Source organism: Variovorax sp. HW608 (assembly GCF_900090195.1).
GTDB lineage: Bacteria > Pseudomonadota > Gammaproteobacteria > Burkholderiales > Burkholderiaceae_C > Variovorax.
The window spans coordinates 2,608,500-2,663,620 of record NZ_LT607803.1 but is presented as its reverse complement, the minus strand read 5'-3'; the positions used below and the strand labels follow the sequence as shown (position 1 = coordinate 2,663,620).

Here is a 55,121-nt window from a genome sequence, read left to right as displayed (position 1 = left end):
GCTGCCGCGATGGTGTGCTTGCGCAGCGCATCGGCCAGCGCTGCGTCATCGACGATCCCTCCGCGCGCAATGTTCGTGAGCGTTGCGTGAGGCTGCATCTGCGCCAGCTCCGCCGCGCCGATCGCATGATGTGAATCGCTCGAATAGGGCAGCACCAGGATGAGGTGATCGGACTCGCGCAGCAGGGTCGACTTGTCCACGTAGCTGGCGCCGACCTCGGCTTCCAGGTTGGCGGGCAGGCGCGACCGGTTGTGATAGATCACTCGCATGCCGAAGCCCAGCGCGCCCCGGCGGGCGATGGCGCGCCCGATGCGGCCCATGCCCAGAATGCCGAGCGTTGCGCCGCAGATGTCGCTGCCGACGAAGTGGTCGTGGATGCCGGTCTTGCGCCATTCGCCGCGACGCACGAACCGTTCCGATTCGCCGATGCGCCTTGCGGTCGCCATCATCAGCGCGAAGCCGAAGTCGGCGGTGGTTTCCGTCAGCACGTCGGGCGTATTGGTCACCACCACCCCACGGCGGGTGCAGGCGGCCACGTCGATGTTGTTGTAGCCAACGCCGACGTTGCAGACGGCCTTGAGGCCCGGGCAGGCGTCGAGCAGGTTGGCGTCGATGCGCTCGGTCCCGGTGCTCATCACGCCGATCTTGCCTTGCAGGCGCCGGATCAGCTCATCCCGGCTCCAGATCTCGTCCGTCGGGTTGTCCTCCAGCTCGAAATGCTGGCGAAGCCGGGCGGTGACTTCTGGAAAGGTGGCGCGGGTGGCGAGGACGGCGGGTCGCATGAAGTCTCCTGTAGCTCTGTGGCGTGGGCCTCAAAGGTACGCAAGTCGATCACTTCGACCAAGACGAGATTGCTCTACGGCCATCGGAAAACCTTATGCCACGCCCCATAACGAAATGCGACACCCCTAGAGCGATGCCGTCTTTGCCTTGGATTCAGCGCCGACCTACCGTTCGGGGGTCGTCATCCAAAGAGGAACATCCGTGAATCCCTCCCGCATTTCAAGGCGCATCCGCCGGATCAAGCCGTCGCCGAGCAGTGCCGCCGCCGATCGCTTTGCCGTCTTGCGGCGTGAAGGCAAGGACATCATCAATCTCGCGATCGGCGAGCCCGATTTCGACACGCCGGCCCACATCCGGAAGGCGGGCTGCGAGGCGATCGAGCGCGGGCAGACGCGCTACACGCCGGTCGCCGGGACGCTGGCGCTGCGGCAAGCCATCGCCGCCAAGCTCGAGCGCGAGAACGGTCTGCGCTACGAACCGGGCGAGATCATCGTGACCTGTGGTGCGAAGCATGCCCTCTTCAACGCCCTGTCGGTGACGGTGGAGGAGGGCCATGAGGTCATCGTGCCGGCGCCCTTCTGGGTGTCCTACCCGGACATGGTGCTCGCTTGCGATGGCAGCCCGGTCACGATCGCGTGCCGCGAAGAGGATGATTTCCGCCTGACGCCCGAGGCGCTCGAAGCGGCCATCACGCCGGCCACCCGCTGGCTCGTCCTGAATTCGCCGACCAACCCGACGGGTACGACCTATACCACGGCGCAATTGCGCGAACTGGCCGACGTGCTCATGCGGCACCCACAGGTGATGGTGCTGCTCGATGACATCTACGAGCACATCCGTTTCGACGACGCCAGGCCCGAGCATCTGCTCGTCGTGGAGCCCGGTCTGCGCGACCGGACCTTGGTGGTGAACGGCGTCTCGAAGACCTACGCGATGACCGGCTGGCGCATCGGGTACGCGGCTGGGCCGAAGGACATCATTGCCGCGCTGGACATGCTGCAGTCGCAATCGACGAGCGGCGTCAGTTCGGTGAGCCAGGCCGCAGCAGTCGTTGCGCTCGATTCGGATGCGAGCTTCCTTCCCGAATGGGTCGCCCTCTACCGCCAGAGGCGCGATACCGCGGTCCGCATGCTCAACGACATCCCCGGCATCCGGGCGCGATCGCCGGGCGGCGCCTTCTACCTGTATCCGCACTGCGGCGGCCTGATCGGAAAACGCACACCGGCGGGAAAGGTGCTCGAAACGGACAACGACGTGGTGATCTACCTGCTTGAAGCCGGTGGCGTGATGGTGCTTGCCGGCTCCGCCTATGGGGTTTCCCCGTACTTCCGCATGTCGACAGCGACCAGCGTCGAGCAGATCGAGGAAGGCTGCCGGCGCATCGCCCGGGCGGTGGCGCAGTTGAGCTGAAAAGCTGCGCTTGGGCCGATGCCGCAAGCCTGCCTATCAAGAACCTTTATGCCCGAAGGCGGATTCCATATTGGCAATGTCCGCGGGCGATTCCTATCATTTTTTCAACCATTCACGTTCGGAGACCAGCGATGAACAGCTACCCCACGAAGATGCGCCGCCGCACCGCAGCCATGGTGATCGCGGCGCTTGGCGCCATCTGCACGCTCACGACGGCATTCGCTGAAGGCGCGGACACCTTCAAGATCGGGATCATCAGCCCGATGAGCGGGCCGAATGCCCGCTATGGAGCCTTCGCGAACAAAGGCGCCCAGCTGGCTGTGAAGGAGATCAACGCGGCCGGCGGCGTGCTCGGCAAGAAGATCGAGCTCGTGTCCGGGGACAGCCAGTGCGTGCCCGCCGAAGGGGTCGCGGCCACGCAGCGGATGATCAGCCTCGAGAAGACGCCCATCATCATCGGCGACGTCTGCAGCTCCGTGACGCTCGCCATGCAGCCGCTGGCCGAAGAGTCGAAGGTGCTGCTGGTTAATGCCGCCTCGTCGAACCCCGACATCACCTACAGGTCGGGCGTCGGTGGTTTCAAGTGGACCTTCCGCAACTATCCGACGGACGAGGTGCGTGCCGCCACGGTGCTCGACTATGCGGCCAAGACCAAGGGCTACAAGAAGTTCGCGGTGCTTTCGGTCGACAGCGACTACGGGCGCGGCGCGATCAAGTTCACCAAGCGCTACCTGCCGAAGTACGAAGGCGCCGAGATCCTGAGCGAGGACTACTACAAGGATTCCGAAACGGACTTCCGCGCGGTGCTGAGCAAGATTCGCCGCTCGGGCGCGCAGGCCATCTTCCTCTACGGTCAGGCTGATACCACGCCGATCATTGCCCGGCAGATGCTGGAGCTCGGCCTCGCCGGCAAGGTGGCGCTGGTGGGCAACGGCGAATTCAACACCAAGGAAACGATCGCCGCCGCACCCAAGGTGATGAACGGTGCCGTCGAGGCCGCCGCCTGGCTGCCCGAGGTGCCGGCGCCGCGCAGCCTCAAGTTCGTCGACGACTACAAGAAGGCCTATGGCGGCGAGATGCCCAACAACCACGCGTACACCCACTACGACACGGTTCACCTGGTCGCGCAGGCCATCAGGAACGCCAACAGCCCGAAGGGCCAGGATGTGCGCGATGCGCTCGCGAAGATCAAGTACGACAGCCCGATGGGCGAAGTGAGCTTCGACGACCACAACCAGGCCGTGTTGCCGATGGTGTTGCTCGAGATCACCGACGGCAAGCCGGCCATCAAGGGGATGATCGCCACCAAGGTGGACTACGCCGCCGCTGCGGCCGCGGCGAAGTGACGGCTGCACGAGCGCGAGCGAGAGCATCGTGAGTTCCTTCATCTTCGAGCAGATCGTCAACGGCATCATCACAGGGTCGATGTACGCCCTGGTTGCGGCCGGCATGACGATGATCTTCGGCGTGCTCCGGGCGATCAATTTCGCCCACGGCGAGTACTACATGCTGGGCACGTTCGCGGCGTGGTGGGTCATGTCGCAGCTGGCCGCCGACTACAGCATCGCCATCATCGCGGGCGTCGCCATCGCCTGCGTGATCGCCGTGCTGATCGGTCGCAGCGTCATGCAGCGCCTGGTGGGCCAGCCCTTCCAGGCCGGCGTGCTCGCGACGCTGGGCCTGTCGCTGATCCTGCAGAACGTGGTCATCCTCGCCTTCGGCGGCGGCTACAAGGTCTTCTCCGGCGGCTGGGTCGAGCCGATCGAGCTCGGCGACTTCGGGATGTCGCAGCAGCGCGTGATCCTCCTGGTGGTCACGATCGTGGTCTTTGCGGCGCTCGAATGGATGGTGCGCAGCACGCGCCTGGGCCGTTCGATCCGCGCGGTTTCCCAGAACATCGAGTGCTGCCAGGTCAACGGCATCGACGTCGAGCAGGTGGTCCGCCGGACCTTCCTCATCGGTGTCGCGATCGCGGCGCTGTCGGGGATCCTCACCGGGCCGATCAACGTCAGCATCTATGGCGGCATGGGCGAATCGATCACGCTGAAGACCTTCGCGGTGATCGTCATGGGCGGCATGGGGAACGTGCGCGGCACGCTCATCGCGGGCTGCATCCTCGGTGTCGTCGAAAGCCTGGTCGCTGCCTTCATCGGGCTGCAATTCCGCGACTCGGTCGGCTTCGTGGTCCTGCTGCTGATGCTGATGTTCCGGCCGCACGGCCTGTTCAGCAGCAAGGCCCGCTTCTGAATCCCTACAGGAACCAAGCCACATGTCTTCCACCACGCTGGATACCCCACTGCTGCCGACGGCACGCGTCGCGACGGTGAACTGGAGCGCCTCGGTGCTCGGCGTTGCCGCACTGCTCGCCATGCCGCTCTTCCTGGGCGACTACTACCTGCACGCCATGGTGCTGGCGATGATCTTCCTGCTGCCAGCGCTCGGCCTGAACCTGATCCTCGGTTACACGGGCATGTTGTCGCTCGCGCAGGGGGTCTTCTTCGGCCTGGGCGCCTATGCCTCGGCGCTGATGTCGATCCATTTCGGCACTTCGTTCATCGTCAACCTCCTGGTCGCGGGCCTCGTCGCGGGTCTGGTCGCGCTGCCGCTGGGCATCCCGGCGCTCAGGCTGCGCGACACCTCCTTCGTCATGTGTACCCTGGGGATGGTCGTGATTGCCCAGATGGTCTCGAAGAACTGGGTCGGCCTGACGCGCGGCGACATGGGCCTGTCCGGCGTTGCGCGGCCGCGTCTTGGCTTCGGAGAGGCCGCCTACACCGTCGTCAAGGCGCCGGAGTATTTCTACCTGGTGCTCGCGGTCGCGGCGCTGGCGGTCGCACTGTTCGTCGCCTTGATCCGGTCGCCAGCCGGGCGCTGCATGGTGGCCATTCGCGACAACGAGACGCTCGCCGAGTCCCTGGGCGTGCCCACCTGGACCTACAAGCTCCTCGTCTTCATGCTGAGCGCGGTCTTCGCCGGTCTCGGTGGAAGCCTCTACGCGCACTTCTCGACCGTGGTGAGCCCCTTGGTGTTCCAGGCCTACTACTCCAACACGATCCTGATCATCGTCCTGGGCGGCGGGGTCGGCAGGATACCCGGCGCGATCATCGGAAGCTTCGTCTTCGTCGCGGTCTCCGAAGCGCTGCGCATCGCGCCCGAGCTGCGCATGATCATCTACGGATTCGTGCTGCTGGGGCTGGTCTTCCTCTTCCCCAAGGGCATTGCGCCCTTGTTCCAGAGCGTGGCCGAGCGCATTGCGCGGCTGGGCCACGATGCCAAGGAGAAGCACCATGGCGGCTGAAAACGCAATGCTGCGCATCGAGGGCCTGCGCAAGAACTACGGTGCGGTTGCCGCGCTGCAGGGTGTGGACCTCGAGGTTCGCCGCGGCGAGGTGATGGGACTGATCGGACCCAACGGCTCCGGCAAGTCGACGCTCTTCGATTGCTGCACGGGCTTGCAGAAGAGCGACGCGGGGCGCGTGCTTCTCAAGGGCGTGGACATCACCGGATGGCCGATGAACCGCATCGCCCGTGAAGGCCGGTTCCTGCGCAGCTTTCAGAAGACCGTGGTCTTCCCGACGCTCGATTCCGAGGAGAACCTCGTGCTGGCGGGCCAGATGTCGAGCTTCCCGAACGTCCTGTCCACGTTCTGGGTGGGACCGGCAGCGCGCCGGCGGGTCAGCGCGCTGCGGGAGCGGGCGCGGCAGTTGATCGAGGTCTCCGGGCTTTCGCGCGTGGCGCACCTGCCGGCCGGAAACATGTCGGGGGGACAGCAGAAGCTCTTGCAGTTCGCTTCGATGCTGATGCCGCATCCCGAGCTGATCCTGCTGGACGAGCCGCTGGCCGGCATCAACCCGATCCTGATCGAGAAGGTCATCCAGTGCATCGAGCACGCGAATCGCGAGCTGGGCGTGACCTTCGTCGTCATCGAGCACAACACGGATGTCCTCATGAAGCTGAGCCACCGCGTGGTCGTGCTGCATCAGGGGACGAAGCTGGCCGACGACACGCCCGAAGCGGTCGTGCGCAATCCGGAAGTCATCGAAGCCTATCTCGGCGGCTGAGTCGAAAGGACAGAGCATGGAACTCGAAATCAAGAATCTGCGCGCGGGCTATGGCCACCTGGACATCCTCCATGGCGTCGACCTGAACATCCGCCACGGTGAATTCGTGACGCTGCTCGGGCCCAACGGGGCCGGCAAGTCGACGCTGCTCAAGTCGCTGTTCGGCATGACGACGCACAAGGGCGGATCGATTCGATGGAAGGGCCAGGAGATTGCCGGCTTGCGGCCCCAGGCCATGCTGGCGCACGGCATCGCCTATGTGCCGCAGGGGCGCTGCAACTTCCAGCTCATGACCATCGACGAGAACCTCGAGATGGCCGCCTACACGATCCGCGACGGCGACCTGCAGGGCGAGCGCGAGTACGTCTACGACCTCTTCCCGATCCTGCGCAAGCGGCGCAACGAACTGGCCGGCAACATGTCCGGCGGCGAGCAGCAACTGCTCGAGATGGCCATGGCCGTGCTGCGGCGGCCGGAGATCCTGCTGGTGGACGAGCCCTCCGTCGGCCTCTCTCCGCAGGCGGTCACGCTGGTCTTCAACGAACTCAAGCGACTGCACCAGGGAGGCCGAACGATCCTGCTGGTGGAGCAGAACACCCGCAAGGCCATGGAGACCGCCGAGCGCGCCGTCGTCCTGCGTCTGGGCAAGGTCATCTGGGACAGCCCGGTGGCCCGACTGAGCAGCGCCGACCTGGGCGAACTCTTCATGACGGGCCGGCGCGCTTCCGACGCACAACCGGCCTGAAACCCATCAACCGAATACCGAAGGAGCTGAAAAGCATGAAGCTGGCATTTGACACGGGCGGCACGTTCACCGACTTTGCCATGTCCGACGACGACGGAACGATCCTGCTGCACAAGGTGCTGAGCACGCCCGATGCGCCTGCGCGCGCCGTGCTGCAGGGCGTCGATGAACTGTTGGCCAAGGTGCGCGAGAAGAATGGAGGCAAGGGCACGGGAACGGCCAGCCTGCAGATTCTCGGCGCCACGACGGTCGTGACCAATGCGGTGCTGGAGCGCCGGGGCGTGCACACCGCGTTCATCACGACCCATGGCTTCCAGGACATGCTGCGCATCCGCACGGAAGGCCGCTATGACCTCTACGATCTGCGCATCAAGTATCCCGACCCGCTCGTGACGCGCGATCTGTGCTTCGGCGTGGAGGAGCGCATCGCGGCAGACGGTACCGTGATCAAGGCACTGGACGAGGACGGGGTTCGCACCATCGCCCGCGCGCTGCTCCAGCGTGAAGTGGAATCGGTCGCCGTGTGCCTGCTGCATGCCTACAAGTACCCGCAGCACGAGCGCCGGGTTGCGGAGCTGATCGCCGAAGTGGCGCCGAAGATCTCGGTCTCCCTCTCGTCCGCCGTGTGCCCCGAGGTGCGCGAGTACGACCGCGCATCGACGACGGTGGTCAATGCCTACACGCGGCCGATGATGGTCGGCCACGTGAACCATCTGGAACGCGAGCTTTCGCAGCGCGGCGTCGATGGGCAACTGCTGTGGATGACATCGAGCGGTGGCGTGGTGCCCAGTTCCTCGGCGTCGCGCACGCCGGTTCGGATGATCGAATCCGGTCCGGCGGCGGGCGCCGTCGCGGCGGCCGACTATGCGCGCCAGTCGGGCGTCGACAGCGTGCTTTCCTTCGACATGGGCGGCACGACGGCAAAGCTGTGCCTGATCCCGAACGGCGAGCCGATGGTGGCGAACGACCTGGAAGTGGCGCGTCACGAGCGCTTCCGCAAAGGCAGCGGCTTCCCGCTCAAGATCCAGTCGATCCACATGATCGAGATCGGCGCCGGCGGCGGCAGCATCGCGGCTCGCAACAAGCTGGGCCTGCTGAGCGTGGGTCCGCGCAGCGCGGCTGCTGCGCCTGGCCCCGCGTGCTATGGGCGCGGCGGCACCGAGCCGACGGTGACGGATGCCGATCTGCTGCTGGGCTATCTGAACGAGAACTCCTTTCTCGGCGGCGACTTCGCCCTCGACAAGGCTGCCGCCGAAGCCGCCATGGAGCGCCTGGCGAAGGAACTCGGCATCAGCAGGGAGCGCTGCGCCTGGGGCGTCCATGACATGGTCAACGAGAGCATGGCCGAGGCCGCCTCGATGCAGGCCACCGACAGCGGCGTCGATCCGCGCGCCTTGCCTCTGATCGCCTTCGGCGGGGCGGGTCCGGTCCATGCCTATGGGGTGGCGCGCAAGCTCGGCATCCGCAAGGTGATCTGCCCCATCGGCGCGGGCGTGACCTCGGCGATCGGGCTCCTCGGGGCGCCGGTGGCGGCCGACCTGTCCACCAGTCTTCCGATGCGGATCTCGGCCTGGAATCCGAGCGCGGTCAACGTGGTCAAGGCGAACCTGGCAGAGCAGGGCCGCGAAGTCGTCCTGGCGAGCAAGGTACCCGCCGACCAGATCCGCTTCAGCTACACGGTGGACATGCGGCACGTGGGGCAGGGCTACGAGATCTCGGTCGCGCTGCCGGAACTGGACCCCGCCGATCCCGCCTTCGTCGAGGAGTTGATGGATCGCTTCCACAGCAACTACGTTGCCCTGTACGGCCGGGCAGTGAGCGGGACCGACGCCGAGGTGATCACCTGGCGCATCCGGGCGAGCGGGCCCCGGAGTGCGGTGTCGCTTGCGAACCTGCGCGGCGAGGCGGGTGCTGCGCGCGATCCCCTCAAGGGAACGCGGCCGGTCTTCTTCGCGGAACTCGGAAAGTACGTCGACACCCCGGTCTACGACCACTACGCGCTGGTTCCCGGGGTTTCGGTGGAAGGGCCGGCCATCATCGAACAGCGCGAATCGACCGTGGTGATGGGGCCGAACGCCTCGGCCTCGCTCGACGAACGTCACAACCTCATCATGCTCCTGAACTGAAGGTCCCAGCCATGTCACTCCTGAAAGCCGACTTCAACGATCCGATCACGCTGCAGGTGATGTGGGACCGGCTGGTCTTCATCGCCGACCAGGCCGACACCGCGCTCGGGCGCACGGCCTTCTCGCCGATCGTTCGCGAGAATCACGACTACGTCAACGTCCTGCTGGATGCCAAGGGCAGGGCGCTGGCCCAGTGCACCTGGTCGATCCCGGTCTTCATCACGACGCTACCGATGGCGGCGCAGAACTACTTCCTGAAGGCATTCCCGCCGGAATCCCTCGAGCCTGGCGACGTGCTCGCCACCAACGATCCCATCATCGGCACGGGGCACCTGCCGGACATGGTCATGCTCACGCCGATCTTCCGCAAGGGAAAGATCGTGGCCTACGCCGGCAGCATCGCGCACCTTCCCGACATCGGCGGGCGGCCGCAGTCGCCCGACTCGACCGACATGTTCGAGGAGGGAATCCGCATTCCCATGCTCAAGCTCTTCAAGGCCGGAAAGCCGAACAGGGACGTGTTCTCCGTGATCGAGGCGAGCGTGCGCCTGCCCAACGAGGTACGCGGCGACATCCAGAGCATGGTGGCAGCCAACGAAGTGATGAGCCGCGAGCTCAGCCGCTTCATGGACGAGTACGGGCTCGACGACTGCGAGGCGCTGGGCGATGCGATCTTCAGCCGTTCCGAGCGGCACATGCGCAAGGCGATCTCGGCCTGGCCCAAGGGCAGCTACAAGGCCGACATGACCATCGATGGCTTCGAGACCGAGGTCAAGCTCTGCGTGAACGTCGATGTGCGCGAGGACTCCATCCATGTCGACTACGCGGGAACCTCTCCGGAGGTGGCGCGCGGCATCAATGTCGTTCCGCACTATCGCGTGGCGCACAGCGTCTATGCGCTCAAGTGCCTGCTCGATCCCGATACGCCCAACAACGAGGGCTGCATGGTGGCGCTGACCGATTCCGCGCCCGCAGGGTCCATCCTCAACCCGAGACCGCATGCTGCGGGGGCGGCGCGCAATCTGGTCGGCCATTGCATCCCGAGTCTGATCTTCAAGGCACTGCAGAACGTGGTGCCCGAAGGCGCGATGGGCGACAGCGGCGGCGCTCCGATCTGGGGCATCAACTGCCAGGGCAAGCGCGCCGACGGAACTGCCTACGGCAGTGCGCAGAACTTCCATGGCGGGCAGGGCGGCCGTTCCTCGATGGACGGACTCGACACCTTGAGCTTCCCCTCGAACTGCCGCGTGACGCCGATCGAGATGTACGAACTCGCGGTGCCGGTGCTGACCGAGTGCAAGGAACTCATCCCGGACTCCGGCGGGCCCGGCAAGTTCAGGGGCGGCCTGGGGCAACGCGGGACGCTGCGCAATCTTTCGGACCGCGAGATGAACATCTATCTCAGTACCGAGCATGTGAAATATCCCTGTCTCGGTGTTCTGGGTGGCCAGGCCGGGCGCAATGGGGCGGTGCTGCACGACGGCGAGCCGGTGTTCCCGAAAGGGCGCCTCGTCCTTGCGCCCGGTGAACGCCTCACGATCGAACTCCCCGGCGGCGGCGGCTGGGGCGATGCCAAGACACGGCCGCGCGAACTGGTCGAAGACGATCTCAGGCAGGGACTGGTCACGCCCGGAGGCGCGCGTACGGATTACGGCTACGAGGCGAAGCCGGCGCCCAAGCCTGCGAAGGTGGCTGCATGACCGGCGCGAAGGCACTGGCGGGCCGGGTCGCGCTCGTCACCGGCGGCGGGTCGGGCATTGGCCGCTCGACAGCCATCATGCTTGCGGCCGAGGGTGCGCGCGTCGTCGTGATGGGCCGCCGCAAGGAAGCGCTCGAAGCCGTGGTGGCCGAGATCCGCGGCGCAGGTGCAGAGGCATGGGCACGGCCCGCCGATCTGCAGAGCCGCGAACAGCTTCAGGAACTCGTTCGATGGATCGAGCGCGAGATCGGAACCGTCGACATCCTGGTCAACAACGCGGGGCTCACCAGTCGCGTGCGCAACATCCGCTGGATCGAGCCGGAGGATTGGGAGTCGGCGATCTCCGTCAATCTCACGGCGGTGTACGTGCTGATCCAGGCGGTGCTGCCAGGCATGCTGGCCGCGGGTGCCGGGACCATCGTCACGGTCTCCTCCCTGGCGGCGGTGCGTCCCAACCTGCTCGGCGGCGCGCCCTATGGCGCAGCCAAGGCGGCGGTCGCGAACCTGATGGGCTTCATGCACGCCACCTTCCGCAACAACAACATCCGCTCGACGACGATCCTTCCCGGCGAGGTGAACACGCCCATCATGGACACGCGCGTGCGGCCTCCGACTCCCGAGGAGCGGGCGGCGATGGTCGCGCCCGACGACGTCGCACGAGCCATTCTCCTGGCCTGCACCTTGCCGCAGGGCACCACGATCGAGCAACTCGTCATCAGCCCGACGCTGGCGCGCGACCAGGGGCCCGATGTCGAGATCAGCCGCTGGCTGGGCGCGCCGGACGGCACGCCGGGCAAACCTTGAACGGAGCAAAAATGACCACGACCCTTCATCAACGACTGGCCCACGGCGACTCCGTCCTGATGGTCAATCCCAACCACGTCTCGCCAACGCTGTGCGAGAAACTCGTTCGCTCGGGAGCGGATTCGGTCTTCATCGACTGCGAGCACGGCCTGGCGAGTTTCGAAGACATCCACCACATGGCCAAGGCGTCGCGCTACGCCGGCGGCTGGGGCATCGTCCGCCCGCAGAACCAGGAGCGCTCGACGATCACGCGCTGCCTGAACGCGGGGGCGGACGGCGTGATGGTGCCCCTGATCCACACGGCCGAGATCGCGCGGCAGGTGGTCCACACCTTCCGTTATGCATGTCCCGACGATCACCAGACGAAATTGCTCGTCGGCATGGTGGAGTCGGTCGAAGCCGTCCGCAACCTCGACGAGATCCTGGCCGTCGAGGGCATCGACGTGTTCTTCGTCGGGCCGGGCGACCTCTCGCAATCCATGGGCTATTCGCCGTCCGTGGCTGCCGGTTCCCGGCGCCCGCAGGCCGTGCTGGATCTGGTCGACGCGACGCTGCGACGCATCCGGGCCGCCGGGAAGATCGCGGGCACGCTGGTCGTGCGGCACGATGCACAGCATCTCGTTTCGGCGGGGGCGCAACTGCTCTACTACCACGCGGACCCCTTCGTGGCCGAAGGGGTCGCCGCCATGCGCAAGCTCTCCACGCCCAGCGCAGCCGAGGCCGTGGCCTGACTGTCAGTTCGTCGACGAGCTTTCTTTCGCGGGCGCGCCGATTCCCGTGTCGAGCCCGGCGGCAAACAGCTGCGCGATCTGTGCGCGCAGCAGGCCGAGAACGACCTTGGCCTGTTCCGACATCGGCACGTGATTCGGAATGCACAGCGAGATCGTCGTGCGGATGACCGGCTCGACGATCTTGCGGACGGTCAGCGCGGCGCCCGGCGAGCCCAGGCCTGCCAGCGCCGCGGGAAGAATGGTCGCGCCGACTCTCGCCTCGATCGCCTGCCTGAGCGTCTCCGAGGACTCGATCTCGGCCCGGATGTTCGGCGTGATGCCGGCCGAAGCGAACGCTTCATCGATCAAGCGCCGAAGCAGGTGCATCCGGCTCGGGAGCAGCAGGTCGATGTCCGCGAGCGCGCGCAGCGGGATGGTTCCTTCCCCCGATCCGGGCAAGCTCATGCCTGCGGGTGCGATGAGGAACAGCTCCTCGGACAGGAGCGGCTCGAGCGTGACGCCTTTCATCGGCGCACCCGCGTAGATGATGGCCATGTCCATCCGGCCCGTCATGACCATCTCGCTGAGGACGAGGCCGAAGTTGTCGTTGATGAAGAGATTGATGCCGGGATACTGGTCGCGAACGGCCTTCAGCAACGGCATCGAAAGCGCCGAGGCCGTGCTGTAGGTCGCCAGTCCCACCGACACCGGACCCGAAACCGTGTTGGCGCCACGGCTGCGGCTGGCCAAATCGTTCTCAAGCTGGTCCAGGTGGCTCAGGATGAGCTGCGCGTGCCGGTAAAGCTGATCGCCTGCCGGCGTTGGCCTGACGCCTGCGTTCGAGCGCACCAGCAGCTTCTGATCGAAGTGCTTTTCGAGCGAGGCGATGTGCTGGCTCAGCGCTGGTTGAGCCACGCGCAACTGCTGTGCCGCGGCCGACAGGCTCCGGGCGTCCACCGCAGTCACAAAGCTCTTGAGCGTCTTGAAGTTCACTGACATTGACTGTTCTTTTCGAGGTGATCGTCCGCGGCCGGCGCGAAGGCATCGCTGATCGTAATCCCGATTGACGCTGTAGCCGGCTGGCTTGATGCTTGCTACCACCTTCAGCGAAACCACCTTGAGAATTCAGTGAACCTGCGGCGATTGAAGTACTTCGTGAAGATTGTCGACCTCGGCAGTCTCACTTTGGCCTCCGAAGTCCTCCACGTTGCACAACCCGCACTGAGCCAGCAGCTCGCGACCCTGGAACACGAGTGCAAGCAGAAGCTGCTCGTACGAACCCAGAAGGGCGTGGTGCCGACGGAAGCGGGGCGAGTGCTCTATCGGCATGCACAGTCGATCCTGCGTCAGATCGAGCAGGCCCGGGCGGACGTCCAGAACGCGGGCCGCAGCCTCGTCGGGCAAGTGTCGGTGGGACTGGCGCCGGGCACGGCGGCCTCGACGCTGGCCCTCAAGCTGCTCCAGGTGGTGCAAAGCCGGCACCCGAAGATCGTCCTTCACATCAACGAGAACTTCGGCACCACCCTCTTCGACGCCGTGCGCAGCGGCCTCATGGACATGGCTGTGCTGTACGGCGGCGAGGGTGGCGTGGAGGGACTTCGATTCGACGCCTTGCTGAAGGAGCCGTTGTGTGTGGTCGCGCCGGCCGGGTTGCTGCCAAGGGATGACGAACTCGCCCTCTCGGACCTGGGCGAAGTCGATCTTCTCTTGCCGTGCAGCAGCAATCAACTGCGTCGCTATGTCGACCGGGCCTTCGCCGCGGTGAAGGTCGTTCCGCACGTCGTGGCCGAGATGGAGTCTTCGACCACCCTCGCTGCCGCGATCTCGTCGGGTGTCGGCGCAACGATCCTGCCTGCTTCGATCGCTCGGACCGTCGCGGATACTGCTGCGGCGGAGCTTTATCCGCTGACCGCGCCCTCTGTAGAGGTATCACTGGTGCTCTGTGCCGCCGCGCACCTCCCGATGTCGGAGCCGGCGCAGGTGGTCAAGGGCGTTCTTCTGGAGCTGGTGGAAGCGTTTCACGCCAAGGGCGCTCCCGTTCCCTCTGACAAGGCTACCGCATGAACAGGCCGCCATTCAGATCCAGGGTCGCGCCGACAAAGAAGCCGCCCTGATCCGAGGCCAGCAATGCCACGGCGGCAGCCATTTCGGAGGCCTCGGCGAACCGGCCGATCGGTACCAGGCTTTCGATGCGAGCGATCTGCTCGTCGGACAAGCGCCCCTTGGCAGTGGATATGGGACCCGGCGAGATCGCGTTGACGGTGACGCCGGTCCCGGCGAGCTGCTGTGCGAAATACTTCGAAAGCATGATGGCGCCCGCTTTCGATGCCGCATAGTGGGCTGAGGCGACCGTGCCGCCGTTCTGACCTGCCAGCGAGGTCACGTTGACGATGCGTCCATAGCCGTTGGCCCGCATGTGTTCCGAGAAGACCTGGCAGCTCAGGAACACGCTGCGCATGTTGATGGCGACGATGTCGTCGAATTCCTGAACGCTGATGTCCTGGACCGGTGTGCGCTTTGCGTAGCCGGCATTGTTGACGACGATGTCGGTCCGTCCCCAGGCTGCCGAGATGCTGTCGCGCGCCTCTTCGAAAGCCTCTTTGCGGCGAACGTCGAGGGTGAGCGCCATCGACGCGATGCCTGAATCATCAAGCTCACGCGCAACGCGCTTTGCCGCATCACCGTCCACATCGCTGACAGCCACCCGGGCCCCCGATGAATGGAAGAGCCTTGCAATCTCTTCGCCGACACCGCGCCCGGCACCGGTCACCAGGACCGAGCGCCCGGAAAAGTCGAAAGTCACGTTGGATTTCACTGTGTCGAGTTGCATGCGGGTCTCCACTAGATGTCCAACGTGAGAGAAGGGGTGCGCGCGCCGGAGCAGCACGCCATGACGGCGTTGTTGGCATCCTTCTCCGCCTGGGTGAAGAACTGGTCCCGGTGATCGGGCACCCCCTCGAGCACCGGGAGGCGGCAGCTGCCGCAGACGCCCTCGAAGCAGGCGAAGCCCACGTCGACCCCGGCGCCCAGCAGGGCGTCCAGCATGGTTTCGCCGGCAACGACTTCGATGACTTTCCCGCTGCGCTGGAGCTGCAGCCGGTATCCGCCGTCGCATGCGGCCTTGGCGTCCGAGGCAAAGTACTCGAAGTGCATGCGCTCACCCAGAGGTCCGCCATGCTCGCGAAAAGCCGCCAGCATTCCCGAGGGACCGCAGCAATAGACGTGGGCGTCGGGCGGTGCCGTGGCGATGAGCCCTTTCAAATCGAGCCGGGGGGTCGACGGTTCGTCATCGATCGTGACATGCACCTCGGGCAGACCCTCCAGCCGCTCCAGGAACGCCGCGCGATTCCGGCTGCGCACCGCGTAACGCAACTCAAAGGACTGCCCGAGGCTCCGGAGCCTGGACATCATGGACAGCATCGGTGTGATGCCGATGCCGCCGGCAATCAGGATCGTATGGCTGGCGTCTTCCTTGAGCGGGAACAGGTTCCGCGGCGCCGAAACCTCGACCACCTGCCCGGGGCGCCAGTGCTCGTGGATGTGCTGGGACCCGCCCCTGCTCTCAGGGTCGAGCTGCACGCCAATCTCGTAGACGTCCCGCTGCGAGGGATCGTTGAGCAGGGAGTAGCTGCGCTTCAGTCCGGGCTGCAGGGCCACCTCGATGTGGGCGCCCGCGGTGAACGACGGCAGGGCTTCGCCACGCAGTGGCTCCAGTCGAAACCCGAGGATGTGATCGGCTTCCCAGCATGCGGATCGAATTCTTGCTTGCATGGCGTCATCCCTCAAGCCGCGGCCTTCCACCGGACGGCCTTCTGCAGCTGCTCCTGATAGGCCTGTTCGAGCGAGGCGGCCGGGTCGTGAAGGAACGACCCCGCGCGGGCGCCCATGAAAACGTCGGGCTGCGCCGCGCTGGGGGGCAGCACCTTCCTGTCCCGCCATGCGCGGGCCGCCATCAGGGCGATCCGGCGTGTCCGGGCGATCATCTGGTCGGTCGGGGCCAGGTGCTCGAAATCGTGATCCGTGATCGGACCCATGCTTTCGGTGACGGCCTGGTCCTGGATCGTGATGTTCGCAATGCCGGTGTACTGCGTTCCATTGCGCTGGGATTCGCGATCGATGCCCCAGTCGTTGTGTTGGCGGTCGCGGCAACGCCAGCGTCCGAACCAGTCGCTGCCGTTGGGCTCGTAGACGAACTTGTCGTACAGCGGTTCGCCGTTCCTTCGCTTCGAGATGTATGCGGGGTTGCCTTCGTCGATGCCGCCGGAGATGTCGAACAGCATGCTGTGCTCGTCGTCCATCGGCACCCAGGCGCGTGCGATGGCGCGCGTGGCGAATCGTGCGTTGGGCGTCTGCGTCCAGAAAGGGAACATGAAGTGGGCCACGCGCCACGACATGTTTCCGTCCTCGCTGGGTCGGAAGCCGCCGTACATCGCGCCCCAATCGGTGTTCCGGACTTCGTACTCCGGCGTACGGTTGATCACCGTCGGCCGCATCGGATGGTCTTCGGCCAGGTCGTCGGGCGAGAGCATGCCCACGTGCAGGAAGCCGACGTGCGAGGTGTCGATATCGCCTTCGAGTGCCTGCAGCCAGTTGCATTCACGCTGGAGACACCAGACCTCCGAGTCGGGAATCAGATTGGCTTCGATGTTGGGCAAGGGGGGAGGGGAGTCCTGCTGCTGCCCCATGTAGACCCAGATCAAGCCATTGCGCTCGGCCGTGCGATAGGCCTTCGCGTGCACCTTGTCCTTGAAATCCTGACGGACCGGGACATTGGGCATGTCGACGCAATGGCCTTCGACATCGAACTTCCAGCCGTGGTAGACGCACCGAATGCCGCTTTCTTCATTCCGCCCGAGGAAGAGCGAAGCGCAGCGATGCGGGCAGCGGTGATCGAGGATGCCGACCCGTCCCTGCGAGTCCCTGAACGCAATGAGCTTCTCCCCGAGCAGCATCAGGCGGACCGGATCGCCATCCGCCTTGACCTCGGAGGACATGGCCGCCGGCATCCAGTACTGCCGCATGAACTCGCCCATGACCGTGCCCGGTCCGACCCGTGTCAGGTCGACACTCTCTTCGTGTTTCATCTCTTCTCCGTGTGTTTTGCGGCCATGCCGGCTCAGGAGGCCAGGGCGGCCTCGCTCTCTCGAAGGCGGTCGAGCAACATGCGCGCTCGATTGACCGCGCCATCGCTGGCAATGCCGACGAAGCGCATGTCCGGCATGTCGTTGATCCGGCGCTGCTGTGCTTCGAGGGCGCGTTCGTCCTCGCGGATCGTTTCGTAGAACTGGTCGAACAAGGCGTCCGGCACGCCGGACTCGCGCGGAGCGTTCGTGCAGATGGTCCAGATGTAGTGGGTCGTCGTTTCCGTCTCGGGCGTCACCCCATGGACATTCAGCAGAACGAAGCCGTTGTCCCGACGGCCTTCATACGCGCCGGTGCCGACGTCGCAGGCGCCGGCATTCACGCGCAGCACATTGCCGTTGCCGGGTTGGTACTCGACCATTTGCCACCGGTCCACGTTGCCCTTGAAGCCGCCTGCCGCGACGTACGTCTTGGGCGGCACCGAGTTCGGCATCTTGCGCAGCAAGGTCACCTTCTCTGCGTCGAACTGCACGGACACATCCGCGCTGAAGTGCGCCTGGGGATTGCCGCCGATGGTGTTCGCGTGGATGTAGGCAACGTGGGTCAGGTCGAGGATGTTGTCGACGAGCAGTTGCCAGTTCGAATGGACGTGCATGTAGTACGGCCGCCAGCTCCAGCCGGGGTCCCGGTGCTCGGGGTTGCCCATGATCAAGCCGACGTCCGCCTTCTCCGGCTCCCCCATCCAGATCCAGATGAGCTCGTCGCGCTCGCAGACCGGGTAGGCGCGCAGGTTGGCCGCCGGGGGAATGCGTTCCTGACCCGGGATGCGGGCGCAGGCGCCCGCGCCATTGAATTCCAGGCCGTGGTAGGGGCAGCGGATGATCTCGCCGTCCACATGCCCTTCGCTGAGCGGCATGGCGCGATGGCTGCAGCGGTCCGTCAATGCGCTGAGGGCGCCCGATGCGGTGCGAAACAGGACGACCGGTTCGTTGAGGAATCTCCGCCCGAGGCATTTGCCGGGCTGCACGTCGGCCGAGAAGGCGGCCACGTACCACATGTTGCGCAGGAACATTGTTGTCTCCAACTGACTGCGATGGATCTTAGGTTTGGGCGCCCCGGAGCGGGATTCAAAGGGACCGTTCTCCATTCAATAACCGGAAGTCTCGCATCGGCTGAGATATAGTTTCCTCCGCTACAGCCAGTCTCGAAGCATGGATCAGCCGCATCGCAAAGCCGCCCAGGCGACGGGTGGAATGACGAACGTCTTTCATCTGAATCTGCGACATGTGCGCGGGTTGATCGCGGTCCATGAGCATGGAAGCATCAGCGCGGCCGCGATGGCCGTCAGCCTGAGTCAGCCTGCGCTGACCCAGGGGATCCTGAAGCTGGAAAGCCAACTCGGGGCAGTGCTGTTCGAGCGCCGATCCGAGGGCATCGTGCCGACCGCGGCGGGGGAGCTCGTTCTCGAACGGGCCGCCGCGGGCATGCGACATCTGACGGCTGGCAGCCGATTGGTCGCGGGCGTGGACTTCGAGCCCGATCGCCGGCTGACGATGACGCAACTGCGCGCATTCCTTGGCCTGTCGAAGGCTGGCAGCTTTGCGGCGACCGCCACCGATCTGGGCCTGTCGCAGGCAGCGGTGCATCGCGCCGTGCGCGAACTCGAGGACGCGCTCGGCCGCAAGCTCGTCGAGCGCCGAGGCCGGGGCGTGCACATGAACTTCGGGGGCCGCCGCTTTGCGCGCAGCTGCTGGCTGGCGATCAAGGAGCTGCAGGCAGCGTTGTCCGAGCTCGGCCTGGACCCGGAGAACCCGACGATCTCGATCGGCACCACGCCGCTCGCTCGGGCATTCCTCGTGCCGGAGGCCATGTCGTTGATGGTGGCGGAGAAGTTCCCCGCCAGCTTTCGCGTGCTGGAGGGAAACTGGGGCGAACTCGTCGAGTCCCTGCGCGATGGCGTGATCGATCTCATCGTGGGCGAATTGCCGGAAGGAGAGATTCCGGATCTTGCGTACTCGCCGCTCTACACCGAGGCGCCCGTCATCGTGGCCGGACATCAGCATGCTCTCGTCGGCAAGGGAAATCCGTCCCATCGAACGCTCGCCTCGTACCCATGGATCATCGCCCCCGAGACCTCGCCGCTGCGCGCGGAATGGGAGCGCCTGTTTCCCGGGAAGCGGCCGCAAATCCCCGTCGAGTGCGGCTCGATCATGATCATCGGCCGGCTGCTCACCAGCAGCGACATGCTGACGCTGGCGATGCCCGACCAGGTGGCGCTCCAGATTCGCAGCGGCCTGCTCGCGCGGATCGGCGAGCCATTGGCCGGCAGCATGCCCACGATCGGGGCCACCATGCGATACAGCTGGCGGCCCACCGGTGCGCAGCGGCGCTTTCTGGATCTCCTGCGGGTGGCCTCGGCGGGTCTCGGCGAGGCCGCCAGTCGCAGGCCGATGATCGAAGCCCCCTGGATCTGAGCCCGGTCCGGGGGCGGCCGGACCTGTCTGGCGGTGCGGTCGCCTTGAGACTTCCGGTTTTTGGATAGCCATTCGATCTTTTGAATTCAATGGTTCACCCAATATACGTACATTGATCGTTGCAGGTCTCTTCACTCCCAAGCACCCATGCAACCAATCAGCACGCCGCCGCTTGTGCCCTTTCTCTCGAACGGCCCCAAGCTTCTGTTCATCGATGGCAAGCCCGTGCCAGCGCGCTCGGGCAAGACCTTCCAGACCATCAACCCGGCGACGGGGAAAGTGCTTGCCGAGGTCGCGCAAGGGTCCGCCGAGGACATCGACATCGCCGTCAAGGCGGCGCGGCGCGCCTTCGAGGGGCCCTGGAGCCGTTGGCGTCCGGCCGACCGCCAGCAGGCGATGCTGCGGCTGGCGGACCTGATCGAGCGCAACTACGACGAACTCGCGCTCCTGGATACGCTCGATCTCGGGGCGCCCATTTCGCGCACCACGCTCGGGCGCAAGCGCGCCGGGGCGCTTCTGCGCTACTACGGGGGCCTCGCGACCTCCACGCATGGAGAGACCATCGACAGTTCCTTCATGCCGCATGAATCGCTGACCTACACGCTCAAGGAACCGGTGGGCGTGGTCGGCGCGATCAACCCGTGGAATGGTCCGATCGGCATGGCGATCTGGAAGCTGTGCCCGGTGCTGGCGTCCGGCTGTACCGTTGTCCTCAAGCCCGCGGAGCAGGCGCCGCTGTCGCCACTGCGCCTGGCGCAGCTCTGCGCCGAAGCGGGCATTCCAGACGGCGTGGTGAACGTGGTCACCGGCCTCGGGGATGCGGGTGCGGCATTGGCCGAGCACCCGGGCGTCGACAAGGTCGCCTTCACCGGGTCGACCGACGTCGGTCGCAAGATCGTGCGGGCTTCGGCGGGCAACCTGAAGCGCCTGTCCATGGAGCTCGGCGGCAAGTCCGCCAATGTGGTGTTCGCGGATGCCAACATGGACAGTGCGGTCGCCGGCGCCGCGATGGCCGTGTACATGAACTCGGGGCAGATCTGCAGCGCCGGCACACGCATGTTCGTGCAGCGGCCGATCTACGACGAGTTCGTGGAACGGGTCGCTGCGTTTGCCAAGTCGATCCGGGTCGGCGACCCGCTGGATGAGGCGACGCAGATGGGCCCCGTGGTCTCTGCGGAACAGCTCGAGCGCGTGTGCAGCTACCTCGAGATCGGCAAGGCACAGGGTGCGCGTGCCCTGGCAGGCGGCGCGCGCCTGACCGAGGGTGCCCTCGCCAAGGGCTACTTCGTGCCGCCGACCCTGTTTGTCGACGTGCGCGACGACATGCGCATTGCGCGCGAAGAGATTTTCGGGCCGGTGGCGGCGGCGCTTCCCTTCGACACGGTCGAGGAGGTGATCGCACGCGGCAACGACAGCGAGTACGGCCTGGGCGGCGGTGTCTGGACCCGCGATCTCAACAACGCGCATCGTGTGGCCAAAGGGCTGCGCACCGGCACCGTCTGGGTCAACTGCTACCAGGTCCTCGACCCCGCCGTTCCCTTCGGTGGCTACAAGATGAGCGGCTTCGGGCGCGAGTCAGGAAACGAACACATGCAGGAGTACTTCGAGACCAAGGCCGTGATGGTCAAGCTGGACTCTTAGCGGTTCGCTCGTGAAGGGCTTCGACTACATCATCGTGGGCGCCGGTTCCGCCGGCTGCGTCATCGCCAACCGGCTCTCGGCCGACCCGTCCGTTCGCGTTGCATTGATCGAAGCGGGTCCTTCCGATCTCGGCTTCCCGACCAATGTGAAGGCCACGCTGCCGATCGGGAACGTGTTCCTGCTCCCCCATGCCAAGTACAACTGGCAGTATGAGTTCACCGGCGGCGCCGGCGTGGGCGGTCGCGCTATCCCGTGCCCGCGCGGAAAGATGCTGGGAGGATGCAGCTCCGTGAACGGCTCCGTCTACATCCGCGGACATCGCAGCGACTACGACGGTTGGCTCGCAGAGGGCAACGCCGGCTGGGGCTTCGATGACGTGTTGCCCTACTTCAAGCGCCAGGAACGACGGCGCTTCGGCGATGGCGCGTTCCACGGACGCGACGGGGAACTCGACGTGCAGCAGCCTCGGGCCGTCAACCCTTTGACCAAGGCCTTCGTCGCTGCCGCAGTCGCTGCCGGGCACCGCGAAACCGACGACTTCAACGGCCCGCAGCAAGACGGCTTTGGCGTCTGGGATGTCAATCAGCGAAACGGCACGCGCCTGTCGAGCTCGCGCGCGTTCCTGCACCCCGTGATGTCACGCCCCAATCTGACCGTGCTCACGGAGTGCTTCGTCGAGCGCGTCGAGTTGTCGAAGGGGCGCGCCACGGGTGTCACCGTGACAAGGGCCGGCGTTCGCGAGGTCCTGACTGCGTCACAGGAGGTGATCCTGGCCGGCGGCGCCATCAACTCGCCTCACTTGCTCATGCTCTCGGGCATCGGAGCGTCGCAGGAGCTCCAGCGCCATGGCATTCGCGTGGTCCAGGAACTGCCCGGCGTGGGACGGAACCTCCAGGACCATCCGTCCGTCCCGATCGCCATGATCGACGACAGCGCCACCGCCTATGCCCTGTCGTGGCAGTCCTTGCCCCGTGTGGTGGCGAGTCCGCTGCAGTACCTTTTCGCGCGCCGCGGAATGCTGGCCTCGAACGCGGCCGAAGGGGGCGGATTCTTCCGCACCAGCCCTGAGCTGGATCGGCCTGACATCCAGGTCACTCTGCTGGCCGGCCTGAAAGGGACCGCGCGTGCGATTCCGCGCGAGCACGGCATCATGCTGCTGGTGTCGCTCCTGCGTCCCAGGAGCCGGGGTTGGCTGTCGCTGAGCTCTTCGGACCCCACGACACAGCCCGTGCTCCATCCGGCCTTCCTGGAGGACAAGGAAGAGGTCAGGACCTTGATCGCCGGCGTACGGGAAACGCGACGCATCCTCGCGCAGGGTCCGATCCGGGCCATGCTGGGCACCGAACGCACGCCGGGCGAGCGGGTGCAGTCCGATGAAGAGCTCGAACGCGCGATTCGTGCCACCTTGTCGACGGTCTATCACCCGGTCGGGACCTGCAAGATGGGGCCCGCGTCCGATGCGGGGGCCGTGGTCGATTCGGCCCTGAGAGTGCATGGCGTCGATCGCCTGCGGGTTGCAGACGCCTCGATCATGCCGAACATCGTTGGCGGCAACACCAGCGCCCCCACCATGATGATCGGCGAGCGTGTGTCGGCGTTCATTCTTGGCAAGGATCGGGCCACAATGGGTGTGGCACCGCAAACGCCGGAGGCGGCTTTCGCTTAGCCGATTCGACCCATGGGATCGCCTGTCGAACTGAAGCCGTTTCTTGTCGACGTCGAGCAGCAGGCGGTCGACCGCATCCGCGAGCGGCTGGCGCGCGCCCATTGGGCAAGCGCCCCCGCGGATGACGTCGACTGGGTCTACGGAACCGATGCGGCCTGGCTGCGCGGCCTGGTCCAGTACTGGATCTCGCGCTACGACTGGCGGGCGGCGGAGCGGGAACTCAATCGCTGGCCCCAATACCGCGCAGAGGTCGATGGATTGGAGATCCACTTCTATCACGTGAAGGGATCGTCCGCGCGCTCGCGTCCCCTGTTGCTGACGCACGGATGGCCCGGCTCGGTCCTCGAGTTCCAGGGGTGCATCGAGCAGTTGGCCTTTCCTGCGCTTCATGGCGGCGCGGAGCACGAGGGCTTCGACCTGGTCATCCCGAGCCTGCCGGGTTATGGCTTCTCGGGACGGCCGGCACGTCCCATGGGGCCGCGCGCCGTCGCGCAAGTCTGGCGGCGGCTGATGGTGGACGTGCTCGGCTTGCGGGAGTTCGTTGCGCAAGGTGGCGACTGGGGCGCTGCGGTCACGAGTTGGCTGGGCATCGACCACGCCGACGTGACGAGAGGCATTCATCTGAACATGCTGCCCAGCTGGGTGTTCTCGCCGCCGGAGCAGCCCAGTGCGGAGGAACAGGCCTACCACGCGCGCGTCGCGAAGGTCAGAGCATCGGAACTCGGCTACTTCGCGATTCAAAGCACCAAGCCCCAGACCGTGGCCCTCGCGCTGGCCGACAGTCCGCTGGGCTTTGCCGCTTGGGTGTGCGAGAAGTTTCGTTCCTGGGGCGACACGCACGGAGACATCGACAGCCGCTTTTCGCGCGATACCCTGATCACCAACCTGATGCTCTACCTGCTCAACGACGCCGTGGGATCCTCGATCTGGATGTACCGCGGACGCGCGGAAGAAAGCCCGATGGGGGCGCGGATCCCGCGCGTGGAGGTGCCGACGGGCGTTGCGTGCTTTCCGGCGGAATTCATTCCCTATCCGCCCAGGCCCGTGGCCGAGCGTGCCTATGCGATCGAACGATGGACGCCAATGTCCGCGGGCGGCCACTTTGCCGCATTGGAAGAGCCTCGGGCGTTCAGCGACGAGTTGCGCGCTTTCTGTTCGCAGATCGGCTTTTAGCGCCCGGAGTCGACTTCGTCGTGCGCTCGGCGGCTCCCGGGCCGCCGCGGCGCCGCAGCGGAGGGCCGTCGGCCGGCAGGCCCAGGGCTTCCCGTTCGTCGCGACTGAATTGAGCCGTCGCCTTCTCGACGTTCGGCAGGTTCACGTAGACGCGCCGAAGCAGGTCCCTCAGTGTTTCCACCTCCTTGTCGGACAGCACCGAGATCGCTGCGGTTTCCCGCAGCAGCGCAAGGCGGATGATTCGATCGTGCAGCTGACGGCCCTCGGGCGTGAAAACGAAGTGACGCAACCGGCCGTCGCTTTCGTCGGGTTCGAACTCGACGAGGCCTCTCTCCTGCATGGTCTTGAGCGTCCTGGAGATGGCGCCCTTGTCGGCGTCGAGCAGTTGCACGATGCGCTGGGCCGTCACCCGGCCCTCGTTGGCCAGCATCACCATCACACGCCAGGTCTCGATGCCGATGGCATACAGCGAGAGGTAGGCGCTGGACGCACCGCCCGAGAGGTTGCTGGCAATGAGGGTGAGGAGACCGGGGACGTAGCGATTGAGGTCCAGAACCGGGCCGGCGGGCGATGCCTGCAAGGATGATCGGGCGTTGAGCTTCGTCGCTTTGCGGGGTGTCACGGATGCTGTTGGGAAATGTACATCCCGCAAGACTAGCGTCTTTTCGGGCCCTCGCTGCGGGCGCTAGCGTTGGCGATCCGGAAGCGTGAGCTGCAAGCCGTCCAGGTCCGCGGTGATCCGCAACTGGCAGCCCAGCCGGCTGTTGGGCTGCCGCGCCGCCGCCGTGCAGTCGAGCAGTTCGTCTTCGTTCTGGCTCATGCCAGGCAGTCGGGAGAGCCAGTCGGCGTGCACGAGCACATGGCAGGTGCCGCACATGGCGGCACCTCCGCATTCGCCGATGATGCCGTCGGTGGCGGCGTCGACGGCGGCCCGCATGAAGGTCGAGCCTGCCTCGACCTCGAGTTCGGTCGGCTTCCCGCTCGGCAGGGTGACGTGAACGATGGGCATCTTCGATCCGGGTTCAGGCGGGAGTCAATTGCAGGGGGAGCGTTCGCATGGCGCGCAGCGAGTTGTTCAGGTGCCGCACATGGGGCGCCGACAGCTCGACGCGCTTGACCCTGCGTGCCAGGGTTCGAAGCACGATCTCTCCCTCCATGCGCGCGATCACCTGGCCGACGCAGCCGTGGATGCCGGCGCCGAAGACGACGTGCCCGACCGGATTGCGCTCGATGTTGAACCGGTTCGGATCCGGCCACTTGCGCGGGTCGCGGTTCGCCGCGCCCAGCAGGGCAAGCACCTTGCGGTCTTCGCCGATCCGTGCCCCTTCGATCTCGACGGCACGCGAGGTGGTGCGGAAGATGGTCTGCACGATCGACTCGTAGCGCAGGCCTTCCTCGAAGGACTGGCGGGCGAGGGCAGGGTTGGCGTGCAGCTTGGCGTATTCATGAGGGTGGCGCGCGAGCGTCAACAGCACGTTGGCAATGCCGTTGATGGTCGTGTCGACGCCGGCCGAGAGGAACGAGCGCACCAGCATCGGCGCCTGTTCCTGGGTGATCTCGCCCGTGTCGGCGGCCTGGTAGATCAGATGACCCAATCCGCCGGGGCGCAGCGCCTTGCGCTCACAGTGGTCCATGATCCACGACGACACGGGCTTGAACCGTTCCATCGAACGCTCGAAGAGCTCGTTGCGCGGGCCGAGCGCATTGAACACCATGTCCCCGTACAGGAGCAGGTTGTCTCTTCCCTCGGACTCCAGGCCCACCGCATCCGGAAAGACCTTGAGCGGGAAGTACTCGGCGAGATCCTTCACGGCCTCGATCTTTCCCTTTTGCAGCAGGCGATCGAACATCGCCTCCGCCTCGCTCTCGAACAGCTCGCGCAGCTGCTGGATCGTCTTGGGAGACAGGACGCGCGAGATCACGGTGCGCACGACGGTGTGATCCGGCGGATCGGCCTCGAGCAGGAGGCTCTTCGGCCGGAAGGGCGCCTCGTGCCTGAAGTTGGCAAGGCCCACGCCGGCGGAGGAAATGAAGGTCTCCCAATTGGTCAGCACCGATTGCACCTGCGCGTGTCGGGCGACAACGTGCAGGTCGTACTTGGGGATGTACGCGACCGGCCCGGCCTCGCGTGCGATCTCGTGCATCGAGTAGGGCTCATCGATCATCTCGTCGCTGAACGGGTCGATGTCGATGAGGGGGATGTTCGTGGCGACGGCTTCCATGTCTCCGGTCCTTTCGTGGGTTGAGGCCTTCACTCTAGGCAAAACAAGTTGAACAATCAACTTGTTTTGCCTAGGCGATTACCCTAGAGATCGGAAAGGGCCGGCAATGGGTTCTGGGTAGAATGATTGGGCCAATACAACCTGGCTCCCACCATGGAATTTTCTGCAATCGCGCCTGCACGAGCCGTTGACGAGATCGCCGCACAGGTGAGGGACATGATTGCTGCAGGCACGCTCAAGCCCGGAGACCGCCTGCCCCCGGAGCGCGACCTGTCCGCGCGGCTCGGCGTGAGTCGCAACACCTTGCGCGAGGCGCTGCGTGCGCTGGAGAACGCCGGCATTGTCGAAATGCGAAAGGGCGCCACCGGAGGCGCGTTCGTCATGCCGGGCAACTCGGGCGTGATCGTCAACGGCATGTGCGACCTGTACCACCTGGGTGCGATCACGCCTGCGCAGCTCACGGAGGCCCGTGTCTGGCTCAGTGAAGTGGTGGTGCGTGTCGCAAGCGCCCGGGCCACGGAAGAGGACTTCGCGGCCCTGGAAGCCAACATCGATGCCTCGGCCAAGGCGGCCGACTTCGACGAGCGCGCGCGCCACAACCGGGACTTTCATGTGATCCTGGCCCGGGCGACACGCAATCCCATCCTCGTGATCACGATGGAAGGCATCGTCGAAGTCTTCGGACAGTTCATCGCGCAGATCGGTCCCGGCGACAACGCTTTCATCCTGCCTTCGCGTCGCCGCTTCATGAAGCATCTGCGTGCGCGCGATGCCGCAGCGGCGGCCGCGGAGATGACCAAGGCACTGGTGCGCCTGCAGACCAAGTACATGGCGCAGTGGAGCGCCCGCTCGGCCGCCGGTCACGGCGCCGGCTGAATCCCGCCCGGGCTCAGCCGCTGAACCAGTCGATACGCGAACACCATCGCCGGACCGAGCGTCGCCCCAGGGCCCGGATAGCTGCCGCGCCAGATGGAGGCCATGTCGTTCCCGCACGCGTACAGATGGGGGATGGCGCGGCCGGTCTGGTCGAGCACTTCGCCATCGATGCCTGTAGCCAGGCCCGAACTGTTGGCGGACTCGCCAGGCCAGATCTCAAGTCCGACGAACGGACCCTCTTCCAGCGGCGACAGGCAGGGATTGGGTGTGTTGGCCGGATCACCGTTGAAGCGGCTGACTTCGGTGCTGCCCTTTCCGAACAGCGGGTCCAGACCTTGCGCGGCGGCTTCGTTCATCTGCCGGACGCTCCCTCGCAGACCTTCGGCATCGATGCCCAATGCCTGCGCCAATGCGTCGAGGGAATCGGCAACGGCCAGATAGCCGCGCTGAACCCATGGACGCAGATCGACCGTGCCCGGATGAACGGCGCCCAGACCGTAGGTCTTCACGAACGACGCATTGCAGACGAGATACGCAGGAATCGCCTGACCCTGCCTCGTCCCACCGCGCCGCATGCCTTCGACAAAGTGGTGATAGGAGGCACCTTCGTTGACGAAGCGACGGCCCGTTCGATCGACGGCGAGCAGTCCGGGCTTCGCACGATCCAGGAACAGATGCGGATAGAGGGATGTCGTACCGTTCGCGCCCGGGACGCGTGATACGGGCTGCCACAGGAAGTCGGGATCGCTGCGCTCGAGCGCCGCCCCCGCGCCCCGCGCCGCCTCGATGCCTTCGCCGCGGTTGCCTTCGAAGGACAGGGACCGGGAGTTCAGTGCGTGCGCGCCGAGCTCGCGGCGCAGCGAGGCATGGTGGCCCACGCCACCCGTGCAAAGCACGACGCCGACGCTGGCGCGATGAGCGGACACGTTGCCTTGCTGCTGGATCCGGACGCCGGCGACACGGCCGTTTTCGAGTAGCAGCCCTTCGCAGCGCGCGCCATAGACCACCGTCACGCCCGCGCGAATGAGGCTCAGAAGGAGGCGTGCCACCAGCGCGTTGCCCATGACCAGTCTTGTCCCGCGAGGAAATCCCTTCAAGCGGTCGGCAACATGGCGGCCGACGAGGCGCGCCGAGTGCTTGAAGTTCGACCAGGAACGAAAGCGGCCGAGCAGGGCGCCGATGTCCGCCTTGCCGACCATCATGCCGCCCAGGACCATGAAGTGCGGCAGGGGCGCGCGAACCCGACGGAATTCGCGGCCCAGCCATCGTCCGTCGAACTCGACGGGCGAGATCGCCCGGCCGGCGATGGCGGCCCCATCGAGCTCCAGATAGTCCGGATGCGTTCCCGCCGAGCGGAACAGGACAGAGGAGCTGGCCTCCAGGTAGTCGATCGCCTCTGCGGCCGAAGCGAGATAGGCCGCTCGCAAGCCGCGCGGATCCTCCGGGCCGATCGATGCGTCGAGATACGTCCGGGCCTTCTCGACGGTGTCATGAAGGCCCGCTTGCACGGCGTGACGATTGCCCGGCACCCAAAGCGTTCCCGCCGAAGTGGCGGTGGTGCCTCCCACCTGGTCGCTGGCCTCGAACAGCGTCACCTTCAGACCGCGAAGCGCGGCGAGCAGGGCGGTGGTCATGCCCGCTGCCCCCGCCCCGATCACGACGAGGTCACTGTCCGATGTCGCCACTGGCATGGTGGGTCGTTGCGGGTACGCGTACGCCGAAGGCGCCCGCCTCTGCCATCTGCGCGACCTTTTCAGGCGACCACCCGAGCACGTCCTGCAGGACTTCGCCGGTGTGTTGCCCGATCCTCGGAGCCGGCGTGGGGTCCGCCATCGGGGTCCGTGCATAGCGGATCGGCGAGGCAATGTTCGGGATCCGTCCCAACTCGGGGTGCGGGATGTGCGTGACCAGATGCCGCGCCTGCGCTTCGGCCGAGCGCATCGCCTGCCCCACGGTGCGGACCTCGCCACAGGGAATCTGCGCCTGCCTCATGCGTGCTTGCCAGTGCGACCAAGGGAACCGTCGAAACTCCTTGCCCAACTCCTGGAAGAGGAACTCGCGCCGCGCGATCCGGCCGTTGCGACCCATGAGGCTCTCGTCATTCGCGAGATCGGCGCGTTCGAGCACTTGCCCGACCAGCCGCTGGAAGATCTTGTCGTTCCCGCAATTGATGTAGAAGGGCGTGTCCGACGCTTCGAACACGCCTGACGGACAGGTGTCTGGACTGGTATTGCCATTGCGCTCGGGCTCCTGGCCCGAGACCAGATGCTGCATGGTGGCCCAGCCCGCCATCAACAGGCCGGTGTCGAACAGGGCCACTTCGACGAACTGTCCTTCGCCCTGGCGCTCGCGTGCAAAGAGGGCGCCCAATACGGCGTTGGACACCATCATCGCCGTGCTGATGTCCATCACTGCGGATGAGGCCCGCACCCCCATCCGATCAGGGTAGCCGTTCATGGAGACGAAGCCGCTTTCGGCCTGGACGACCGGATCGAAGCCCAGCCGATCCGCGAACGGGCCCTCGCGGCCATAGGCCGAGACGGAGCAGTAGACGAGTTTCGGATTGAGCGCGCGGCAGGTCTCGTAGTCCAGTCCCAGCCGCTTCATCACACCGGTCGAAAAATTCTCGACGACCACGTCCGCGCTTGCGACGAGGCTGCGCGCCACTTCGATGCCGGCGGGGGACTTGAGGTCGACGGCCACGCTGCGCTTGTTCCGGTTGCTCCACAGGAACGGGCCTCCCTGCGCCTCCAGGCCAGGGACAGCGGGCGGGTAGTAGCGAAGTTCATCGCCGCGTTCGGGCGCTTCGACCTTGACCACGTCGGCACCCATGTCCGCCAGGAACATGGTGGCGAGCGGGCCGGCAATGAAGTGGGTGAAGTCGACGATCCGGATCCCCTCCAGGGCGGTGGGGGCTCCGGCAGGCCTCGGCACGTGGGCAGCGAACTCCTGTGCGCGCTGGGCCAGCGTCAGTTGATCGGATGCAGATGCGCTCATGGGCGTTCGATCTCCATCACGGCGCGTAGCCGAAGTCCTTGCCAGGCTCTGCCCGCATGAATTCGCTGCCCGCGGCCATCCAGTCGCCCCCTGCGGGAATCGTGATCGAGATGGCGCGCAACAGGAACTTGGAGGGGTCCTCGGCCGACGGCGGTCGCACGCTCTCGGCCGCCAGGCGCTTGACGGCTTCCAGCAGGACGCGACGGGTTCTTGCGACGCCGCTGTCGCTCACGCCGAGGTTCTCCTTGCTGCGGTCGTAGATGGGCGATACGCCGGACTGGCAGGCGGCGTCCTGCAGCCACAGGCCGGGCATGCCGGCGTTGTACTTCTGGGCCAAGTCCGGTGCGTAGCCGTAGGCATTCTCGCGGTTGTACTTGCTCCAGTAGTTGTGATACGGATAGGTGACCGGCCGGGGTTCGAAGGAGGTATCCGATGCGTGTCCCGTCTCGCGGCCGTTGTGGCCGGCCGCGAACAGCTTCCTTGTCTTCTCGTAGAAGGGCTGCGACGGGTGGTACGAGAACATGATGCAGAGCGTGTGCTCGTCATCGATCGGCACCCAGGCATGGCCGCTGAGTTCGGGGAATTGCGAGAAGGGCGGCACCAGCGTCCAGAAAGGCATGAGGAACTGGTTGACGCGGATGTAGTTCTTGTCCTCGTCCAGCTTGCGACGCGACGCCACGTGCACGCCTGCGTCATGCTGGACCACCTCGAACTTGGGCGCGAGGTCGGCGGCCTGCTTCCACTGATCGATGCTGCCACCCGAGTCCACCCGGCCATGCAGGATGGCCGCGTGCGCCGAATCGATCTCGCCCTCGAGCGCCTGAAGCCAGTTGCAGTCCTGGATCCGCATCGACACATGGACATTTTCGGGCGGCACCATGTTCCATTCCATGTCGGGCAAGGCCGGCGGTTCCTCGTCGGGCCCCATGTAGGCCCACAGGACGCCATGGCGCTCGCGCACGGGGTAGGCCTTCACCCGGACGCGGTCGAGCATCGGCGTGTTCTCGGGCTCCGCGGGCATTTCCTGGCATCGGCCGTCCACCGAGAACTTCCAGCCGTGATAGACGCAACGCAGGCCGCCCTCTTCGTTGCGGGCGAAGACCAGGGGTGCGCCCCGGTGGGGACAGGCCTGATCGACCAATCCGACGCGCCCGTCGCTGTCGCGAAAGGCCACCAGGTCCTCTCCGAGCAGACGAACGCGATAGGGCTGCCCGTCGGCGGGGACGTCCCTGGAAAGCAGGAAGGGCAGCCAGTACAGCCTCATCAGATCACCCATGGCCGTCTTGGGGCCGACCCGCACGAGCAGTTCGTTGTCTTCGTGTTTCAACATTGCATTAACCTTTAAATGGTCCAACCATTGGTGCAATTTAGCACGAGAGCTGATAAGCTGTCTACATGGACGAGATCAATCTGCCTGTGGTGATTCGCGATCGACGCGTCGAGACGCCCGAAGTCATGTGCTTCGAACTGGGGTCTGCGGAAGGTCGCCCGCTGCCTGACTTCCTGCCGGGCGCCTACGTGGACGTTCGCATGGGGAGCGCCGGCATCCGGAGCTATTCCCTTGTCAGGCGCTCAGGGGACCGGTCGAGCTATCTGATTGCCGTCAAGCGGGAGGCAGAGGGGCGCGGCGGCTCCTCATGGCTGCACGACAAGGCCGAGGTCGGCACCGCGTTGTCGATCAGCGCGCCCAAGGGCAGCTTCACATGGGTCGAGCAGCCATCCATGAGTTGTTTCGTGGCCGGGGGCATCGGCATCACGCCGCTCTTGCCCATGATCGAACGTGCGAAGGCGCTGGGTCGCCCCTGGCAGTTGCACTATGCGGCCGCTTCCCCCGAGCGCATGGCGTTTCGCGAGCAGGTGGAGCGCCTGGGTGAGGCCGGCGGGCAGGTGTATCTGCATTTCTCCGATGGATCGACGCCGCGTCTCGATGTCGCATCCGTGGTGCGCCGGTTGGATGCAAGCGCAGATGCCCACCTGTACTGCTGTGGTCCGGGCCGCATGGTGGATGCATTCCTCGCGGCGTCCGCGCATCGTGCCGCCCACACGGTCCATGTCGAGCGTTTCGGGGCGGGGCAGGCGCTCGCCACCGAGGGCGGCTATCAGGTGGAGCTGGCGCGAAGCGGCAGCCGTCACTTCGTGCCGCCGGGCAAGACGATCCTGGACGTTCTCATTGAAGCGGGCGCCGACGTGCCTTATTCCTGCGGGCAGGGCGTCTGCGGTGCGTGCCAGACCCGCGTGCTTCACGGAGACGTCGACCACCGCGATTGCTTCTTCACGGAGGAAGAGAAGGCTTCCAACAGCACGATGCTGATCTGCTGCTCCGGCGCCTGCTCCGACACCTTGGTACTGGACCTGTAGGCAGGGAATGAAATGAGTGACCCGATCGTGCTTGGCTATCGAGAGATGGACGTCGTGCATGCCGAGTTCGACGAATTGCTCGCTTCGGCCGTCTCCTCGGACGACGACGAACTCGCGCAGAAACTGGACTGCCTGGTGGAGCACCTGAAGCTGCACTTCGCCATGGAGGAAGAGTGGATGCTTGAGGGCGACTTTCCTCCGAGGGAATGCCATGCCGCCGAGCATGCGGCGGTGCTGCAGTCGGCAGCGGAAGTCCAGCCCATGGTGGCTCGCGGGAACCTGCACGTGGGGAGGTCCTTCATACGCGCGCTCGCCAACTGGTTTCCCCCGCATGCGACCCACCTCGATTCGGCCTTGGCGGCCTGGATGTGCAAGCGGCAGTCGGGAGGCAAACCGCTGGTCTTCCACCGGCGGATCGCATCGATTGACTAGCGCGGTATTTGGTTCTACCATTGGATCATTGATTCGAATTCCCAGAACGGAGACACAAGGATGCCCCACACACGTCGCGCCATGATGGTCGCGAGCCTGGCCGTTTCCCTCTGCACGCTGGCTGCGCCTTTCGCGGCAGCGCAGGACAAATTCCCGTCCAAGCCCATTCGCATCGTCGTGCCGTATGCGGCCGGAGGCAGTACGGACCAACTGGCGCGCGCCATCCAGAAGCCGATGGCGGACTTTCTCAAGCAGCCCGTCTTCGTCGACAACAGGGTCGGGGCAGGGGGCGCCATCGGGACCGAATTGGCCGTGAAGGCGGCTCCGGACGGCTATACGCTGGTCTTCGGCAACTCGGGTCCCAATGCGGTCTTGCCGGTGCTGCGCAAGACGCCCTACGACCCGTTGAAGGACCTGCGCCCGATCTCGACGGTGGCAATTGCGCCCCTGATCCTGGCGGTTGCCGCCGACAATCCTGCAAAGAACCTGAAGGACTTCCTCGCGCTGGCCAAGAAGTCGGGCACCGAGTGGAACTTCGGCTCGGTCGGCAACGGCTCGCTGTCCCACCTGACGGGCGAATACTTCAACAACAAGGCGGGATTGAGCCTTGCGCACATCCCCTTCAACGGCGGCGCCCCGATGATGACCGCGTTCGGCGGCGGTCAATTGCAGGCCGCGTTCGTGACGGGCCTCGATGGGCAGTCGATGGTGCAGGCAGGCAAGGTGCGCTACCTTGCGGTCGGCACGCCCGCACGCACGCCGGTCGTCCCGGGGCTGCCCGCCATTGCGGAGGAGGTGCCCGGATTCCGCAGCGTGGCCTGGTTCGGCGTGCTCGCCCCGCGTGGCATACCGGATGCCGTGGCCAACAAGCTGCATGAAGCCGTCGTGCACGCCGTGTCGCAACCCGAAGTGAAGAAGATGTTCTCGGATCGCGACGTCGAGGCACGGAGCAGCTCGCCGGAGGAACTGGACCGGATGATCCGCGATGAGATGGCGCAATGGGGCGACGTCGCCAGGCGCGCCAACATTCGGCTCGACTGATGGCTGCATCCATCAACGGACGCGAGGGGCCGCTCGCCGGACTGCGGGTGGTCGAGTTCGCAGGCTTGGGTCCGGGGCCGTTTGCATGCATGTTGCTCGCGAACATGGGGGCAGATGTCGTCCTGGTCGATCGCCCCGGCGGTCGCGTGGGCGACCCCTTGCAGCTCGTGAACCGGGGCCGCGAGGTCATCCATGCCGACTTGAAGTCCCCCACGGACCGCGAGAAGGTGCTGGCGTTGATTGCCCAGGCCGATGTTCTGGTGGAAGGCTATCGACCGGGCGTCATGGAGCGGCTGGGGCTCGGGCCCGACGCGGCAATGGCCCGAAACCCGGCGCTGGTGTACGCACGCATGACCGGCTGGGGGCAGGATGGCACGTTGGCCAGCACGGCCGGGCACGACATCAACTACATCGCGCTGACCGGTGCCCTGGCGGCGATCGGGCCTCGGGAGCGTCCTGTCCCGCCATTGAATCTGGTCGGCGACTACGCCGGCGGCAGCCTGCACCTGGCGCTCGGGATCATGGCGGCGGTGCACGAGGCGCGAACCTCCGGTGTCGGCCAGGTCGTCGATGCGGCGATCACGGACGGCGTGATCCAGTTGATGACCCTGTTCATCGCTCAATCGCAGCGCGGGCAGTTTTCCGAGCAGCGAGAGAGCAACATGCTCGATGGAGGCGCGCCCTGGTACGGCATCTATCCCACCCTGGATGGCCTGCACATGGCCGTCGGTGCCATCGAGCCGCAGTTCTTCTCGCTGTTGATGGATCGACTCGGTCTGGATGCCGGATGGAAGGCTGCGCAGCACGATGTCTCGCGCTGGCCGCAGATGCGCGCGGCGATCGGCGGCGCCTTCGGATCGCGTACGCGCGCCGAGTGGGTGACCGTGTTCGAGGGATCGGACGCATGCGTCACGCCGGTGCTCACGTTGAGCGAGGCTGCGCAGCACCCGCACAACGCTGCACGGGGAAATTTCGTGAGCTCGGACGGTGTGATGCAGCCGGCGTCGGCGCCGCGTTTCTCGCGCACGCCTTCAACGCGCGCTCTGCCCCCTGCGATGGGCCCTGTGGACCCGGAACTCGTCCTGCGCCGCTGGGATGGACGGCCGTGGGTGAGCTGATCGCGCCCAGGAGAATCGAACAATGAATGAGCGCACGCTGCGCGGACAGGTGGCCGTCGTCGGCATCGGCGAGACCGCCTATTTCAAGCATGGGCAATCGCCCGATCCGGAGTTCAAGCTGGCGTTGCGCGCGATCCTGGCCGCGTGCGCGGATGCAGGCATCAGTGCGAAGGAGATCGATGGCTTTTCCTCGTACAGCGACGATCGCAGCGATGCGGTCCGACTGGCAACCGCACTCGGACTCCCGCGGCTGAGGACCTCCCTCATGCAATGGGGCGGCGGTGGCGGCGGCTGCTGCGCCGCAGTCGCGAACGGCGCTGCCGCCATCGCAACAGGTCAGGCCGATTGCGTCGTCGTGTTCCGCTCGCTCGCGCAAGGGCAGTTCGGCCGCTTCGGCCAGAACACCGCCTCGGGAACGATCTCGGGCGAAAAGTCCTACCTGGTGCCGTACGGCGTGATCGCCCCGCCGCAGCGATTCGCCATGCGCGTCATGCGCTACATGCACGAGCACGGCGTGCGCCAGGAGGCCCTGCGCGCGATCGCGCTGGCCTCGTATCACCATGCGCAGAACAACCCGCGCGCGGTGATGCACGGGAAGCCGCTCGACGAAGAGCGCTATGACGAATCGCGCTGGATCGTCGAGCCATTCCATCTCTTCGATTGCTGCATGGAAAACGACGGGGCTGCGGCACTGGTGCTGATGGACGCCCAAAGGGCGAAAGACCTGAAGCAGAAGCCGGTGTACCTCCTGGGCGCGGCCTCCGGCGCCAGCGCCCGATTCGGCGCGCATGCCCACAACTCGCCGGCCTACGCCTCGGCGGATTTCACGACGGTGGCCGAGGATCTCTATCGGATGGCGCGCGTCTCCCCATCGGACGTGGGTTCCGTTCAAAGCTATGAGAACTTCACGGGCGGGGTCGTCATGGCCCTGGCCGAGCACGGCTTCTTCTCGCCGGACGAGGCCAATGAATTCCTGACGCTGGAGAACCTTCGCGCGTCGACGGGCCGGCTGCCCTTGAATACCAGCGGGGGCAACCTCGCGGAGTGCTACATGCACGGCTTCGAGCTGGTCCTGGAAGCGGTCAGGCAGGTGCGCGGGACCTCGTCGAACCAGGCCGCACGAGGCGACGTGGCGCTGGTGATCGGCGGGCCCATGGTGGCACCGGCCAGCAACTTGATTCTCGGGTCGCAAGCTGCCCTTTGAGCCGGAAGGATGATCGTGAACCACTACTTGCCCGCAGGACTGCCTGCTCCCGTTGCCGAGTCCGATGGCGTCGCGGAGCCCTTCTGGAGCAGTCTGCGCGAAGGGAAGCTGCGTGTGCAGCGTTGTGCGGAGTGCGGCACCTGGCAGTTCGGGCCCGAATGCATTTGCCACCACTGCCACGCGTTCGATCCGTCGTGGGAGGAGGTGCCTGCCGAGGGCGTGATCTACAGCTGGGAGCGCGTCTGGCATCCGGTCCATCCGGCATTGAAGGAGCGCTGCCCCTACATTGCGGTGCTGGTCGAATTGCCGCAGGCAGGCCACGTCCGACTGGTCGGCAACCTGCTGGGCGATCCGATGCAACCGGTCACCATCGGCGCACGCGTCTCAGGGCGCTTCGAGCATCACGCCGACGCGCCGGTGCCCTACACGCTGCTGCAGTGGCAACTCGATTGACGCCGCCGCGAGCTATCGCCCGTCTTGAGGCCTAAGCGACCGCCGGCCGGCCCGGCCGTCCGCCGGATCGGTGAGGTCGCCGGCGACGCCGGCGGCGGTCGCGCCCGCCGACTGCAGTTCATCGACGAGCCGATCGAGTCTTTCTCCCGGCCGTGATGCCGCAGCGGTCACGTGGATCCCGGTGCCGTCGCGCTGCGCCTGCTCGATCAGTGCAAAGCAGATGCCGCGCCCGATGCCGCCGGGCGCACCGGTGACGAGTGCGTGCCGCTTGCTGCTTGCGGTCGTCGCGGTCATGCAGATTCCTCAAGCGAACGGTAATGGGTGAGGGTCGCGGCGATGCCTTCGGCCAGCGTGCTTCGCCGGCCGGCCGCCAGCAGCTCGTCCGGGCCTTCCTCGGTCACATCGGCGGCGATCGTGAGCGGTGGGCCTTCGGCGCGGAGGTCGGCGTCCGGCACCTGTCGCCGGATCTCGGCGATCACCGCGTCGATCGTGTGCAACTCGCCTACGAGGTTGAAGACCTTCGCGCCTTCGGCCGGCGCGAAGAGCGCGTTTTCGAAAGCCTCCGCGACATCGTCGACGTAGACCAGCCCGCATGCGCCCGTGAACCCGATTGTGTAGGGAATGCCGCGCACGGCCGCGCGGCACGCGAGGCTCGGGCCGGCGCTGACGCCGGTCTCGCGGCCCGGGCCGTAGATCACGAAGGGCCTGAAGCCCGTGCTCGCGATGCGATGCTCGTTCCAGTACGCGCGCGCCGCGCCTTCGACCGCGAGCTTGAACGCGCCGTAGTGTGTCGCAGGCTCCGGATGGCGTGAATGCGCAGGCCCGTACACGCCGGCCGAGCTCGCGTAGACGACCTTCGAGAGACCTTGCGCGCGCGCGGCGTCGAACACGTGAAGCGAGCCGATCAGGTTGATCTCCGCGCCACGCACCGGATTCGCACTGCAGGCCGGCGTGAGCACGCCGGCGAGATGGATCACGGCGTCGCAGCCTTCCATCGCAGCGCGCACGTCGTCCGCACTCCGGATGTCGCCTTGCCTCCAATCGAGCTGCGATGCGTGGCGCGGCAGGACGATGTCGCTCGCGGTCCTTGGAGCGCCCGGAACGTCGAACAGCCTCAGCCGCGTTCCGCGCGCCGCGAGACGGCGCGCGATCCAAGCGGCGAGAAAGCCGCCTCCTCCGGTGATCAGCACTTGCTTCATCGATCGACCGGCCTCAGCTCATCTTGCACAGCGGCGACGGCGCGGGCACCAGCGACGGCGGGAAGGTGTGCTCGATCACCGGCACGATGGCGCCATCGACCGGCTTGGCGCGGGCCACGTAGTTGGGCAGCAGCAGCTGGTTGTCGGCGGCGCGCATGGTCACCGGGCCGTAGATGGAGTCGATCTGCGCGCCGCGCAGCGCCTTGCTGAGTTCGGCCGGCTTCACGCTGCCCGACTTCTTCACGCCCTCGAACATCACCTGCATGCCGTTGTAGGCCTGGCCTTCGTTGTCGGTCGGCAGGCGGTTGAACTTGGCCTTCCAGGCCGTGACGAAGGCCTTGTTGCGCGGGTTGTCGATGGTGGCGGTGTAGGCGGTGTTGCCCGGCGTGCCGTCCAGCGCCTTGCCGGTCGCGTTGATCATGAAGTTCTGGATCAGCGCATGGCCGATCAGCTTGGTCTTCGGAATGAGGCCGAACTCCTCGGCCTGCTTGACGAAGGCGATCGCATCGCGGCCGGTCTCTGCGACCCAGACCGCATCGACGTTGGCGGCCTTGAGCTGCGCGATGTAGGGCGAGAAGTCCTTGGTGCCCAGGGGCACGTACAGCGACAGCGCGACGGACTTGCCGGTCGCCTCGACCGCCTTCTTGAAGGATTCGCCGGAGTCGCGGCCCCAGACGTAATCGGCCGCGAGCACCGCGAAGCTCTTCTCCTTCAGGTCCTTGGCCCATTCGTTGATCATCGCGATGTCCATCGCATCCGAATGGTTGGTGCGGAAGCTGCGCGGCCGGCAGGTGTCGCCGGTGAGCTTGTCGGACTTGCTCGCGACCACGAAGTAGGCGGCGTCCCAGCGGTCGAGGTTCTGCGCGATCGCCAGCGAGATCGAGGAGGGGATGGCGCCGATCAGCAGGTTGTTGCCGTCGCGCGCGAGCTTCTCGGCCACGCGCCGGCCCGCATCGGGCGTGCCCTCGTCGTCGGCCTCGGCATACTCGACCTTGCGTCCGTCCACGCCGCCCTGGGCATTGGCTTCGTCGATCGCGAACTTCACGGCGCGCATGACTTCCTCGCCCTGTTGCGCGAAGACGCCGGACTTGGACGACACGAGGCCGACCTTGACCGGCTCCTTGCCTTGCGCCAATGCGGCGAACGGAATCACGGCCGCAAGCGCGCCGAGCGCGATGGCGTTGCGAGCGAAGTGCGAAGTCTTTCGATTAAACATGCGAGTCTCCTAGGTAATCAAAGTCCAAAGCCGAAGACGGTCCGGCGGCCGTGCGGAAGTCGTCGGGGGTCAAACCATGACGTGTGCCTCGAGGTCATGCAGGCTCTCGCGCGAGGGCTCGACCTGGCCCTGGGCGATCACCGATCCCTTGGCCATCGCGTAGTAGCGGCGCGCGACGCGCACCACGAGGCTCATGTTCTGCTCGATCAGCAGGAGCGCGGTGCCCTGGTCCGCCACCCGGTTGAAGATGTCGGCGAGCTGGTCGACGATCACCGGTGCGAGGCCTTCGGTCGGTTCGTCGAGCAGGATCAGCGAGGGATTCGCCATCAGCGCGCGCCCGACCGCGAGCATCTGCTGCTGTCCGCCGGAGAGCGCGGTGCCCGGCGTATGCGCGCGCTCGGCGAGGATCGGGAACAGCTTGTAGACCTCGGGCACGCTCCAGGGGCCCTTGCGGCCGACCGCGGCGCCCAGCAGCAGGTTCTCTTCCACGCTGAGATTGGCGACGATGCGCCGCCCCTGCGGAACCACCACCACGCCGTGCTGGGCCGCGACGTAGGGCCGCGGCCGCGCGAGCACCTGCCCGCCCAGCGCGACGCGGCCGCTGCGCAGGCTGGCCAGGCCCAGGATGGTGTTGACCACCGTCGTCTTGCCGACGCCGTTGCGGCCCACCAGCGCGACGCGCTCGCCTGCGTTCACCTTCAGGCTCAGCTTGTGGAGGATGTGGGCCGAGCCGTAGCAGGCATCGACCTTGTCGAGTTCGAGAAGGGGATTCATCACGCTGCACTCCCGAGATAGGCCTCGCGCACGCGCGGATCGGCGCGCACCGCGGCGGGCTCGCCTTGCGCGATCACGCGTCCGAGTTCGAAGACGGTCACGGCATCCGAGATGCCGAACACCACGTCCATGTCGTGCTCGACCAGCAGCACCGACACGTTCCAGCGCGAGGTCAGCGCCTTCAGGTGAGCAGCGAGGTCGTGCGATTCCTTGGCCGACAGGCCGGCCATCGGTTCGTCGAGCAGCAGTACCGTCGGCCGGCCCACGAGGGCGAGCGCGAGGTCGAGCCGGCGCTGTTCGCCGTAGCCCAGGTCGTCCGCGACGTCGTCGGCGCGATGCAGCAGGTCGAGCTCGCGCAGCACGGCCTGGGCATCTTCTTCGTGGTCCTTCGGGTTCATGCGGTGCGAGGCCAGCTCGACCTGCCGCCGCACCTTCATCTGGCCGAAGATGCTGGTGCGCTGGAAGCTGCGCGAAAGCCCGCGCGCGCGGCGCTCGACCACGCCGCAGGCGGTGACATCCTCGCCGCCGAGCATCACCTTGCCGCGTGTGAGGCGGCGGCGCCCGGTGATCGCATCGATCACGGTGGACTTGCCCGCGCCGTTGGGCCCGATCAGGCCGCGGATCTGGCCGCGTTCGAGCGTGAGCGAGACGCCGTCGACCGCCTTCACGCCACCGTAGTGGATCGCGACGTCGTCGGCCTGGAGTACGTAGGGGGACATTGCCGGTCTCCTTCAGGGGGCTCAGTGGGCCGACGCGGCGCGCGCGACGGGCGAGATCTTGCGGGGCTTGAAGAGGCGGTCCAGCACGCCTGCGATGCCGGTGGGCGAGTAGACGATGACGGTGATCAGCGCGATGCCGAAGATCGCCATCCAGTGGTTCGCGTAGTCGCCGAGCACGTCCTTAAAAAGGAAGTACACGATGGCGCCGAGGGCCGGGCCCCAGAGGGCCTTGTAGCCGCCGACGACGACCATCATCAGCGCGACGCCCGACACGCTCCAGTGCAGGCTCTCGGGCGAGACGAAGCCGGTGTTCAGCGCCGACAGCACGCCGCCGAGGCTGGTCACGAGCGCCGACAGCGCATAGATCGCGGCGCGCGGCAGCAACGTGCGCACGCCGATGAAGCGAGCGCGCTCCTCGTTGTCGCGCACCGCCTCGGTCAGGCTGCCGAAGCGGCTGCGCAGCAGCAGCGCGAGCGCAAGCGTGACGAGCACGAGCACGGTCCAGCACACCATGAACAGCACGGCCGGCTGGTGCAGCTGCGACTGCGAAAGGCCGAACAGGCTCTGCGGCCAGTTGATGTTCATGCCGTCGGCGCCGCCCGTCAGGCCGCGGGCGCGCGATGCGCTCAGGAAGGCCATCTGACCGATCGCCAATGTGAGCATGCTGAAGGCGACGCCTGGAACCCGCACGATCACCAGCCCGACGATGAACGCGATGACCGCGATGCCGAGCAGCGTGGCCGCGATCGCGAGTTCGGCCGGCATCAGTCCGAGTTCGAGGAGGATCCCCATCGAATAGCCGGAGACCCCGAAGAAGAGCGCGTGGCCGAAGCTCACCATGCCGTTCTGCCGCAGCAAGAGGCCCACGCCCATGGCGAAGACGGCATAGATCACGGCCTGCGTGAGCAGCGAGAGCACGGTGCCTGATCCGACCAGCGTGGCCGCGGCGGCGCCCGCAGCGAGGGCGCCGGACGCACCGAGCCCCATCCGAATGATGTTCATGTGAAAGCTCCAGGGAGTGGGGAGGCGGGCTCAGGTACGGCTGCCTGCGAAGCCGGAAGGCTTCCAGATCAGCACGGCGACCATGATCACGAACGGCAGGATGGCGGAGAAATCGGGCACGTAGACCGCGCCGAGCGCCTGGATCATTCCGAGCGCCATCGCCGCGACGAAGGCGCCGGCCAGCGAGCCGAGGCCGCCGACGACCACGACGACGAAGGAATCGATGATCACGTCGCTGCTCATCGACGGCGTGAGCGAGAGGAAGGGCGCCGCCACCACGCCGGCCAGCCCCGCGAGCGCGGTGCCGAGGCCGACCACGCCGGCGCTGAGCAGGTCGGTGTTCACGCCCTGCATCGCGGTCGTCGTGGGATCGGTGCTCGCGGCGCGCACGAAGAGCCCCACCTTCGAATGGCGCAGCCACAGCGTGAGGCCGAGCGCGACCAGCGCGCCGACGACGATCACGCCGATGCGGTAAGCGGGCAGCGGCGTGCCGAGAAAGTCGATCGACATCGCGAGGGCAGGGGGCACCTCGACCGTCAGGTTGCTCTTGCCCCAGACGGTCTGCACCAAGTCCTCGATCACGAGCAGCAGGCCGAAGGTGACCAGCACCACCGTGAGCGGATCGCGGTCCTGCAGCAGCCGGAAGCCGTAGCGGTCGAGCATCACGCCGAGCAGCGCCATCACCGCGGGTGCGGCAACCAGCGCGACCCAGAAATTGCTGTGCAGCGCGATCGAGTAGCCCAGGTAGGCGCCCAGCATGTAGAGCGAGCCGTGCGCGAAGTTGACCACGCGCCGCAGGCCGTAGATCAGCGCGAGCCCCGAGCACATGACGATCAGCAGCGCGCCGTAAACGAGGCCGTTGAAGAGGTTGATGGTGAGCATCGTCCTTGTCTCCTTGCGAGTCAGATGTCGGAAAGTGCGCCGGTGGGCGCGCCGAATGCGGTCCAGCCGCCGTCCGCCGACAAGGTGGCGCCGGTGACATAGCTGGAAGCCGGCGATGAAAGGAAGAAGATCGCTTCGGCGATCTCCGCCGGTTCGGCCATGCGGCCCAGCGGCGTGCGCGAAGCGATGGCGTGCGCATCGATCGCGCCGCGCCGCACCAGGTCGTCCACCAGTGCGGTGCGCACGTAGCCGGGCGCCACGGCATTGACGCGGATGCCCTCGCGCGCCCATTCGCTCGCGAGTGCGCGCGTCATGCCGAGCACGCCGGCCTTGGCGGCGCTGTAGGCGTTGCGGCCCGGGATGCCCGCCAGGCTCGCGATCGAGCCGAGGTTGACGATCGCGCCGCGCTGGCCACGTGCGTCGCGCGCCTGCGAGCGCATCGTGCCGAGCACCGCCTGCGTCATGAGGAACGTGCCTTTGAGGTTGACTGCCAGCACGCGGTCGAAGCCCTCGGGCGTCTGCGCGAGCGTCGGCGCGTTCTGTTCGCTGATGCCGGCGTTGTTGACGAGCGCGTCGATGCGGCCGAATCGCTCGACGACGCATGTCACGGCGGCGCGGACGCTCGTGGCATCGGTGACATCGCCGGCGATGGCGATGTGACCGACGCCGAGTGCGGCCGCGCGCGCCTGCGCGGCGTCTTCGCGCAGGTCGAGCAAGGCGACGCGCCAGCCGGCAGCGGCGAAGCGCTCCGCGGTGGCCCAGCCGATGCCGTCGGCGGCGCCGGTCACCAGCGCGGTGAGCGCGTGGGTGGATGCGTTGGCCATGGCTCAGGCGACCCTGCGGCGCGTCGGCGGTGTCCGGCTGAATCCGGCATCGTGCGCGGCTGCGGCGATGTGCCGTTCGCGGCGCCGCGGGCTCTCGTGGTCCGCTGTCTGTTGCATGTCTTGTCTCCTGTGCGCCGGTCAAAACCGGCAAAGTGTTGTGAATGAAAGTTTCATACGTTGAAGGCTTAGCCAGCTACGGCGGCCCCGAGTCATGCGTGCACATCCGCGAGGGTGTGGGCGAAGCGTTGATAGGGGGACGAGCGGGCCGGGTATCGAGCCGCGTAATACATGCCCCGTGGCGACAGCTGCGGGTGGTCCGGGGTGCCGAGGCAGTAGGAGAATGCCGAAGGTCACACCGTCGCTGCCGCATTGGCGAGGCAGAGGCGGACCCCGCGCGGTCAAAGACCCCGAGCACGCACGCAAGCACTTTGTTCGGGAACCGGGAGATCCCGCGTCCTTCTGCGCAGCGCTGGGAAGCGCTGGCTGCAGAGCGCATCGTGAAGCCCAAGGGCGTACGACGATGAGCCACAGGCGCGGGAAGTCGGACTGCTGCGTAGTACCGAAGAAGCTGCCGAACAAGGCTGCGGGGGAAGCTCCTGCGGCGGCGGAGGTGGTGGAGGGAAGGCGGCAGGCCAAGGGAAATGCCATCGCGGCGCGCATGTCCCGCAGATCGGTGCGGGTCTATGACATGGGAACCGCGCTCGATGGCATACGACAGACGGCAAAGGGCCGTCGTGATGCGAGGTTCACGGGACTGCTGCATCACATCTACGCGGTCGAACGCCTGCGGGCGGCTTACCTCGCGCTCAAGCGCGACGCGGCCGCCGGGGTGGACGGCCAGACCTGGCAGACGTACGGACAGGACCTGGAGGGCAATCTCCTGGAGTTGTCCGAGCGGCTGGCCCGAGGGGGCTACCGGCCCCAGCCTGTGAAGAGGGTGTACATCGACAAGGCCGACGGCAGCAAGCGCCCGCTGGGCGTGCCGGCGCTGGAGGACAAGCTCGTCCAGCGTGCCACGGTCGAAGTGTTGAACGCCATCTACGAGCAGGACTTCCTCGGGTTCAGCTACGGCTTCAGGCCCGGGCGCAGCGCGCACAACGCGCTGGATGCCGTGGCGGTGGGTGTGGGCGCAAGGAAGGTGAACTGGATACTCGATGCGGACATCGCCAAGTTCTTCGACACGATCGAAAGGGACTGGCTGGTGAAGTTCATCGAACATCGCGTGGCTGACACGCGCGTGGTGCGGCTGATCAAGAAATGGCTGCACGCGGGCGTGCTGGAGGACGGCAGGCTCACGCAAGGTGAGTTGGGGACGGTTCAGGGCGGGAGCATCAGTCCGCTGCTGGCCAACATCTACCTGCACTATGCGTTGGACCTGTGGGTGAAGCAGTGGAGGGGGCGCCATGCCCGGGGTGACGTGATCGTCGTGCGCTACGCCGACGATTGGGTTGCGGGGTTCCAGTTCCGTGATGACGCCGAGCGCTTCCAGCGCGCGGTGGCCGAGCGGCTGGGCCAGTTCGGGTTGAAGCTGCATCCCGAGAAGACGCGGCTGATCGAGTTCGGGCGCTTCGCCCACGAGAACCGACGCCGCAAGGGACAAGGCAAGCCGCAGACCTTCGACTTCCTGGGGTTCACGCATTGCTGCGGGACGACCCGAAAGGGCAAGTTCATGGTCCTGCGACTCACCAGTGCCAAACGCCTGCGAGCCAAGCTGCAGGTGATCAAGCTCGAACTCAGAAGGCGCATGCACCAACCCATCCCGGAGCAGGGCCAGTACCTGCGGGCGGTGGTGACTGGGCATGCGCGCTACTTCGGCGTGCCGTGCAACGGCGCGCGGCTGAGGACATTCCGCCATCAGGTCGTCGGGCTGTGGCATCGCACGCTGTGCCGCCGCAGCCAGAGCCACGACCTGCCTTGGCGACGCATGTATCGCTTGATGGCGCACTGGCTGCCTGTCCCGAACATCTGCCACCCCTACCCGAACCAGCGTCTGATCGTCATGACCCAAGGCAGGAGCCGTATGCGGTAGCTCCGCACGTACGGATCTGTGGAGGGGGTGTTGGGTGACTGACATTCCTACTCTGACTCTTTCCTCAATTGCCATGCGGTCTGCGCGGTGATTGGCGCGCGTCGCACCCATGGCGGGATTGTTGGCGAGGGGCTTGTCGCGTGCGTCGACGATTCAGGCCGACACCCGGACAATTCGTGCGCGGCCGATCAGGTTTTCCCTAGGGCTTCGGCCGGCTCCGCGCGCGCTGCGTTTCGCGCCGCCCGTGCCGCGGCGTGGCGCGCGGCAAGCCGTGCGAACACGATGCCGGGCCCGATCGTGATGCCGGGCGCGGTGTAGACGCCGCCCATGATCGAGTGCATGTCGTTGCCCACGGCGTAGAGCCCTTCGATCGGCGCGCCGGCCGCGTCGAGCGCGCGCGCGTTCGCATCGGTCGCGAAGCCGGCGGCGGCGCCGATGTCGCCCGGATAGAGCCGCACTGCGTAGAACGGGCCTCGAGTGAGCGGGCCGAGGCAGGGATTGGGCCCCGGCCAGCTCGCGTCGCCGATGTTCTGCGAGTAGACGGTGCTGCCCCTGTGGAAGTCGGGATCGATGCCCTGGCTGGCATTCGCGTTGAAGCGCCGCGCGGTTTGCGCGAGCTTCACGGGGTCGATGGCAAGCGCCTGCGCCAGCGATTCGATGGTCTCGCCGCGCACCAGGTAACCGTCGGCGAGGTAGGGTGCGAGGCCCTTTGCGCCGGGGCGGACCATGCCGATGCCGTACTTGCGCAATGCATCGGCGTCGCAGACGAGAAAGGCCGGCACGCTGTTCTGGCCGCCCTGCTGCAGCTTCTGCATCGCCAGGCCGAACAGGTGGTACGAGGTGCTTTCGTTGACGAAGCGCTCGCCGGCCCGGTTCACCGTGAGCATGCCGGGCTTGGCGCGGTCCATCACGAAATGAGGGAACACGCCGGTGCTGCCGTCGGCGCGACGGCGCCGGGAGACGGGCGCCCAGAAGGCGGGGCTCATCGCGCCTTCGCCGTAGCGCGCGCCCACGGCTTCCGCCAGCGGATGCGCTTCGCCGGTGTGGCCGGGAGCGCCGGGGCACCACTGGATGTCGACGCCCGGCAGCATCGCCGCGCGGCGCGCGGGATCGCGGTTGAAGCCGCCGCTGGCCAGCACGACGCCGCCCCGCACGCGCACCGTGCGCCGCGCGTCGCCCTGTTTCAGGACGATCGAGTCGATGCCGTCCTCGGCCCGCTCGATCCGTTCGACGTTGGTGTCGAGCGCGAGGCTGACCTCGTCGCGTTGCGCGAGCGAATACAGCAGTCTGGCAACGAGCGCATTGCCCATCACGAGGCGGGTGCCGCGTGCATGGCGCAGGCGGTCGACGGCGTGGCGCCCCAGGATCCTGGCCGAGTGCCGCAGCGAGGCGACGGACCGCGACATGCCCAGCAGGTGGTTGATGTCGGTGCGGTCGACCATCATGCCGCCGAGCACGGTGAATTCGGGGATCGGCGGGCGCACGAGCGGGAACAGCTCGCCCAGCAGGCGACCGTCGAACGGCATCGGTTCGAGTGCCCGGCCGTTGACGGTGGAGCCGCCGAGGTCCGAGATGTAGTCGGGATGCCTCGGGCAGGCGCGGAACCTGACATCGGTCTTCGCTTCCAGCGCTTCGATGGCTTCGGCGCCATGGTCGAGAAAGGCCTGCCGCAGCTCGGCGGATGTACGGGCGCCGATCGCGTTGTCGAGGTAGCGGCCTGCCTCGGCGATCGTGTCCCGCGGATTCACGCCGGCGCCGAGGCGCGTGCCGGGGACCCAGGTCGTGCCGGCGGACAGCGCGGTGGTGCCGCCGACATGCGATGTGCGCTCGACGAGCAGCACCTTCCGGCCTTCGAGCGCCGCGAACAGCGCGGTGGCCATGCCGGCGCCGCCGGCGCCGATCACCACGACGTCGAACGGTGCGTCCTGCGGCAGGGAAGCGAGGGTCTGGATGCGATGCATGTCATTGCTCCACGAGGAAGTCGACCATCAGGTCGCGCACCCGGGCGAACATGTCGGCGCCGGTCGCGGTGCCGCAGCCCTTGGCGCGCGCGGCCGCGATCAGCGGCGAGATGGCGGGCGCGGTGATCACGCAGCCGACGAAGGTCTTCGGATCGAGGCCTTCGATGTCGACCGGATACGGGTCGCCTTCCTTCATGCCGGCCGGCGAGGCATTGATGACCAGATCGAAGCCCGTCGGGTCGCTGGTGCCGGCGGCCACCGGGCATCGATCGAGACCCGCGAGGCGCGCGACGAGCGCATCGCGGCGCGCGGTGTCGCCGTCATGGATCGCGAGCGAGGCCACGCCGGCCATCACCAGCGCATGGGCGATCGCCGAGCCCGCGCCGCCGGCACCGACCAGCAGCGCCTTGCGGCCGGCCGGCTCGCACTCGCGATCGCGCAGCGCAGCGACGTAGCCGAGGCCGTCGAACATGTCGCCGTGCCAGCTGCCATCGGGGTTGCGGCGCATCGTGTTCACCGCGCCCAGGAAGCGCGCGCGCTCGGAAGCACTGCCACAGAGCGCGAAGCATGCGAACTTGTGGGGCACGGTCACGATGACGCCATCCACGTTCTGCGCCAGCGAGACACCCTCCAGCCAGCGCGCGAGCGCCGCCGGGGCCACGTGGGCGGGCATCACCATGGCATTGAGCCCGCGCGCGGCGAAGGCGCGGCTCACGTCGCCCGGCGATTTCACCTGCGCGATCGGGTCGCCCACGATGTAGTGGACGCGGGTCGCACCGTTCAACAAAAGCTGTTCCGACATCTCGATCTGTCTCCTTGGTCCTGTGCGCATCCGCATGGCTTGCGCGGGTCGATGGCATGATCGTAGCGAAAACTGGAATAGGATTCAAGTATTGAATTTGATTCCGAAAATATCTAGAATCTGGCCGGAGACAAACATGAACCATCGCAAGACCCCCATCGCCCTGTTCGGCGCCGGCGCCATCGGCCGCACGCATCTCGATCGGCTGCAGCGCAGCGATCGGGTGTCGCTCGCGGCGATCGCCGACCCGACGGAAGCCGGCCGCGCCGCGGCGCAGGCGGCGGGCGTGCCCTGGTTCGCGGATCACCGCGCGCTGCTCGAAGCCGCGCGCCCGGCCGGCGCGATCGTGGCGACGCCGAATGCGACCCACGTATCGATCGCGCTCGATTGCCTCGCCGAAGGCGTCGCCGTGCTGGTCGAGAAGCCGGTGGCCGACACCGTGGCCGATGCAGAGCGCCTCGTCCTGGCGGAGGCCCGGCACCGCGTGCCGGTGCTGGTCGGCCACCACCGCCGTCACAACCCGGTGATCCGGCGTGCACGCGAGATCGTGGCCGCCGGCCGCCTGGGCCGCGTCGTCGCGGTCAACGCGCTCGCGACCTTCCTCAAGCCCGACAGCTACTTCGAGACGGCATGGCGCCGCCAGCCCGGCGGCGGCCCGGTGCTGATCAACCTCATCCACGACATCGACCTGCTGCGCTTCCTGGTCGGCGAGATCGAATCGGTGCAGGCGGAGGGCAGCCACGCCGTGCGCGGCTTCGAGGTCGAGGACAGCGCCGCGGCCGTGCTGCGATTCAGCGGCGGCGCGATCGGCACCGTGATCGTCTCGGATGCCGTCGCGGCCCCCTGGTGCTGGGACTTCTGTGCCGGCGAATCGCCCGCCTATCCGCGCCAGGCCGTGCAGTCGCACTTCATCGCCGGCACGCACGGCTCGCTCTCGCTGCCCGACCTCGCGCTGTGGCACTACGCGGGCGCACGCGGCTGGCACGAAGAGCTCACGCGCGAACAGCGCGTGGTGCACCAGGGCGATCCGTACGAGCGGCAGCTCGCGCATTTCGCCGACCTCGTCGAGGGCCGCGAAACCGTTTCCCTGTGCAGCGCGCTCGACGGCCTGCGCACGCTGGCCGCGACCCGCGCGGTGCTCGATGCCGCGGCCAGGGCGCCCCGCGCATCGGATACGCTGGTCCTTCCCGTCAACGAAGGAAGGAACGAATCATGAGCGGCGTCATGGAAAGAACCCTGGGCATTCTCGAACTGCTGTCCCAGCACGGAGAAGGCCTCGAACTCGCAGCCGTCGCCGACCGGCTCAACATGCCGCGCAGCGCGGCGCACCGGCTGCTGAACGACCTGATCCGGGTCGGCTACGTGCGCCAGCTGCGCGACCACGGCGACTACATGCTGACCACCAAGCTGGTGTCGGTCGGCCTGTCGTTCCTGAGCCAGAGCGGCATCGTGGACTTCTCGCAGCCGCTGCTCGACCGCCTGGCCGAGATCTCGGGCGAGCTCGTGCGCCTGTCGGTGGTCGACGGCGAGCGCCTGACATGGGTCGCGCGCGCACAGGGCGCGCGGCAGGGCCTGCGCTACGACCCCGATATGGGCAGCGATGCGCGGCTGTCGTGCTCCTCGTCGGGCCTCGCATGGATGGCCGGCTTGAGCGACGACGAGGCGATGACGCTCGCCTCCCGCCAGGGCATCGGCCAGCCCGAGGAATACGGGCCCAACGCGCCGCGCACCATGCAGGAAATGATGGCCATGGTGCATGCCGCGCGCGAGCGCGGCTACAGCGTGACCGTCGAAACCTTCACCGCCGGCCTCAACGCGATGGCCGCGCCGGTGCGCCTCGGCAACCGGCCGCCGATCGGCGTCATCACGATCGCCGGCCCCACGGTGCGCTTCACCGAGGAACGCATGCACGCGCTCGCGCCCGAACTGCTCGCGATCTGCGAGCAGATGGCCGCTGCGAGCGGCACCTCGCCCTTCTTCCAGGGCGCCCACGCCGGCAACGGCGGACGCCAATCCGGCCGATTGCCGATCTACGCCGCCTAGCGGCACTTCCGACGATGCCCGACGACGCAGAGCCCCACGATCCCTCGCCCCCAACTTCGGCCTCTTCGGCCACACTTGCGTGCGATCTGCTCGTCGTCGGTTCCGGCGCCGGAGGCCTCGCCGCCGCGGTCACTGCCGCGCACCTGGGCCTCTCGGTCATCGTCGTGGAAAAGGAATCCCAGCTCGGCGGAACCACCGCGTGGTCCGGCGGCTGGATGTGGATCCCGCGCAATCCGCTGGCCCGCGCGGCGGGCATCGAGGAGGACGCGGCACGGCCGCTGGCCTATCTGCGCCATGAACTCGGCGCGCAGTTCGACGAGGCGCGCGCCCGGGCCTATCTCGACAACGGCCCGCGCATGGTGGATTTCTTCCAGCGCCACACGGCCCTGCAGTTCATCGACGGCAATGCGATTCCCGATTTCCATGGGCGCACGCCCGATGCATCGACCGGCGGGCGCTCGGTCTGCGCCGCGCCGTTCGACGCCCGTCGGCTCGGCAAACACCTCCACCAGATCAAGCCGCCGTTGCCCGAAACCACGCTCTGGGGCATGGGCATCGCCTCCGGGCGCGAGCTGCGGCATTTCCTCGATGCCAGCACCTCGCCGCGTTCCGCCTGGTACGTCGCGAAACGGCTCGCGGCCCATGCCCGCGATCGCCTGCTGCATGGACGCGGGCTGCGGCTGGTCAACGGCAATGCGCTCACCGGCGCGCTCGCGGCATCGGCGTTCGAGGCCGGCGTGCAGGTCCTGGTCGATCATGCGGCAGGCCGCCTGTTGCGTCGCGGCGAGCGCGTGGTCGGCGCGGTGGTCGAGTCGCCCGCGGGGCGCGTGCGCATCGAAGCCTCGCGCGGCGTGGTCCTCGCATGCGGTGGCTTTCCGCATGACACCGAACGCCTGAAGGCGCTGCTGCCCCACGCACCCACGGGCCGTGAGCACTGGTCGGCTGCCTCGCGCGGCAACACGGGGGATGGACTGCGCCTCGGGGAGTCGGTCGGCGGACTCGTCGCCGATGATCTCGCGCAGGCCGCCGCGCTCGCGCCGGTGTCGCTGGTGCCGCGCGCGGACGGCTCGGTCGCGCACTTCCCGCACCTCATCGAACGCGCCAAGCCGGGGCTGATCGCGGTCCGCCGCGATGGGCGCCGCTTCGTCAACGAGGCCGATTCGTACTACGACTTCATGCGCGGACTGCTCGCCGCCACGCCGGCCGGCGAGCCGGTCGAGGCCTGGCTGATCTGCGATGCCGCGTTCATCCGCCGCTTCGGCCTCGGCGCCGTCAAGCCGGCGCCGATCCCTCATCGCCGCATGCTGGCGAACGGCTATCTCAAGCAAGGCCGCTCCCTGGCCGAGCTCGCAGCGGCCTGCGGCATCGACCCGGACGGCCTGGCCGGCACGGTCGAACGCTATAACGCGCAGGCCCGGCTCGGTCGCGACGCGGATTTCGCAAAAGGCGAGACGCCCTACAACCGCGTGCAGGGCGAAGCGCGCCCCGGTCTCGCGAATCCGTGCATGGCGGCGATCGAGCGCGGGCCCTTCTACGCCGTGCGGGTCGTCGCCGGCAGCCTCGGCACCTTCGCCGGATTGCGCGTCGACGCGAACGCGCGCGTGCTCGACCGGCAGGGCGCTCCGATCGCAGGCCTCTACGCGGCCGGCAACGACATGGCCAGCGTGATGGGCGGCCACTACCCGAGCGGCGGCATCACGCTCGGCCCCGCCATGACCTTCGCCTGGATCGCCGCGCACGACGCCGCCGGCGTGGCGTGCCCATCCCCCACCGTCTCCACGCCAGAACCACTCTTCGAGGAACCCATCGCATGTACTACGAGATAGCCACCCTGACCTTGCCCTTCGGCACCGCCGCGCAGGCCGCGCAGCAGGTGCATGCCTTCGCGAGCGCACCCGGCGCAGGCGGCGAACTGCTGGCCTGCTGGACCAGCGACATCGGTGTGCTGAACCAGATGATCGTGCTGCGCGGCTTCGAAGACCGTTCGGCGCTCGATGCCGCGCGACAGCGCACCCTCGCCAGCCCGAGCCCCTTCGGCTGCGGCGAGCACTACCTGCGGCTCGAACTCGCGAGCTACCGCGCCTTCGACTGGATGCAGCCGGTGCGGCCGAGCGCCGAGTCCGGCATCGCCGGACCGGTCTACGAAATCCGCACCTACGGCATCCAGCCCGGCGGCGTGAGCAAGACCAGCGAGCTGTGGGCCGAGTACCTGCCGGCGCGCGAGAAGCTGTCGCCCTGCGTCATCGCGATGGTCGCGCTCGACGGCGCGCCGCGCTTCACCAACATCTGGGCCTATCCCTCGTTGGACGCGCGCAGCAAGGCACGCGCCGATGCGGTCGCCCAGGGCATCTGGCCGCCGAAGGGCGGACCGGCATGGCTCACGACCGAGATGGTTTCCACGATCGCGCTGCCGACGGCAGTCTCGCCACTGAAATAAGGAGACCTCGATGTCCCGTGTTCTTTCGATGGCGTATCTCACCGCGTGCGACGCGACGCCGCCCGAGGCGGTGCGCATCGCCGCCCGGCTCGGCTATGCGCACGTGGGCCTGCGCCTCTTGCCCAATGCGCCCGGTGCGCCGCAGCAGCATCTGATCGGCCGACCCGAGGTGCTGCTCGAAACCGTGGCGCTGCTGCGCGATACCGGCGTCGGCGTCTTCGACCTGGAGATCATCCGCATCAACGAGGGCTTCGAGCCGCTCGCCTTTCGGCCGCTGCTGGATGCGGGCGCGGCGCTCGGCGCACGCGCCGTGCTCGTGGCGGGCGACGACACGAATGCAACGCGCCTCGCCGACGGCTACGCGCGCCTGTGCGAGCTGATGAAGCCCTACGGCATGACGGCCGACCTCGAATTCATGCCCTGGACAGCCGTGCCGCACGCACGCGCCGCGCTCTCGGTCATCGAGGCCGCCGGCATGCCGCCCAACGCCGGCATCCTGGTCGACGCGCTGCACTTCGATCGTTCGGCCACCACGCTCGAGGACATCCGTGCGTTGCCGCGCCAGTTGCTGCACTACGCGCAGATCTGCGACGCGCCGGGTCGCGCGCGGCAGGGCCGCGACTTCACGGTGGAAGAAATGATCCACACCGCGCGCTGCGCCCGCCTGCAGCCCGGCGAAGGCGACATCGACCTTGCCGGCCTGTTCGCGGCGCTGCCGGCCGACCTGCCGGTGAGCATCGAGGTGGTGCACCTCGAGCGCATGCGCGCCATGGACCCCGCCGAATGGGCCCGCCAGTGCCTGGCGGCGAGCCGCCGTTATTTCTAGGAGACAAAACATGGATTTCGCGCTCAACGACGAGCAGAAGATGATGATCGACACCGTGCGGCGCTTCATCGCCGAGGAGCTTCGCCCGCTGGAGGAACGGCTCGAGAACGACGGCCAGATCGATCGCGACACCGCCGCCACGATCCACGAGAAGTCGAAGGCGCTGGGCCTCTACGCGCTCAACATGCCGGCCGAATTCGGCGGCGGCGGGTTGTCGAACCTCGACCGCATCCTGTGCGAAGAGCAGTTCGGCCACACCAGCGACTACCTGATCCGCCGCGCCTTCGGCAACGTCTACGAGCCGCTGCTGCACTGCCGTGGCGAGCAGGTCGCGCGATGGCTCGAACCTTCGGTCGCCGGCCGGCGCACCTGCGCGATCGCGATCACCGAGCCCGGCGCCGGATCGGACGCGGCCGGCATCCGCACGCACGCGAAGAAGACCGACACCGGCTGGGTTCTCAACGGCGGCAAGCACTTCATCAGCGACGGCGAATGGAGCGACTTCTTCCTCGTCTCGGCCAGGACCGGCGAGAAGGAGATCTCGATGTTCATGGTCGACAAGGGCCTCGCGGGCTTCAGCGTCGGCAAGGACCAGAAGATGATGGGCATCCGCGGCACGCCGCACCTGGAGCTCTTCTTCGACAACGTGCAGCTCGAGGACGCGGCGCTGCTTGGCGAGCGCGGGCAGGGCTTCAAGCTCGCGATGGGGGCGCTCAACGTGGTGCGCCTCGCGCAGGTCGGCGCGCGCGCCGTCGGCAAGGCGAGCCATGTGCTCGAACTGATGACGGCCTACGCCAACGACCGCCAGCAGTTCGGCCAGCGGATCGGCGACTTCCAGATGGTGCAGCAGATGCTGGCCGACAGCGTGATCGAGATCAACGCCGCGCGCTGGATGGTCTATCACGCCGCTTGGATGCTCGACCAGGGCCTCGATGCGCGCGAGCAGATCGCGATGGTCAAGGTGCATGCGGCGGAGACGCTGGGCCGCGTGGTCGATCGCGCGGTGCAGGTCTTCGGCGGCATGGGCTTCTGCAAGGAGCTGCCGATCGAGCGCTACTACCGTGACGCGCGCATCTACCGCATCTTCGACGGCACCAGCGAGATCCATCGCGGCGTGATCGCCAAGAGCGTCATGAAGAAGGGCGCCTCGCTCTTCGATCTCCATCGCTAGGAGCGCAGCGATGACGAATTCGAACAGCGGCAAGTTCATGACCGCCCGTGAGGCCGCCGCGTTGATGCGCGACGGCGACACGGTCGGGCTGATGGGCGGCGGCGGTGGCCTGATGGAAGCCACGCATCTCTTCGAGGCCGTGCAGGCGCGTTACCTCGAAA

Annotated in this window: 52 protein-coding genes (2 of these 52 cut by a window edge); 30 read left to right on the top strand and 22 right to left on the bottom strand. The window is 66.8% G+C overall.

Features of this window, described 5'->3' with window-relative positions; genetic code table 11:
* A protein-coding gene (locus tag VAR608DRAFT_RS12495; protein ID WP_088954354.1) for a 2-hydroxyacid dehydrogenase crosses the window boundary here: on the bottom strand, positions 1 to 782 show its 5' portion. Its footprint begins 223 nt before the window's first position; the window shows 782 of its 1,005 coding nt (coding positions 1-782); its start codon is at positions 780 to 782; its stop codon lies off the left edge, out of view.
* Positions 783 to 984: 202 nt separating this feature from the next.
* Between VAR608DRAFT_RS12495 and VAR608DRAFT_RS12490 the strand changes: the two genes are divergently transcribed.
* The 10 genes from VAR608DRAFT_RS12490 (at position 985) to VAR608DRAFT_RS12445 (ending at position 12,359) form a co-directional block, all read left to right on the top strand.
* Complete coding sequence (locus VAR608DRAFT_RS12490; protein WP_088954353.1) at positions 985 to 2,193, top strand: aspartate transaminase; 1,209 nt, start codon at positions 985 to 987, stop codon at positions 2,191 to 2,193.
* A 131-nt stretch (positions 2,194 to 2,324) separates the two neighbouring features.
* Positions 2,325 to 3,539 (top strand): ABC transporter substrate-binding protein, encoded by a 1,215-nt coding sequence (locus tag VAR608DRAFT_RS12485; protein ID WP_197700515.1) that lies wholly within the window; start codon positions 2,325 to 2,327, stop codon positions 3,537 to 3,539.
* A 28-nt stretch (positions 3,540 to 3,567) separates the two neighbouring features.
* The gene (locus tag VAR608DRAFT_RS12480; protein ID WP_088954352.1) at positions 3,568 to 4,440 is read left to right on the top strand and encodes a branched-chain amino acid ABC transporter permease; all 873 of its coding nucleotides are present in this window, start codon (positions 3,568 to 3,570) and stop codon (positions 4,438 to 4,440) included.
* Positions 4,441 to 4,462: 22 nt separating this feature from the next.
* On the top strand, positions 4,463 to 5,491 hold the full coding sequence (locus VAR608DRAFT_RS12475) for a branched-chain amino acid ABC transporter permease (RefSeq protein WP_088954351.1): 1,029 nt from the start codon (positions 4,463 to 4,465) through the stop codon (positions 5,489 to 5,491).
* Complete coding sequence (locus VAR608DRAFT_RS12470) at positions 5,481 to 6,254, top strand: ABC transporter ATP-binding protein (RefSeq protein WP_088954350.1); 774 nt, start codon at positions 5,481 to 5,483, stop codon at positions 6,252 to 6,254. Before VAR608DRAFT_RS12475 ends, VAR608DRAFT_RS12470 begins: the two co-directional genes overlap by 11 nt.
* Positions 6,255 to 6,270: 16 nt before the next feature.
* Complete coding sequence (locus VAR608DRAFT_RS12465; protein ID WP_088954349.1) at positions 6,271 to 6,999, top strand: branched-chain amino acid ABC transporter ATP-binding protein; 729 nt, start codon at positions 6,271 to 6,273, stop codon at positions 6,997 to 6,999.
* Positions 7,000 to 7,034: 35 nt separating this feature from the next.
* Complete coding sequence (locus VAR608DRAFT_RS12460; protein ID WP_088954348.1) at positions 7,035 to 9,125, top strand: hydantoinase/oxoprolinase family protein; 2,091 nt, start codon at positions 7,035 to 7,037, stop codon at positions 9,123 to 9,125.
* 11 nt (positions 9,126 to 9,136) lie between these two features.
* The gene (locus VAR608DRAFT_RS12455; RefSeq protein ID WP_088954347.1) at positions 9,137 to 10,825 is read left to right on the top strand and encodes a hydantoinase B/oxoprolinase family protein; all 1,689 of its coding nucleotides are present in this window, start codon (positions 9,137 to 9,139) and stop codon (positions 10,823 to 10,825) included.
* Positions 10,822 to 11,628: an SDR family oxidoreductase gene (locus tag VAR608DRAFT_RS12450; RefSeq protein ID WP_088954346.1), complete on the top strand. Its 807-nt coding sequence runs from the start codon at positions 10,822 to 10,824 to the stop codon at positions 11,626 to 11,628. Before VAR608DRAFT_RS12455 ends, VAR608DRAFT_RS12450 begins: the two co-directional genes overlap by 4 nt.
* 11 nt (positions 11,629 to 11,639) lie before the next feature.
* A complete protein-coding gene (locus VAR608DRAFT_RS12445) occupies positions 11,640 to 12,359 on the top strand; it encodes an HpcH/HpaI aldolase family protein (RefSeq protein ID WP_088954345.1) in 720 nt (239 codons plus the stop codon).
* Between the two features lie 3 nt (positions 12,360 to 12,362).
* Here VAR608DRAFT_RS12445 and VAR608DRAFT_RS12440 read toward each other — a convergent pair whose 3' ends face one another.
* Complete coding sequence (locus tag VAR608DRAFT_RS12440; protein WP_088954344.1) at positions 12,363 to 13,337, bottom strand: LysR substrate-binding domain-containing protein; 975 nt, start codon at positions 13,335 to 13,337, stop codon at positions 12,363 to 12,365.
* 129 nt (positions 13,338 to 13,466) lie between these two features.
* On the opposite strand from VAR608DRAFT_RS12440, the gene nac reads away from it, so the two are divergent.
* Complete coding sequence (nac, locus tag VAR608DRAFT_RS12435; protein ID WP_088954343.1) at positions 13,467 to 14,402, top strand: nitrogen assimilation transcriptional regulator NAC; 936 nt, start codon at positions 13,467 to 13,469, stop codon at positions 14,400 to 14,402.
* Here nac and VAR608DRAFT_RS12430 read toward each other — a convergent pair.
* The 4 genes from VAR608DRAFT_RS12430 to VAR608DRAFT_RS12415 are packed head-to-tail and all read right to left on the bottom strand — an operon-like array spanning position 14,392 to position 18,492.
* Positions 14,392 to 15,168 (bottom strand): SDR family NAD(P)-dependent oxidoreductase, encoded by a 777-nt coding sequence (locus VAR608DRAFT_RS12430; protein WP_088954342.1) that lies wholly within the window; start codon positions 15,166 to 15,168, stop codon positions 14,392 to 14,394. The genes nac and VAR608DRAFT_RS12430 overlap by 11 nt on opposite strands.
* Before the next feature lie 11 nt (positions 15,169 to 15,179).
* A complete protein-coding gene (locus VAR608DRAFT_RS12425; protein ID WP_231973464.1) occupies positions 15,180 to 16,139 on the bottom strand; it encodes a PDR/VanB family oxidoreductase in 960 nt (319 codons plus the stop codon).
* Positions 16,121 to 17,422: a Rieske 2Fe-2S domain-containing protein gene (locus tag VAR608DRAFT_RS12420; RefSeq protein WP_197700514.1), complete on the bottom strand. Its 1,302-nt coding sequence runs from the start codon at positions 17,420 to 17,422 to the stop codon at positions 16,121 to 16,123. Before VAR608DRAFT_RS12420 ends, VAR608DRAFT_RS12425 begins: the two co-directional genes overlap by 19 nt.
* Positions 17,423 to 17,454: 32 nt before the next feature.
* On the bottom strand, positions 17,455 to 18,492 hold the full coding sequence (locus VAR608DRAFT_RS12415) for an aromatic ring-hydroxylating dioxygenase subunit alpha (RefSeq protein WP_088954341.1): 1,038 nt from the start codon (positions 18,490 to 18,492) through the stop codon (positions 17,455 to 17,457).
* Between the two features lie 139 nt (positions 18,493 to 18,631).
* On the opposite strand from VAR608DRAFT_RS12415, the gene VAR608DRAFT_RS12410 reads away from it, so the two are divergent.
* The 4 genes from VAR608DRAFT_RS12410 to VAR608DRAFT_RS12395 all read left to right on the top strand — a co-directional run bounded on the left by VAR608DRAFT_RS12410 (position 18,632) and on the right by VAR608DRAFT_RS12395 (position 24,374).
* Positions 18,632 to 19,894, top strand: a complete 1,263-nt coding sequence (locus tag VAR608DRAFT_RS12410) for a LysR family transcriptional regulator (protein ID WP_331713031.1) — start codon at positions 18,632 to 18,634, stop codon at positions 19,892 to 19,894.
* A 147-nt stretch (positions 19,895 to 20,041) separates the two neighbouring features.
* On the top strand, positions 20,042 to 21,535 hold the full coding sequence (locus tag VAR608DRAFT_RS12405) for an aldehyde dehydrogenase family protein (protein ID WP_088954339.1): 1,494 nt from the start codon (positions 20,042 to 20,044) through the stop codon (positions 21,533 to 21,535).
* Positions 21,536 to 21,545: 10 nt separating this feature from the next.
* Complete coding sequence (locus VAR608DRAFT_RS12400) at positions 21,546 to 23,201, top strand: GMC family oxidoreductase (RefSeq protein ID WP_088954338.1); 1,656 nt, start codon at positions 21,546 to 21,548, stop codon at positions 23,199 to 23,201.
* 12 nt (positions 23,202 to 23,213) lie between these two features.
* Positions 23,214 to 24,374, top strand: a complete 1,161-nt coding sequence (locus tag VAR608DRAFT_RS12395; RefSeq protein WP_088954337.1) for an epoxide hydrolase family protein — start codon at positions 23,214 to 23,216, stop codon at positions 24,372 to 24,374.
* Here VAR608DRAFT_RS12395 and VAR608DRAFT_RS12390 read toward each other — a convergent pair.
* The 3 genes from VAR608DRAFT_RS12390 to VAR608DRAFT_RS12380 form a co-directional block, all read right to left on the bottom strand.
* Positions 24,331 to 24,996: a MarR family winged helix-turn-helix transcriptional regulator gene (locus VAR608DRAFT_RS12390; protein ID WP_157730881.1), complete on the bottom strand. Its 666-nt coding sequence runs from the start codon at positions 24,994 to 24,996 to the stop codon at positions 24,331 to 24,333. The genes VAR608DRAFT_RS12395 and VAR608DRAFT_RS12390 overlap by 44 nt on opposite strands.
* A 63-nt stretch (positions 24,997 to 25,059) precedes the next feature.
* Complete coding sequence (locus VAR608DRAFT_RS12385) at positions 25,060 to 25,383, bottom strand: 2Fe-2S iron-sulfur cluster-binding protein (protein WP_088954335.1); 324 nt, start codon at positions 25,381 to 25,383, stop codon at positions 25,060 to 25,062.
* A 13-nt stretch (positions 25,384 to 25,396) separates the two neighbouring features.
* Entirely contained in the window at positions 25,397 to 26,596 is a 1,200-nt protein-coding gene (locus VAR608DRAFT_RS12380) for a cytochrome P450 (protein WP_088954334.1), read from the bottom strand.
* Positions 26,597 to 26,749: 153 nt separating this feature from the next.
* Between VAR608DRAFT_RS12380 and VAR608DRAFT_RS12375 the strand changes: the two genes are divergently transcribed.
* A complete protein-coding gene (locus VAR608DRAFT_RS12375) occupies positions 26,750 to 27,472 on the top strand; it encodes a FadR/GntR family transcriptional regulator (RefSeq protein WP_088954333.1) in 723 nt (240 codons plus the stop codon).
* Here VAR608DRAFT_RS12375 and VAR608DRAFT_RS12370 read toward each other — a convergent pair.
* The 3 genes from VAR608DRAFT_RS12370 to VAR608DRAFT_RS12360 are packed head-to-tail and all read right to left on the bottom strand — an operon-like array spanning position 27,457 to position 31,799.
* Positions 27,457 to 29,163, bottom strand: coding sequence for an FAD-dependent oxidoreductase (locus VAR608DRAFT_RS12370; RefSeq protein WP_088954332.1), 1,707 nt, complete (start codon positions 29,161 to 29,163; stop codon positions 27,457 to 27,459). The two genes, VAR608DRAFT_RS12375 and VAR608DRAFT_RS12370, sit on opposite strands and share 16 nt — an antisense overlap.
* Positions 29,138 to 30,469, bottom strand: coding sequence for a CaiB/BaiF CoA transferase family protein (locus VAR608DRAFT_RS12365; RefSeq protein WP_088954331.1), 1,332 nt, complete (start codon positions 30,467 to 30,469; stop codon positions 29,138 to 29,140). The genes VAR608DRAFT_RS12370 and VAR608DRAFT_RS12365 overlap by 26 nt, the downstream gene beginning before the upstream one ends.
* A 16-nt stretch (positions 30,470 to 30,485) precedes the next feature.
* On the bottom strand, positions 30,486 to 31,799 hold the full coding sequence (locus VAR608DRAFT_RS12360) for a Rieske 2Fe-2S domain-containing protein (RefSeq protein ID WP_088954330.1): 1,314 nt from the start codon (positions 31,797 to 31,799) through the stop codon (positions 30,486 to 30,488).
* 65 nt (positions 31,800 to 31,864) lie between these two features.
* On the opposite strand from VAR608DRAFT_RS12360, the gene VAR608DRAFT_RS12355 reads away from it, so the two are divergent.
* The 6 genes from VAR608DRAFT_RS12355 to VAR608DRAFT_RS12330 are packed head-to-tail and all read left to right on the top strand — an operon-like array spanning position 31,865 to position 37,075.
* Positions 31,865 to 32,827 (top strand): PDR/VanB family oxidoreductase, encoded by a 963-nt coding sequence (locus tag VAR608DRAFT_RS12355; RefSeq protein ID WP_088954329.1) that lies wholly within the window; start codon positions 31,865 to 31,867, stop codon positions 32,825 to 32,827.
* 12 nt (positions 32,828 to 32,839) lie between these two features.
* Positions 32,840 to 33,259 (top strand): hemerythrin domain-containing protein, encoded by a 420-nt coding sequence (locus VAR608DRAFT_RS12350; RefSeq protein WP_088954328.1) that lies wholly within the window; start codon positions 32,840 to 32,842, stop codon positions 33,257 to 33,259.
* Positions 33,260 to 33,319: 60 nt separating this feature from the next.
* Entirely contained in the window at positions 33,320 to 34,300 is a 981-nt protein-coding gene (locus tag VAR608DRAFT_RS12345; protein WP_088954327.1) for a Bug family tripartite tricarboxylate transporter substrate binding protein, read from the top strand.
* Positions 34,300 to 35,418 carry a CaiB/BaiF CoA transferase family protein gene (locus VAR608DRAFT_RS12340; protein WP_088954326.1) on the top strand — a complete coding sequence of 373 codons (1,119 nt, stop codon included), beginning with the start codon at positions 34,300 to 34,302 and terminating at the stop codon, positions 35,416 to 35,418. The genes VAR608DRAFT_RS12345 and VAR608DRAFT_RS12340 overlap by 1 nt, the downstream gene beginning before the upstream one ends.
* 22 nt (positions 35,419 to 35,440) lie before the next feature.
* Positions 35,441 to 36,622: a thiolase C-terminal domain-containing protein gene (locus VAR608DRAFT_RS12335; protein WP_088954325.1), complete on the top strand. Its 1,182-nt coding sequence runs from the start codon at positions 35,441 to 35,443 to the stop codon at positions 36,620 to 36,622.
* Between the two features lie 15 nt (positions 36,623 to 36,637).
* A complete protein-coding gene (locus tag VAR608DRAFT_RS12330) occupies positions 36,638 to 37,075 on the top strand; it encodes a Zn-ribbon domain-containing OB-fold protein (RefSeq protein ID WP_231973460.1) in 438 nt (145 codons plus the stop codon).
* A 12-nt stretch (positions 37,076 to 37,087) separates the two neighbouring features.
* Here the strand turns inward: VAR608DRAFT_RS12330 and VAR608DRAFT_RS12325 are convergent, their stop codons facing one another.
* The 8 genes from VAR608DRAFT_RS12325 to VAR608DRAFT_RS12290 form a co-directional block, all read right to left on the bottom strand.
* Positions 37,088 to 37,369: an SDR family NAD(P)-dependent oxidoreductase gene (locus VAR608DRAFT_RS12325; RefSeq protein ID WP_088954323.1), complete on the bottom strand. Its 282-nt coding sequence runs from the start codon at positions 37,367 to 37,369 to the stop codon at positions 37,088 to 37,090.
* Positions 37,366 to 38,274 carry an NAD-dependent epimerase/dehydratase family protein gene (locus VAR608DRAFT_RS12320; protein ID WP_088954322.1) on the bottom strand — a complete coding sequence of 303 codons (909 nt, stop codon included), beginning with the start codon at positions 38,272 to 38,274 and terminating at the stop codon, positions 37,366 to 37,368. The genes VAR608DRAFT_RS12325 and VAR608DRAFT_RS12320 overlap by 4 nt, the downstream gene beginning before the upstream one ends.
* A gap of 13 nt (positions 38,275 to 38,287) precedes the next feature.
* Positions 38,288 to 39,490 (bottom strand): ABC transporter substrate-binding protein, encoded by a 1,203-nt coding sequence (locus VAR608DRAFT_RS12315; protein WP_088954321.1) that lies wholly within the window; start codon positions 39,488 to 39,490, stop codon positions 38,288 to 38,290.
* A gap of 69 nt (positions 39,491 to 39,559) precedes the next feature.
* On the bottom strand, positions 39,560 to 40,264 hold the full coding sequence (locus tag VAR608DRAFT_RS12310) for an ABC transporter ATP-binding protein (RefSeq protein ID WP_088954320.1): 705 nt from the start codon (positions 40,262 to 40,264) through the stop codon (positions 39,560 to 39,562).
* Positions 40,264 to 40,983: an ABC transporter ATP-binding protein gene (locus VAR608DRAFT_RS12305; RefSeq protein WP_088954319.1), complete on the bottom strand. Its 720-nt coding sequence runs from the start codon at positions 40,981 to 40,983 to the stop codon at positions 40,264 to 40,266. The genes VAR608DRAFT_RS12310 and VAR608DRAFT_RS12305 overlap by 1 nt, the downstream gene beginning before the upstream one ends.
* 21 nt (positions 40,984 to 41,004) lie before the next feature.
* A complete protein-coding gene (locus VAR608DRAFT_RS12300; protein WP_088954318.1) occupies positions 41,005 to 41,985 on the bottom strand; it encodes a branched-chain amino acid ABC transporter permease in 981 nt (326 codons plus the stop codon).
* 30 nt (positions 41,986 to 42,015) lie between these two features.
* Positions 42,016 to 42,867, bottom strand: a complete 852-nt coding sequence (locus VAR608DRAFT_RS12295; RefSeq protein ID WP_088954317.1) for a branched-chain amino acid ABC transporter permease — start codon at positions 42,865 to 42,867, stop codon at positions 42,016 to 42,018.
* A gap of 20 nt (positions 42,868 to 42,887) precedes the next feature.
* A complete protein-coding gene (locus VAR608DRAFT_RS12290) occupies positions 42,888 to 43,691 on the bottom strand; it encodes an SDR family NAD(P)-dependent oxidoreductase (protein WP_088954316.1) in 804 nt (267 codons plus the stop codon).
* A 520-nt stretch (positions 43,692 to 44,211) separates the two neighbouring features.
* Here VAR608DRAFT_RS12290 and ltrA point away from each other — a divergent pair.
* Positions 44,212 to 45,720, top strand: coding sequence for a group II intron reverse transcriptase/maturase (gene ltrA / locus VAR608DRAFT_RS12285; RefSeq protein ID WP_231973458.1), 1,509 nt, complete (start codon positions 44,212 to 44,214; stop codon positions 45,718 to 45,720).
* A gap of 188 nt (positions 45,721 to 45,908) precedes the next feature.
* On the opposite strand, the gene VAR608DRAFT_RS12280 is transcribed toward ltrA, so the two are convergent.
* Positions 45,909 to 47,681 carry an FAD-dependent oxidoreductase gene (locus tag VAR608DRAFT_RS12280; protein ID WP_088954315.1) on the bottom strand — a complete coding sequence of 591 codons (1,773 nt, stop codon included), beginning with the start codon at positions 47,679 to 47,681 and terminating at the stop codon, positions 45,909 to 45,911.
* Position 47,682: 1 nt separating this feature from the next.
* On the bottom strand, positions 47,683 to 48,483 hold the full coding sequence (locus VAR608DRAFT_RS12275) for a shikimate dehydrogenase family protein (protein WP_088954314.1): 801 nt from the start codon (positions 48,481 to 48,483) through the stop codon (positions 47,683 to 47,685).
* A gap of 136 nt (positions 48,484 to 48,619) precedes the next feature.
* Here VAR608DRAFT_RS12275 and VAR608DRAFT_RS12270 point away from each other — a divergent pair, with 136 nt between their 5' ends.
* The 7 genes in view from VAR608DRAFT_RS12270 to VAR608DRAFT_RS12240 are tightly spaced (at most 14 nt apart) and all read left to right on the top strand, a layout consistent with a single transcriptional unit that may run on beyond the window.
* On the top strand, positions 48,620 to 49,699 hold the full coding sequence (locus VAR608DRAFT_RS12270; RefSeq protein WP_088954313.1) for a Gfo/Idh/MocA family oxidoreductase: 1,080 nt from the start codon (positions 48,620 to 48,622) through the stop codon (positions 49,697 to 49,699).
* The gene (locus tag VAR608DRAFT_RS12265) at positions 49,696 to 50,526 is read left to right on the top strand and encodes an IclR family transcriptional regulator (protein WP_088954312.1); all 831 of its coding nucleotides are present in this window, start codon (positions 49,696 to 49,698) and stop codon (positions 50,524 to 50,526) included. The genes VAR608DRAFT_RS12270 and VAR608DRAFT_RS12265 overlap by 4 nt, the downstream gene beginning before the upstream one ends.
* 14 nt (positions 50,527 to 50,540) lie before the next feature.
* Entirely contained in the window at positions 50,541 to 52,352 is a 1,812-nt protein-coding gene (locus VAR608DRAFT_RS12260; protein ID WP_088954311.1) for an FAD-dependent oxidoreductase, read from the top strand.
* Positions 52,337 to 52,963, top strand: coding sequence for an NIPSNAP family protein (locus VAR608DRAFT_RS12255; protein WP_088954310.1), 627 nt, complete (start codon positions 52,337 to 52,339; stop codon positions 52,961 to 52,963). Before VAR608DRAFT_RS12260 ends, VAR608DRAFT_RS12255 begins: the two co-directional genes overlap by 16 nt.
* 10 nt (positions 52,964 to 52,973) lie before the next feature.
* Complete coding sequence (locus tag VAR608DRAFT_RS12250) at positions 52,974 to 53,789, top strand: sugar phosphate isomerase/epimerase family protein (RefSeq protein WP_088954309.1); 816 nt, start codon at positions 52,974 to 52,976, stop codon at positions 53,787 to 53,789.
* A gap of 10 nt (positions 53,790 to 53,799) precedes the next feature.
* On the top strand, positions 53,800 to 54,960 hold the full coding sequence (locus tag VAR608DRAFT_RS12245) for an acyl-CoA dehydrogenase family protein (RefSeq protein WP_088954308.1): 1,161 nt from the start codon (positions 53,800 to 53,802) through the stop codon (positions 54,958 to 54,960).
* A gap of 10 nt (positions 54,961 to 54,970) precedes the next feature.
* Positions 54,971 to 55,121, top strand: partial view of an acyl CoA:acetate/3-ketoacid CoA transferase gene (locus VAR608DRAFT_RS12240; protein WP_088954307.1) — the 5' end (the start) only. 1,448 nt of this gene lie beyond the right edge of the window; 151 of the gene's 1,599 nt are visible here — the first part of the coding sequence; its start codon is at positions 54,971 to 54,973; its stop codon lies off the right edge, out of view.

Bases quoted from the DNA above. Each gene is read 5' to 3' on its own strand.
- VAR608DRAFT_RS12315 (WP_088954321.1), bottom strand. From the start codon at position 39,490: ATGTTTAATCGAAAGACTTCGCACTTCGCTCGCAACGCCATCGCGCTC.
- VAR608DRAFT_RS12430 (WP_088954342.1), bottom strand. From the start codon at position 15,168: ATGCAACTCGACACAGTGAAATCCAACGTGACTTTCGACTTTTCCGGG.
- VAR608DRAFT_RS12245 (WP_088954308.1), top strand. From the start codon at position 53,800: ATGGATTTCGCGCTCAACGACGAGCAGAAGATGATGATCGACACCGTG.
- VAR608DRAFT_RS12475 (WP_088954351.1), top strand. From the start codon at position 4,463: ATGTCTTCCACCACGCTGGATACCCCACTGCTGCCGACGGCACGCGTC.
- VAR608DRAFT_RS12485 (WP_197700515.1), top strand. From the start codon at position 2,325: ATGAACAGCTACCCCACGAAGATGCGCCGCCGCACCGCAGCCATGGTG.
- VAR608DRAFT_RS12295 (WP_088954317.1), bottom strand. From the start codon at position 42,867: ATGCTCACCATCAACCTCTTCAACGGCCTCGTTTACGGCGCGCTGCTG.
- VAR608DRAFT_RS12290 (WP_088954316.1), bottom strand. From the start codon at position 43,691: ATGGCCAACGCATCCACCCACGCGCTCACCGCGCTGGTGACCGGCGCC.
- VAR608DRAFT_RS12335 (WP_088954325.1), top strand. From the start codon at position 35,441: ATGAATGAGCGCACGCTGCGCGGACAGGTGGCCGTCGTCGGCATCGGC.
- VAR608DRAFT_RS12255 (WP_088954310.1), top strand. From the start codon at position 52,337: ATGTACTACGAGATAGCCACCCTGACCTTGCCCTTCGGCACCGCCGCG.
- VAR608DRAFT_RS12275 (WP_088954314.1), bottom strand. From the start codon at position 48,483: ATGTCGGAACAGCTTTTGTTGAACGGTGCGACCCGCGTCCACTACATC.
- VAR608DRAFT_RS12375 (WP_088954333.1), top strand. From the start codon at position 26,750: ATGGAATTTTCTGCAATCGCGCCTGCACGAGCCGTTGACGAGATCGCC.
- VAR608DRAFT_RS12405 (WP_088954339.1), top strand. From the start codon at position 20,042: ATGCAACCAATCAGCACGCCGCCGCTTGTGCCCTTTCTCTCGAACGGC.
- VAR608DRAFT_RS12265 (WP_088954312.1), top strand. From the start codon at position 49,696: ATGAGCGGCGTCATGGAAAGAACCCTGGGCATTCTCGAACTGCTGTCC.
- VAR608DRAFT_RS12345 (WP_088954327.1), top strand. From the start codon at position 33,320: ATGCCCCACACACGTCGCGCCATGATGGTCGCGAGCCTGGCCGTTTCC.
- VAR608DRAFT_RS12415 (WP_088954341.1), bottom strand. From the start codon at position 18,492: ATGTTCCTGCGCAACATGTGGTACGTGGCCGCCTTCTCGGCCGACGTG.
- VAR608DRAFT_RS12310 (WP_088954320.1), bottom strand. From the start codon at position 40,264: ATGAATCCCCTTCTCGAACTCGACAAGGTCGATGCCTGCTACGGCTCG.
- VAR608DRAFT_RS12385 (WP_088954335.1), bottom strand. From the start codon at position 25,383: ATGCCCATCGTTCACGTCACCCTGCCGAGCGGGAAGCCGACCGAACTC.
- VAR608DRAFT_RS12470 (WP_088954350.1), top strand. From the start codon at position 5,481: ATGGCGGCTGAAAACGCAATGCTGCGCATCGAGGGCCTGCGCAAGAAC.
- VAR608DRAFT_RS12455 (WP_088954347.1), top strand. From the start codon at position 9,137: ATGTCACTCCTGAAAGCCGACTTCAACGATCCGATCACGCTGCAGGTG.
- VAR608DRAFT_RS12260 (WP_088954311.1), top strand. From the start codon at position 50,541: ATGCCCGACGACGCAGAGCCCCACGATCCCTCGCCCCCAACTTCGGCC.
- VAR608DRAFT_RS12355 (WP_088954329.1), top strand. From the start codon at position 31,865: ATGGACGAGATCAATCTGCCTGTGGTGATTCGCGATCGACGCGTCGAG.
- VAR608DRAFT_RS12320 (WP_088954322.1), bottom strand. From the start codon at position 38,274: ATGAAGCAAGTGCTGATCACCGGAGGAGGCGGCTTTCTCGCCGCTTGG.
- VAR608DRAFT_RS12270 (WP_088954313.1), top strand. From the start codon at position 48,620: ATGAACCATCGCAAGACCCCCATCGCCCTGTTCGGCGCCGGCGCCATC.
- VAR608DRAFT_RS12445 (WP_088954345.1), top strand. From the start codon at position 11,640: ATGACCACGACCCTTCATCAACGACTGGCCCACGGCGACTCCGTCCTG.
- VAR608DRAFT_RS12380 (WP_088954334.1), bottom strand. From the start codon at position 26,596: ATGGAAGCCGTCGCCACGAACATCCCCCTCATCGACATCGACCCGTTC.
- VAR608DRAFT_RS12440 (WP_088954344.1), bottom strand. From the start codon at position 13,337: ATGTCAGTGAACTTCAAGACGCTCAAGAGCTTTGTGACTGCGGTGGAC.
- VAR608DRAFT_RS12365 (WP_088954331.1), bottom strand. From the start codon at position 30,469: ATGAGCGCATCTGCATCCGATCAACTGACGCTGGCCCAGCGCGCACAG.
- VAR608DRAFT_RS12360 (WP_088954330.1), bottom strand. From the start codon at position 31,799: ATGTTGAAACACGAAGACAACGAACTGCTCGTGCGGGTCGGCCCCAAG.
- VAR608DRAFT_RS12395 (WP_088954337.1), top strand. From the start codon at position 23,214: ATGGGATCGCCTGTCGAACTGAAGCCGTTTCTTGTCGACGTCGAGCAG.
- VAR608DRAFT_RS12450 (WP_088954346.1), top strand. From the start codon at position 10,822: ATGACCGGCGCGAAGGCACTGGCGGGCCGGGTCGCGCTCGTCACCGGC.
- VAR608DRAFT_RS12420 (WP_197700514.1), bottom strand. From the start codon at position 17,422: ATGAAACACGAAGAGAGTGTCGACCTGACACGGGTCGGACCGGGCACG.
- VAR608DRAFT_RS12460 (WP_088954348.1), top strand. From the start codon at position 7,035: ATGAAGCTGGCATTTGACACGGGCGGCACGTTCACCGACTTTGCCATG.
- ltrA (WP_231973458.1), top strand. From the start codon at position 44,212: ATGAGCCACAGGCGCGGGAAGTCGGACTGCTGCGTAGTACCGAAGAAG.
- VAR608DRAFT_RS12410 (WP_331713031.1), top strand. From the start codon at position 18,632: ATGGATCAGCCGCATCGCAAAGCCGCCCAGGCGACGGGTGGAATGACG.
- VAR608DRAFT_RS12370 (WP_088954332.1), bottom strand. From the start codon at position 29,163: ATGCCAGTGGCGACATCGGACAGTGACCTCGTCGTGATCGGGGCGGGG.
- VAR608DRAFT_RS12280 (WP_088954315.1), bottom strand. From the start codon at position 47,681: ATGCATCGCATCCAGACCCTCGCTTCCCTGCCGCAGGACGCACCGTTC.
- VAR608DRAFT_RS12350 (WP_088954328.1), top strand. From the start codon at position 32,840: ATGAGTGACCCGATCGTGCTTGGCTATCGAGAGATGGACGTCGTGCAT.
- VAR608DRAFT_RS12340 (WP_088954326.1), top strand. From the start codon at position 34,300: ATGGCTGCATCCATCAACGGACGCGAGGGGCCGCTCGCCGGACTGCGG.
- VAR608DRAFT_RS12300 (WP_088954318.1), bottom strand. From the start codon at position 41,985: ATGAACATCATTCGGATGGGGCTCGGTGCGTCCGGCGCCCTCGCTGCG.
- VAR608DRAFT_RS12465 (WP_088954349.1), top strand. From the start codon at position 6,271: ATGGAACTCGAAATCAAGAATCTGCGCGCGGGCTATGGCCACCTGGAC.
- VAR608DRAFT_RS12305 (WP_088954319.1), bottom strand. From the start codon at position 40,983: ATGTCCCCCTACGTACTCCAGGCCGACGACGTCGCGATCCACTACGGT.
- VAR608DRAFT_RS12250 (WP_088954309.1), top strand. From the start codon at position 52,974: ATGTCCCGTGTTCTTTCGATGGCGTATCTCACCGCGTGCGACGCGACG.
- VAR608DRAFT_RS12325 (WP_088954323.1), bottom strand. From the start codon at position 37,369: ATGACCGCGACGACCGCAAGCAGCAAGCGGCACGCACTCGTCACCGGT.